The 57,671-nt window shown below is 32.9% G+C and carries 44 protein-coding genes (2 of these 44 running past the window's edge); 19 read left to right on the forward strand and 25 right to left on the reverse strand.

Annotation, left to right across the window (positions count from 1 at the left end; all coding sequences use genetic code 11):
- A protein-coding gene (locus tag C8C83_RS05990) for a pyruvate dehydrogenase complex dihydrolipoamide acetyltransferase (RefSeq protein WP_121327013.1) crosses the window boundary here: on the forward strand, positions 1-1,015 show its 3' portion. It extends 635 nt beyond the left edge of the window; only the last 1,015 of its 1,650 coding nucleotides appear in the window; its start codon lies beyond the left edge, outside the window; the stop codon is at positions 1,013-1,015.
- Positions 1,016-1,166: 151 nt separating this feature from the next.
- Entirely contained in the window at positions 1,167-3,014 is a 1,848-nt protein-coding gene (locus tag C8C83_RS05995; protein ID WP_121327015.1) for a hydrolase/aminopeptidase, read from the forward strand.
- 577 nt (positions 3,015-3,591) lie between these two features.
- Here C8C83_RS05995 and C8C83_RS06000 read toward each other — a convergent pair.
- On the reverse strand, positions 3,592-4,566 hold the full coding sequence (locus C8C83_RS06000) for an integrase core domain-containing protein (RefSeq protein ID WP_121327018.1): 975 nt from the start codon (positions 4,564-4,566) through the stop codon (positions 3,592-3,594).
- Between the two features lie 461 nt (positions 4,567-5,027).
- Here C8C83_RS06000 and C8C83_RS06005 point away from each other — a divergent pair, with 461 nt between their 5' ends.
- Together C8C83_RS06005 and C8C83_RS06010 are read left to right on the forward strand one after the other, a co-directional pair.
- Complete coding sequence (locus C8C83_RS06005) at positions 5,028-5,579, forward strand: carboxymuconolactone decarboxylase family protein (protein WP_121327021.1); 552 nt, start codon at positions 5,028-5,030, stop codon at positions 5,577-5,579.
- Between the two features lie 77 nt (positions 5,580-5,656).
- Positions 5,657-6,535, forward strand: coding sequence for a helix-turn-helix domain-containing protein (locus tag C8C83_RS06010; RefSeq protein ID WP_121327024.1), 879 nt, complete (start codon positions 5,657-5,659; stop codon positions 6,533-6,535).
- Here C8C83_RS06010 and C8C83_RS06015 read toward each other — a convergent pair.
- Positions 6,532-7,776: a glycosyltransferase gene (locus C8C83_RS06015; RefSeq protein ID WP_132011689.1), complete on the reverse strand. Its 1,245-nt coding sequence runs from the start codon at positions 7,774-7,776 to the stop codon at positions 6,532-6,534. The genes C8C83_RS06010 and C8C83_RS06015 overlap by 4 nt on opposite strands.
- A 114-nt stretch (positions 7,777-7,890) precedes the next feature.
- Here C8C83_RS06015 and C8C83_RS06020 point away from each other — a divergent pair, with 114 nt between their 5' ends.
- Both C8C83_RS06020 and C8C83_RS06025 read left to right on the forward strand, forming a co-directional pair.
- The gene (locus tag C8C83_RS06020; protein ID WP_035685975.1) at positions 7,891-8,472 is read left to right on the forward strand and encodes a tRNA-(ms[2]io[6]A)-hydroxylase; all 582 of its coding nucleotides are present in this window, start codon (positions 7,891-7,893) and stop codon (positions 8,470-8,472) included.
- Between the two features lie 51 nt (positions 8,473-8,523).
- The gene (locus C8C83_RS06025; protein WP_121327027.1) at positions 8,524-11,280 is read left to right on the forward strand and encodes an AsmA-like C-terminal region-containing protein; all 2,757 of its coding nucleotides are present in this window, start codon (positions 8,524-8,526) and stop codon (positions 11,278-11,280) included.
- Between the two features lie 61 nt (positions 11,281-11,341).
- Here C8C83_RS06025 and C8C83_RS06030 read toward each other — a convergent pair whose 3' ends face one another.
- The 3 genes from C8C83_RS06030 to rplU all read right to left on the reverse strand — a co-directional run bounded on the left by C8C83_RS06030 (position 11,342) and on the right by rplU (position 13,877).
- Entirely contained in the window at positions 11,342-12,631 is a 1,290-nt protein-coding gene (locus C8C83_RS06030; protein ID WP_233566012.1) for a hypothetical protein, read from the reverse strand.
- Positions 12,632-13,151: 520 nt separating this feature from the next.
- A complete protein-coding gene (gene rpmA / locus C8C83_RS06035; protein ID WP_017497241.1) occupies positions 13,152-13,412 on the reverse strand; it encodes a 50S ribosomal protein L27 in 261 nt (86 codons plus the stop codon).
- Positions 13,413-13,436: 24 nt separating this feature from the next.
- A complete protein-coding gene (gene rplU / locus C8C83_RS06040; RefSeq protein ID WP_121327029.1) occupies positions 13,437-13,877 on the reverse strand; it encodes a 50S ribosomal protein L21 in 441 nt (146 codons plus the stop codon).
- A 270-nt stretch (positions 13,878-14,147) separates the two neighbouring features.
- Here rplU and C8C83_RS06045 point away from each other — a divergent pair, with 270 nt between their 5' ends.
- A complete protein-coding gene (locus C8C83_RS06045) occupies positions 14,148-15,470 on the forward strand; it encodes a pitrilysin family protein (RefSeq protein ID WP_099710651.1) in 1,323 nt (440 codons plus the stop codon).
- A gap of 12 nt (positions 15,471-15,482) precedes the next feature.
- Positions 15,483-17,531, forward strand: coding sequence for a pitrilysin family protein (locus tag C8C83_RS06050; protein WP_233566013.1), 2,049 nt, complete (start codon positions 15,483-15,485; stop codon positions 17,529-17,531).
- Between the two features lie 372 nt (positions 17,532-17,903).
- Here C8C83_RS06050 and C8C83_RS06055 read toward each other — a convergent pair whose 3' ends face one another.
- Both C8C83_RS06055 and C8C83_RS06060 read right to left on the reverse strand, forming a co-directional pair.
- Complete coding sequence (locus C8C83_RS06055; RefSeq protein WP_121327035.1) at positions 17,904-18,137, reverse strand: hypothetical protein; 234 nt, start codon at positions 18,135-18,137, stop codon at positions 17,904-17,906.
- 443 nt (positions 18,138-18,580) lie between these two features.
- Positions 18,581-19,447 (reverse strand): EamA family transporter, encoded by an 867-nt coding sequence (locus C8C83_RS06060; RefSeq protein WP_121327037.1) that lies wholly within the window; start codon positions 19,445-19,447, stop codon positions 18,581-18,583.
- A 99-nt stretch (positions 19,448-19,546) separates the two neighbouring features.
- On the opposite strand from C8C83_RS06060, the gene C8C83_RS06065 reads away from it, so the two are divergent.
- Together C8C83_RS06065 and C8C83_RS06070 are read left to right on the forward strand one after the other, a co-directional pair.
- Positions 19,547-19,924 (forward strand): heavy metal-associated domain-containing protein, encoded by a 378-nt coding sequence (locus C8C83_RS06065; protein WP_121327039.1) that lies wholly within the window; start codon positions 19,547-19,549, stop codon positions 19,922-19,924.
- Positions 19,925-20,081: 157 nt separating this feature from the next.
- Positions 20,082-20,543, forward strand: coding sequence for a VOC family protein (locus tag C8C83_RS06070; protein ID WP_121327041.1), 462 nt, complete (start codon positions 20,082-20,084; stop codon positions 20,541-20,543).
- A 342-nt stretch (positions 20,544-20,885) separates the two neighbouring features.
- On the opposite strand, the gene gldD is transcribed toward C8C83_RS06070, so the two are convergent.
- From gldD to mutY, 4 genes are read right to left on the reverse strand one after another with little or no spacing between them, the layout of a single operon-like run.
- Positions 20,886-21,446, reverse strand: coding sequence for a gliding motility lipoprotein GldD (gldD, locus tag C8C83_RS06075; protein WP_121327043.1), 561 nt, complete (start codon positions 21,444-21,446; stop codon positions 20,886-20,888).
- Between the two features lies 1 nt (position 21,447).
- The gene (locus C8C83_RS06080; RefSeq protein ID WP_121327045.1) at positions 21,448-22,743 is read right to left on the reverse strand and encodes a gliding motility-associated protein GldE; all 1,296 of its coding nucleotides are present in this window, start codon (positions 22,741-22,743) and stop codon (positions 21,448-21,450) included.
- A 23-nt stretch (positions 22,744-22,766) separates the two neighbouring features.
- On the reverse strand, positions 22,767-23,207 hold the full coding sequence (gene ssb / locus C8C83_RS06085) for a single-stranded DNA-binding protein (protein ID WP_121327047.1): 441 nt from the start codon (positions 23,205-23,207) through the stop codon (positions 22,767-22,769).
- A 37-nt stretch (positions 23,208-23,244) separates the two neighbouring features.
- Positions 23,245-24,291, reverse strand: coding sequence for an A/G-specific adenine glycosylase (gene mutY, locus C8C83_RS06090; RefSeq protein ID WP_121327049.1), 1,047 nt, complete (start codon positions 24,289-24,291; stop codon positions 23,245-23,247).
- A gap of 140 nt (positions 24,292-24,431) precedes the next feature.
- Here mutY and C8C83_RS06095 point away from each other — a divergent pair, with 140 nt between their 5' ends.
- Both C8C83_RS06095 and C8C83_RS06100 read left to right on the forward strand, forming a co-directional pair.
- Positions 24,432-24,722, forward strand: a complete 291-nt coding sequence (locus C8C83_RS06095; protein WP_007805026.1) for an HU family DNA-binding protein — start codon at positions 24,432-24,434, stop codon at positions 24,720-24,722.
- 388 nt (positions 24,723-25,110) lie between these two features.
- Positions 25,111-26,655 carry a ribonuclease E/G gene (locus C8C83_RS06100; protein WP_121327051.1) on the forward strand — a complete coding sequence of 515 codons (1,545 nt, stop codon included), beginning with the start codon at positions 25,111-25,113 and terminating at the stop codon, positions 26,653-26,655.
- 444 nt (positions 26,656-27,099) lie between these two features.
- Here C8C83_RS06100 and pbpC read toward each other — a convergent pair whose 3' ends face one another.
- The 4 genes from pbpC to C8C83_RS06120 all read right to left on the reverse strand — a co-directional run bounded on the left by pbpC (position 27,100) and on the right by C8C83_RS06120 (position 36,654).
- Positions 27,100-29,475 carry a penicillin-binding protein 1C gene (pbpC, locus tag C8C83_RS06105; RefSeq protein WP_121327054.1) on the reverse strand — a complete coding sequence of 792 codons (2,376 nt, stop codon included), beginning with the start codon at positions 29,473-29,475 and terminating at the stop codon, positions 27,100-27,102.
- Between the two features lie 153 nt (positions 29,476-29,628).
- Positions 29,629-30,219, reverse strand: coding sequence for a transposase (locus C8C83_RS06110; RefSeq protein WP_121327056.1), 591 nt, complete (start codon positions 30,217-30,219; stop codon positions 29,629-29,631).
- Between the two features lie 147 nt (positions 30,220-30,366).
- Positions 30,367-36,030, reverse strand: coding sequence for an MG2 domain-containing protein (locus tag C8C83_RS06115; protein WP_132011690.1), 5,664 nt, complete (start codon positions 36,028-36,030; stop codon positions 30,367-30,369).
- A 180-nt stretch (positions 36,031-36,210) separates the two neighbouring features.
- Positions 36,211-36,654, reverse strand: a complete 444-nt coding sequence (locus C8C83_RS06120) for a nucleoside deaminase (protein ID WP_041516481.1) — start codon at positions 36,652-36,654, stop codon at positions 36,211-36,213.
- A gap of 221 nt (positions 36,655-36,875) precedes the next feature.
- Here C8C83_RS06120 and C8C83_RS06125 point away from each other — a divergent pair, with 221 nt between their 5' ends.
- From C8C83_RS06125 to C8C83_RS06150, 6 genes are all read left to right on the forward strand, one after another.
- Positions 36,876-37,850, forward strand: a complete 975-nt coding sequence (locus C8C83_RS06125; protein ID WP_121327058.1) for an energy transducer TonB — start codon at positions 36,876-36,878, stop codon at positions 37,848-37,850.
- 78 nt (positions 37,851-37,928) lie between these two features.
- Entirely contained in the window at positions 37,929-38,759 is an 831-nt protein-coding gene (locus tag C8C83_RS06130) for a hypothetical protein (RefSeq protein ID WP_121327060.1), read from the forward strand.
- Between the two features lie 2 nt (positions 38,760-38,761).
- Positions 38,762-39,691, forward strand: coding sequence for a hypothetical protein (locus tag C8C83_RS06135; protein WP_121327062.1), 930 nt, complete (start codon positions 38,762-38,764; stop codon positions 39,689-39,691).
- A gap of 9 nt (positions 39,692-39,700) precedes the next feature.
- Complete coding sequence (locus C8C83_RS06140) at positions 39,701-40,564, forward strand: hypothetical protein (protein ID WP_233566014.1); 864 nt, start codon at positions 39,701-39,703, stop codon at positions 40,562-40,564.
- A gap of 55 nt (positions 40,565-40,619) precedes the next feature.
- On the forward strand, positions 40,620-42,407 hold the full coding sequence (locus C8C83_RS06145; RefSeq protein WP_121327064.1) for a 1-deoxy-D-xylulose-5-phosphate synthase: 1,788 nt from the start codon (positions 40,620-40,622) through the stop codon (positions 42,405-42,407).
- Between the two features lie 38 nt (positions 42,408-42,445).
- Positions 42,446-43,447: a DUF3078 domain-containing protein gene (locus C8C83_RS06150; protein ID WP_121327066.1), complete on the forward strand. Its 1,002-nt coding sequence runs from the start codon at positions 42,446-42,448 to the stop codon at positions 43,445-43,447.
- A 121-nt stretch (positions 43,448-43,568) separates the two neighbouring features.
- Here C8C83_RS06150 and C8C83_RS06155 read toward each other — a convergent pair whose 3' ends face one another.
- Both C8C83_RS06155 and C8C83_RS06160 read right to left on the reverse strand, forming a co-directional pair.
- Positions 43,569-44,915 carry a deoxyguanosinetriphosphate triphosphohydrolase gene (locus C8C83_RS06155; RefSeq protein WP_121327067.1) on the reverse strand — a complete coding sequence of 449 codons (1,347 nt, stop codon included), beginning with the start codon at positions 44,913-44,915 and terminating at the stop codon, positions 43,569-43,571.
- Positions 44,916-45,122: 207 nt separating this feature from the next.
- Positions 45,123-45,584: an Lrp/AsnC family transcriptional regulator gene (locus C8C83_RS06160; protein WP_121327069.1), complete on the reverse strand. Its 462-nt coding sequence runs from the start codon at positions 45,582-45,584 to the stop codon at positions 45,123-45,125.
- Between the two features lie 157 nt (positions 45,585-45,741).
- Here C8C83_RS06160 and metE point away from each other — a divergent pair, with 157 nt between their 5' ends.
- Positions 45,742-48,063 (forward strand): 5-methyltetrahydropteroyltriglutamate--homocysteine S-methyltransferase, encoded by a 2,322-nt coding sequence (metE, locus tag C8C83_RS06165; RefSeq protein ID WP_121327070.1) that lies wholly within the window; start codon positions 45,742-45,744, stop codon positions 48,061-48,063.
- Between the two features lie 194 nt (positions 48,064-48,257).
- Here metE and C8C83_RS06170 read toward each other — a convergent pair whose 3' ends face one another.
- The 8 genes from C8C83_RS06170 to C8C83_RS06200 form a co-directional block, all read right to left on the reverse strand.
- Positions 48,258-48,548, reverse strand: coding sequence for a hypothetical protein (locus C8C83_RS06170; RefSeq protein ID WP_132011691.1), 291 nt, complete (start codon positions 48,546-48,548; stop codon positions 48,258-48,260).
- Positions 48,549-48,859: 311 nt separating this feature from the next.
- Positions 48,860-49,519, reverse strand: a complete 660-nt coding sequence (locus tag C8C83_RS06175) for a hypothetical protein (RefSeq protein WP_121327074.1) — start codon at positions 49,517-49,519, stop codon at positions 48,860-48,862.
- A gap of 25 nt (positions 49,520-49,544) precedes the next feature.
- Positions 49,545-50,210, reverse strand: coding sequence for a hypothetical protein (locus C8C83_RS06180; protein WP_121327076.1), 666 nt, complete (start codon positions 50,208-50,210; stop codon positions 49,545-49,547).
- Positions 50,211-50,213: 3 nt separating this feature from the next.
- Positions 50,214-50,873 carry a hypothetical protein gene (locus C8C83_RS06185; protein WP_121327077.1) on the reverse strand — a complete coding sequence of 220 codons (660 nt, stop codon included), beginning with the start codon at positions 50,871-50,873 and terminating at the stop codon, positions 50,214-50,216.
- 24 nt (positions 50,874-50,897) lie between these two features.
- Positions 50,898-51,563, reverse strand: a complete 666-nt coding sequence (locus C8C83_RS06190) for a hypothetical protein (protein WP_132011692.1) — start codon at positions 51,561-51,563, stop codon at positions 50,898-50,900.
- A gap of 71 nt (positions 51,564-51,634) precedes the next feature.
- Positions 51,635-51,811: a hypothetical protein gene (locus tag C8C83_RS27195; RefSeq protein WP_158598142.1), complete on the reverse strand. Its 177-nt coding sequence runs from the start codon at positions 51,809-51,811 to the stop codon at positions 51,635-51,637.
- 191 nt (positions 51,812-52,002) lie between these two features.
- The gene (locus C8C83_RS06195) at positions 52,003-55,779 is read right to left on the reverse strand and encodes a DUF6443 domain-containing protein (RefSeq protein ID WP_132011693.1); all 3,777 of its coding nucleotides are present in this window, start codon (positions 55,777-55,779) and stop codon (positions 52,003-52,005) included.
- 2 nt (positions 55,780-55,781) lie between these two features.
- A protein-coding gene (locus C8C83_RS06200) for a hypothetical protein (RefSeq protein ID WP_121327087.1) crosses the window boundary here: on the reverse strand, positions 55,782-57,671 show its 3' portion. It continues 1,488 nt past the right edge of the window; the window shows 1,890 of its 3,378 coding nt (coding positions 1,489-3,378); its start codon lies off the right edge, out of view; its stop codon occupies positions 55,782-55,784.

Raw genomic sequence — 57,671 nt, forward strand, 5'->3', positions numbered from 1 at the left:
TGACAATTATACTGCCGGAGGAACTGCAACTGCAAGCGCTCCTGCAACTGAAGAAAAAGCTGCTCCTGCTGCTGAAAAAGCAACTGAGACGGTAAACAATACATCAGACGGAAGAATTTTAGCTTCACCATTAGCTAAGAAAATTGCTTCTGACAAAGGAATCCAATTAACTCAGGTTAAAGGATCTGGAGAAAACGGACGTATCGTAAAAAGCGATATCGAAAACTTTACTCCTTCTGCGCAAGCACAACCAGCTGCAACAGCAACTGCTGCTGCGCCAAAAGCTGAAACCGCTGCTCCTGCTGCACCAAAAGTATTTGTTCCTGCCGGAGAAGTTTTCACCGAAGAGATCAAAAACTCTCAAATGCGTAAAATTATCGCTAAACGTTTAGCAGAATCTTTATTTACTGCACCTCACTACAACTTAGTGATCGAAGTAAGCATGGACGAAGCAATGGGCGCAAGAGCGACAATCAATACCGTTCCGGATACAAAAGTATCTTTCAACGATATGGTAATTAAAGCTTGTGCTTTGGCCTTGAAAAAACATCCAAAAATTAATTCTCAGTGGAAAGAAGATGCAATTATCATCAACCACCACGTGAATATTGGTGTTGCTGTAGCTGTTGAAGACGGATTAGTAGTTCCTGTATTGAAATTTACAGACGCTATGAGTCTATCTCAAATTGGTGCTTCTGTAAGAGATCTTGCAGGAAGAGCTAAAAACAAAAAACTTGGACCACAAGAAATGGAAGGAAGTACTTTTACAGTATCTAACCTTGGAATGTTTGGTATCACTGAATTTAATTCAATTATCAACCAACCAAACTCTGCTATCCTTTCTGTTGGTGCAATTGTTGAGAAACCAGTAGTTAAAAACGGTCAGATTGTAGTTGGAAACACAATGATGTTATCATTAGCGTGCGACCACAGAACAATTGACGGTGCAACTGGCGCTCAATTTTTACAAACATTAAAACAATACATCGAAAGCCCGGTTACAATGTTGGCATAATTTGTCATCCTGAGTAAAACCGAGTGTCAGCCTGAGCGAAGTCGAAGGCAACTCAAGGAATTCGAAGGTAATTCATAATAAAATCCCGTTTTGTTTATTCAAAACGGGATTTTTTGTTTAATTTTCATCCTTAAATTCAACATCTCTTAAAATGAAAAAAATAATCCTTGTAACTTTATTCTTGACAGCGCTAGCGTGTCAGAAAAAAGAACAGACAGAAAAAGCCACAACTGTCAAAGACGAGCACTCTTATTCTAAACCGGAATTAGCCGTTGTTAAACATTTAGATCTTGACATTAAAGTTGATTTTGACACACAAACCATTTCAGGAAAAGCGTCTTGGTTAATTGACAACATCAGCAAAGGAAACGAAATTATCTTCGACGAAAACACGTTAACCATTACAAAAGTAACTCTAGGCGATGAAGAAAAAGAAACTAAGTTTGAACTTGGAAAAGACACTGAATTTCACGGAAAACCGCTTCACATTACTATTGAACCAAATACTACAAAAGTCAACATCTATTACAGCACAACTAAGGATGCCGTTGCTTTACAATGGTTAACACCTGCACAAACTGCTGACAAAAAGAAACCTTTTGTTTTTTCTCAAGGCGAAAGTATTTGGTCACGTACCTGGATTCCATGTCAGGATTCACCGGGAATTCGTTTTACTTATAATGCAAAAGTTACAGTTCCTAAAGATTTATTAGCCGTAATGAGTGCTGTAAATCCGCAGAAAAAGAATGACACAGGAGTTTATACTTTCAAACAAGACAAAGCGATTCCATCTTATTTAATGGCGATTGCGGTTGGAGATCTTGAATTTCAATCTATCGACAACAGAACCGGAGTTTATGCAGAACCATCAATGCTAAAAAAATCGGCTTGGGAATTTGCTGAACTTGGAAAAATGGTTGTTGCTGCCGAAAAACTTTACGGGCCTTACCGTTGGGGACGTTATGATGTATTGGTACTTCCTCCAAGTTTCCCTTATGGCGGAATGGAAAATCCAAATTTAACTTTCTTAACTCCTGGCGTAATTGCAGGCGATCGTTCTTTAACAAGTTTATTGGCGCACGAATTGGGTCATAGCTGGAGCGGAAACTTAGTAACCAACGCAACTTGGGATGATATTTGGTTAAATGAAGGCTTCACCACATATGTAGAACACAGAATTGGTGAAGAAATTTTTGGTAAAGAAGAAGCTGAAATGCAAGATGTGCTAACTCGTAAAGATTTAGACGATAATATTGCCGAATATGGCGCAACAAATCCGGACACAAGATTAAAAGTTAGCCTTACGGGAAGAAATCCTGATGATGGAATAAGCCAAATTCCGTATGTAAAAGGATATAACTTCTTGAAAGTAATCGAACAAGCAGTTGGACGTGAAAAATTTGATCCGTTTATTAAAAATTATTTTGATGCACACGCTTTTCAATCTATCACAACAGAAGATTTCGTAAAATACATCAACGACAACTTAATCAAAGGAGACAAAGCTCTTGCTGATAAAATCAAATTGGACGATTGGATTTACAAACCGGGAATTCCATCTAATACAACTTCTGTTCATTCTGATGATTTTACTGCGATTGACAGCATTCAAAAAAACTGGAGAAAAACAGGCGTTAAAGGATTAAGTCAAAAAATAAAATCGACTACAGAAAAACAGCATTTTATAGATTATTTACCTGCTGATATCACTGTTGAAGAAATGACTGCAATTGATAATGAATTTAGTTTTACCAAAAACGGAAACTTCGTAATCAAACGCCAATGGTTTGTTCAAGCGATACGTCACCAATACAAAACTGCTTATCCTGCAATCGAACAATTTATGATTGCAACCAGCAGAACCGGATCATTAATGACACTTTATAAAGAACTTGTTAAAACTCCTGAAGGAAAAGTTTGGGCAAAACAAATTTTTGATAAAGCAAAATCTGGTTATCACGCAACAACTGTTCAGGCCGTTGGAGATTTATTGAATTAGTTTTCAGTCTAAGTTTTCAGTCTCAGTAAACAATTTGAATCCCCGATTATTAAGAGAATCGGGGATTTTTTTTATCCCGTAGGGATTATATGTTGGTAGAAAAAAAGAATACCCGCTTCAATTGTCCCATTAGGGACTACATAAATTTGTGATAACATGTAGTCCCTAACGGGACAATTGACCATAATACATATATTATTACCAACATATAATCCCTACGGGATAAATCAGCATTGAATTTAGTTATTCTATCCCATAGGGATTACATATTGGTAGAAAAAAAACACCCAGTAAATATTGTCCCGTCAGGGACTACATAAATTTGCGATAACATGTAGTCCCTAACGGGACAATTGACCATAATACATATATTATTACCATCGTATAATCCCTACGGGATAAATCAGCATTGAACTTAGTTATTCTATCCCATAGGGATTACATATTGGTAGAAAAAAAAAACACCCAGTAAATATTGTCCCGTCAGGGACTACACATGACATCCGACAAAGATTGGTAATTTTCTTTGCGGAGTTATTTGCGAAGATTTCTCCTCCGTCGAAATTGTAAAGGTTAATTATTTCGGTAACGGATTTATCATTTCGATTGGTTTCTTTCCATCAATACCTTGATGTGGTCTTTCATGATTATAATAATATAGATATTGCAATAATTCTTCTTTTAATTCTTCATGAGAATCAAAATCTGTATCTCTCAATAAATCATCTTCCAGAGTTCTCCAAAAGCGTTCAACTTTACCATTGGTTTGTGGTCTGTATGGTTTTGTATACCTGTGCACAATTCCTAGTTCCATTAGCATTCTCTCAAAAGGATGATTGTTTTTTACTTTGCTTGTTTTAGGTCCAAATTCAGCTCCATTATCAGATAATATCTCTTCAAATTTTATTTCATAATGATCACTTAGGATGTTTAAACATTTCAATGCCGCAAACATAACTGTTAAACTGGTGATATCAGAAACTAATTCAGCCCAGGCAATTCGACTGTAATCATCTATTACACAAACTAAATAGCGATTTTTATTTTCCCCTTTAATTATACTTTTGCTCAAATAATGACAATCAATATGACCAAGTTGTCCCATTCTTTCCTTGATTATTTTTTGATGATTCTTTTTAATCTTCGGAGTTAATCTATTTATTTTATTGCGTTTTAAAATATTATAAACTCCAGAATATGATGGTGTATGCTTTCCTAATGTGGGTCTTAAGATACTAACAATTTCATATTTGTTGTTTCCTTTTTCTCGTAATTCAATTACTTTTTGCTCTATAAAAGGCAAAGGACGTCTGGTTTTATATTTAGGCCCTCTTTTTTGGGGTAATAAATCAATGGATTTCCCACTTTGTTTAAAGCGATTATAATACTTTAAAAAACTCTTTCGGCACGTATTATTTGCTGCATAAAAATCCAGTGCTTTTTTATACAAAGGATGAGTTTTATTTTTTACTTGTTCATATTCTTTTATTAAAAAACGATACTTCTCTAAATAGTTCCGCTCTAAAGTGGAATCCTGACTATTATTTCTCATTGTAACAAAATTTATTAAAGTTAAATTTTGTTACCGAAATATCTAACATCTACAGAAATGACAAGATTACCGAAAAGCTTTGCGGAGATCTTTGTCAAAGTTTTAAACTTTGACAAAGATTGGCGCACATAATAAAACTCGGATGTACAACAATATTATCATTTCCATAAATGACAAACTAAACAAAAACCTTCTTATGAAAACGACTGCCCTAGCCCCGATAGAAGTGGAAATCCTTTTGTGGCGGGGTTCGCCACAAAAGATTGTAATGAATAGCGGGATTAGCTCCTAAAAAAAATATTTTATTGTAAAACCCTAAATAATACTTTTCTCCATCAAAAAACACGCAGGGAAAATTATCCATTACATAGCGTAAATTCTCCATGTTCTAAAATCTGTCATCGTCGCATCTTTGTAGTGTCAAAAGACAAGAACTATAAATAACATAAAAATTAAATAAGATGACACGATTAACAGCTTTAAACCCAGACGAAGTAACAGGAAAAACTAAAGATTTATTCAACGCTGTACAAGCAAAATTAGGTGTTGTACCGAACATGATGAGAACGATGGGAAATTCTCCTGCAGTTCTGGAAGGATATTTGAATTTAAGCGGCGCTTTGAGCCACGGAAAATTAAGCGCAAAAACCGGCGAATTATTAGCCTTAACAGTTTCAGAAACTAATTCATGCGATTATTGTGTAGCTGCTCACACTTTTATTGGGGAAAAATTATTAAAAACAGATCCACAAGTTTTGCAAGATGCAAGAACAGGAAATTCTGGAGATACAAAAACGGAAGCTATTCTTCAATTTGCTAAAACATTAGTTAGCAAAAATGGTTTAGTAAGCAACGAAGATGTACAAGCAATTAAAAATGCAGGAGCATCTGAAGCTGAAATTGCAGAAACTATAGCGCATGTAGCACTGAATGTTTTAACGAACTATTTCAACAATACTGCGAATACAGAAATTGATTTTCCTGCGGTTCCAAGTTTAGAACTTCAAAAATAATTCAAACAAAAAACAATATTTAAAGATAGTTGTGAATTTATTCATAACTATCTTTATGCTTTCAAAAAACAGGTATTATGAGCAATCAGAATGTTTTTACGTTGATAAATCCGCAAACCGGAAATCTGGCTTTCAAACTACTTCCGTTTGGTGACAACAGTCATTTTGATCATTTGCAACGCAATAATTTTTTCTCTTTAATTTGGGTTACCAAAGGAAAAGGAAAGGTAAAAGCTGATTTTGCCGAACATCATTTTGAAGAAAATTCACTCCTCGCCTTTTCACCTTATCAGCCTTTTATGCTTTGTGTTAACGAACCAATTGAAGGAATTGCGATTCACTTTCATCCGGATTTTTATTGCATACATATGCACCAAAAAGAGGTTTCTTGCAGTGGCGTTTTGTTTAATAACGTCTATCAACCGCCATTTGTTAAAATTACTGATGAAGCTTCTGCTACTTTTAAAATGGTTTTGGAACAGATGAAAGCAGAAATTCAAAACTCTGATTTGGCACAATATGAATCGCTGGTTTCTTATTTAAAGATATTTTTGATTACAGCTTCTCGATTAAAAAATCAGCAATTGGAAGAAATGAAATCAATTCCAAATACTAAAGAACCTTTTATACTTCAAAATCTAAAAGACGCTATTGAAGACAATTTCAAAACCAAACATTCAGCCGGAAACTATGCAGAAATGCTGAATATTTCAGCGAAAGCCTTAGCTAAAATATCTAAAAATTATTTCAATAAAACTTTAACGGATTTAATTGCCGAAAGAATCATAATTGAAGCCAAAAGAGAATTATACATGACCAACAAAACGGTCAAAGAAATCGCCTATGAATTAGGTTATGATGACGAACATTACTTTAGCAGATTTTTTAAAACAAATGCCGATGTTTCGCCACAATTGTATCGAGAAACAGTAGGATTTGGAAAAATGGAAGCTTAGTTTTTATTTTTAGCTTCAATCCATTTTGACATGTATTTGGTGCTTTTTAAAGTATGATGCTGAAGCAGACTTCCCATAAAATTATGCAAACGATGACTTTCGGAATCATTCAGTAATGAATTGATTTTTGCTACTAAAGCTGTCGAATATTTACTTAATTGATAACATTCGTTTACAATTGCAACACCATTTTTTTGAGATTGTTTCCACAAATTTTCGTCGTGATATAAGTCAACTGCTTTTTTGGCAAACGTCTCAACATCATCGGTGACGAAACCATTCCAAGGTAAATTTGCATGCATTGCTTCAGAACCAATTGTAGTTGTCATACTTGGCGTTCCGCATTGCATCGCTTCCAGCAACTTACCTTTTAAACCGGCACCAAATCTAATTGGCGCAAGCACAACTCTGGCTTTTTTAACGACTTCATTTGCGTCCTTGGCTCTTCCCATAATTAAGAAACCATTTTTCGTCTGATGTAATTGCAGCACTTTCTGTGAAGGATAAGCGCCATAAACTTCCAAAACTGCCTCTGGAAATTGCTTTTTGATTATTGGCCAAATCATTTCTTTTAGATGTTGAACGGTATTCCAATTGGGTTCATGGAGAAAATTTCCGATGAAAACAAAATTCTTACGTTCTTCAAATAAAGGTAATTTCAGAAGATCTAATTCAGACATTTCATAAACCAAAAACGGCAAATAATACAGTAAATCTGAATCGATTTTAAAAACTTCTTTTAAGATTTTCATTTCAAATTCCGAAATAATAAAAGACAAATCACATCTTAAAATACTCGCAATTTCGCGTTTTGCAACTTCTTCAGATAACAAATCAGTATATTCAAAAGTTCTGTTTTCTTTAAACGCTTTTTGTCGTGCTATTCTTAAAGAGTGTAAATCCTCAGTATCTAATATTCGAATTGCTTTTGGACATTTTTCGGCGACACGCCAGCCAAATTGCTCTTCGATCATGAAACGATCAAATAAAACAACATCTGGATTTAGTTCTAAAATGAAATCATCAAAACTGGAATTATTCAATTCAATTGACTTTTTCTCTATTCCAAATTCAGTCAAATCAACCATAAAATCACTATCCAAAGCCGGACTCGCAAACGTGATTTCAAATTTGTTTTGTTTGAAAATGGAAATTAATTGCATCATTCTTCCACCAGCCGCAGACGAATTTGGTTCGGGCCAGACAAAACCAATAATTAACAGTTTTTTTGCTTGATTCATTTTTGTTGTTTTCGCTATACAAAATAATGCTTTTTTACGCTCATTTGCACAATATTTCCTGATTTTTGGTCAGAAAAATGACTAATTTTGCATATTACAAATTTTTGATAAATTATGTTAGGATTAAAATTAGCTACAGACCCGCGTTGGGTAAATATTGTGGAGTCGAATATCGAAGAGATTTTAACAGATCACGCTTGGTGTGAGCAAAAAGCAGCTTCAAATGCAATAAGTTTAGTTACTTACAATTCTGAATTAGAAGAATTAGTAACAGAAATGCTTGTGATTGCAAGAGAAGAATTAGAGCATTTGCAAATGGTGCATGATATTATCAAAAAAAGAGGTTTGACATTGGGACGCGAAAGAAAAGATCATTATGTAAATGAGCTTTTTAAATTCATGAAGAAAGACGGAAGCCGTAAAGACGCACTTTGTGATCGTTTATTGTTCTCAGCAATGATCGAAGCCAGAAGTTGTGAGCGTTTTAAAGTACTTTCAGAAAATATAAAAGACGAAGAATTGGCAAAATTCTATCGTGATTTAATGATTTCTGAAGCAGGACATTATACTACTTTTTTAGGATTTGCAAGAAAATATACCGACAATATAGATATTGATAAACGCTGGAAAGAATGGATTGAATACGAAGGTTCTATTATTACCAATTACGGAAAAAGCGAAACCGTACACGGATAATATCCTTTTTTAATTCGATTTTCATTTTTACCTATAAAACCACAATTTGTTATGTCTGCAAACAAAACTAAGTCCATTTTATTAAAAACGGCTAAATATTTAGGAATCACTTTTGTTGTTATTATAGGATTACTATTCCTTACTCCTATTGTTTTTGCTGATAAAATTAAGGAGCAAATCAAGAAAACGGCAAATGAAAAACTTAGTGCAGAATTAAATTATTCTGATGTTTCTGTTTCGTTTTTTCAGCATTTTCCTTCTCTGACTTTAACTTTAAGTGATTTAAATCTTAACGGATCTGCTCCATATACAAATGAAAAATTCATCACTGCAAAAGAAGTTTCTTTTGGAATAAATGTAGCAAGTTTAGTTTTTAGCAAAGAGGTAAAAATCGACCAGATTTACTTGTCTAATTCCTTCATTAACGTAAAAGTAAATGAAAAAGGTGAAGCAAACTACAACATTTACAAATCATCTTCTCAAGCCGAAACTTCTAAAGATAGCTCTGAAACTGCTTTGAAACTGGAAAAAATCGAGATATTAAACAGCAAAATAATCTACGATGACAAATCTACTAAAGTTCATTTTGACGCTTTTGGATTTGATTATTTAGGAAAAGGAGATTTAAACCAAGCTGTTTTTGACTTGTATTCAAAAGCCAAAATTGAAAAATTAAATATTGTTTACGAAGGTGAACCTTATTTAATGAACAAAAAAGTTGACGCTGATTTGATTACCAAAGTAAACGTAAACTCATTATCTTTCTTTTTTGAACAAAATAACTTAAAAATCAATCAGCTTTTAGTAGATTTTAAAGGAAAATTCAACTTCCTGAAAGACGGTTATAATATGGATTTTGTCATAAAATCAGACAACAGTGATTTGCATGATGTTTTTACTGCTTTTCCACCAAAATATATTACCTGGCTTTCTAAAACCGAATTAAAAGGAAATACTAATTTACTTTTTACCTTAAAAGGAGATTATATTGCATCACAAAAAATAGCACCAGATCTTAATCTGGATGTAAAAATAGACAGCGGATTTGTCAATTATAACAAAAGTGCTTTTCCGGTTTCTAATCTTAATTTAGAAGTTAAAACAACGGTTCCTTCCTTAAATCCGGATCTCGCAATTGTTGATGCCAAAAATCTGTCTTTAAACATCAATAAAGATTATTTAAAATCGAAATTCTACGTAAAAGGAGTGAATACTCCGGATATTAATGCTGATTTTAAAGCTAATATTGATCTTGGAAAATTAATGCAGGCACTTGGGATTCCAAATGTTGTATTGAAAGGAAATTTAGCCGGAGATGTAAAAGCAAATGGAATATTTGATCCGAAAAAGAAAATCCTCCCAGTTACAAATGGAGTTATCAATTTGGAAAATGGCTATTTAAAAACTCCTTATTATCCAAATCCAATCACAAATATTACCATAAAATCTAAGATTGAGAATCAAAAAGGAACTTTTGCAGATCTAAAAGTTAGCCTGAAACCAACTCAATTTACCTTTGAAGGAAAACCTGTTTTTGTTGAAGCTGATCTTAGCAACTTCAACGATTTAACTTATGATATTAAGGCAAAAGGAGAATTAGACGTTAATAAAATCTATAAAGTTTTCTCTCAAAAAGGACTTGATCTTGATGGTTTCGTAAAAGCCGATTTAGTTTTGAAAGGCAAACAAAGTGACGCCGAAAAAGGAAATTATCGCAAACTTTACAACAAAGGAACTCTTGAACTTCGAAACATTGGTATAGCATCAGAATATCTTCCAAAGAAATTCGTGATTAAAGAAGGTATATTTAAAATCAATCAGGATAAAATGTCATTCAATAACTTTTTGGCTGCTTATGGCCAATCAGATTTCAAAATGAATGGTTACTTACAAAACGTTTTTAACTATATAACTACTAATACAGGAGTTTTAAGAGGTTCTTTTAAAGTTACATCACGATATATTAATGTTGATGAATTTATGTCAAGCACTCCGGCAAATACTTCTGTTACAGAAACAAAAACAGAAATTCAACCGCAGGCTCAACCTGTACAAAAAGGAGTTATTATTATCCCAGCCAATTTGAATTTGAATTTTACAGCAAATGCTCAAAAAGTAAATTTTGACAAATTAAATCTTCAAAATGCTGTTGGAAATCTAAGCATGAACAAAGGAAAATTGAGCATGCAAAACACTGGTTTTAATTTAATTGGTTGTGCTGTTTCTATGAATGCTAATTATCAGGCTGTAACGCCTAAAAAAGCAAATTTCGATTACGCCGTTAAAGCTTCTGATTTTGACATCAAGAGAGCCTATAATGAGATTGAGGTTTTTAGAAAAATGGCAAGCGCTGCCGAAAAAGCACAAGGAATTGTTTCTGTAGATTATCAATTAAAAGGTCGTTTAAACGCAAATATGGATCCCGTTTATCCATCACTTGTTGGCGGCGGAACTCTTTCTGTGAAAGACGTAAAAGTAAGAGGACTAAAAATGTTTAGTGCGGTAAGTAAAGAAACCAATACCGAATCTATAAAAAATCCTGATGTATCAAAAGTTGACATAAAAACTACAATCAAGAACAATATAATTACCGTAGAACGCTTTAAATTTAAATTTGCAGGCTTTAGACCAAGAATCGAAGGAACAACAAGTTTAGACGGAAAACTGAACTTAAAAATGCGTTTAGGCTTACCTCCTCTTGGAATATTCGGAATTCCTTTAACTGTTACAGGAACTCAAAATAGTCCAAAAGTAAAAGTCGGAAGAAAAACTAATGATTTAGAAGAGACAAAAGATACTGAGGAATAAAAGAAAAGCCTGTTCATAACGAACAGGCTTTTTTATTTTAAGTCACAACACAAATCACTTGTTAAACAAACAAAGTTCCAGAAACATACAAAATACCTTTTGCTAATAACCACAATAAAGCTGCCATTCCTAAAAATCCCCAAGTCCAGGTATTACTTCTTTTCCAACTGAAGAAAAACGTCGGGATTTCCCAGTATTTAATCACGATAAAAATACTTACTCCAATTAGTGAAGCCCAGATCATTTCAGCCGAACGAATCTGAAAACTATAAAACAAAACTGCCACAAAAAAGAGAGTTGCTACGAATGACAAATAATAGTAATTCTTATAATTCCGTTTATAATTATCCTTAAGCGACAACAGCAAAAATGATATAATTAGTAAGCTCGTCAAAGCTGTTATTACATAAGAGAAAATCACATTCTGCTGCCAAATAAGAAAACCATCAATGATTAACGCCAAAACAACACAGGCTGCGAGCGAATAAACACTTCTTTCGATAAAAGCATCTTTCTCTTTATATGGTATAAGAATTGGATACATATATTTCTCTAAAATTCTCCAAAAAGGCAAAGCACAAATTGCCGCCATTGCAGCTACAACAATTTCATAATTATACAGAGTATCTCCCGGAATTTTATACAAAAGATAAAACAGAGCCAAAGTAACAATAATAGCAGGCAGACAAATTGTTTTTACAGTCTCCCATTTATCATTTCCCCAGAAATTATTCTTTATTTCAAAAATATATTTCTGCACTAAATACTTGCGTGTAAAAATCGCTGTCGATTGACTCCATAACAAAAACAAACCAGTATGAATCACTATAGTACGCAATGTCATTTCCTCTATAAAACATCCCCAAACAACACATGCAATACCTATTAATAATAGCTCATACGTTAATAAAATTGCAGAAAACAAAAGCCTGAATAAAGGAGCAAACTGTTTTATGAGGATATTTATCAATGAATTCCAATAATTACGTAACAAACCTATTATGGAACAAATTGCAATAAATGCAGCGAGATACAACATCCAATTGGTAAGAGATTGCGTTTGCATCCATAATTGAACAGCAGAATTTTTTACCGGAACATAGACTATATGAGAATTAGCATAAATTTCATTGGCTAATTGATTTCTTACTGTATCATTAATTGCAGTAAACTGATTTTTATGTTTTAGCCAATATACATTTGCATCAGAACCGCTTCTTTGCAAGATGGCAAATTCGTATAAAATCTTTTTCTGAGAATCACTTAAGGATGCCGTTTGTTCTGTAGAATGAATTTCTTTTGCAAACAGATTTGTACAGAAAAGAAATAAAAGGAAAACTATTTTTTTCAAAATTTGAGTAGATTAATCCATCCAAAAATACAAATAATACAGTGGAAAAAATTAAAATTCCAAATTCCAATAACAAAAACGCTTATGTGTATTTCAAAAAAGAAAACCGATTTATCCTTTCGGTTAAAATAACAAAAACAAGATACCAACCCTAAATGTTGTGACGAAATATAAAAACCAAACTAAGTACTTATTTTTTACCGCAAAAAGCGCAAAGATTTTTACCTAAGAATACTTCTAAAAAGTACAAAGTTCGCAAAGCTTTGTAATCACTTAGCTTTGCGAACTTTGCCCCTTTTACAAAAGAGAAAAGCAAAAAAACTTAGCGTTCTTTGCGGTAAATTTTTTTTCTCTCTCCATAGGTTTTTGAATTAGTCCAAAACAAACACAACTACACCTACTTTAAACACATAACAAAAGACAGCAAACTTAAATTTTCTTATATAACTTATATGGTTAAACCATAAAAACAAAAAACCCGCTCTTTTCAGAACGGGTTTTGTAATAAGTAGTCTAATGATTATGCTTCGAATGGAAGGATAGATACATAAGATTTGTTATCTTTTTTCTTTTGGAACTTAACAACTCCAGCTACTCTTGCGTGTAGTGTGTGATCTTTACTGATGTAAACGTTTTCACCTGGATTATGTTTTGAACCTCTTTGTCTAACGATGATGTTCCCAGCAATAGCAGCTTGTCCACCAAAAATCTTAACGCCTAAACGTTTTGATTCTGATTCTCTACCATTCTTCGAACTACCGACACCTTTCTTGTGAGCCATGACGTATGAGTTTAAATATTGTTATTATTCTTTAGTAGCTTCTTTTTTTGCTTTTGGAGCTGCTGCTTTTTTTACTTTAGGAGCTTCTACTTCTTCAGTAGCTACTTCTTCTGCCACAACTGCTTTTTTAGCTGCTGCTTTTTTAGTTCCTCCTGCTGCAGTAATACCTTCAATTACAATTTGAGTAAGATATTGTCTGTGACCATTTCTCTTTTTGTATCCTTTTCTTCTTTTCTTTTTGAAAACGATAACTTTATCTCCTTTTAAGTGTTGTAACACTTTAGCTTCTACTGAAGCACCTTCTATAGCTGGGGCGCCTAAAGTTACATTTCCATTATCGTCTAATAAAAGAACTTTGTCAAAAGAAATTTTTGAACCTTCTTCATTAGCCAAACGGTTAACATAAACCTTTAAGTCTTTGCTTACTTTGAATTGTTGCCCTGCTATCTCTACGATTGCATACATACCAAATTGATTTATTGATTTTTAAGGTTGCAAATATACAATTAATAATTTACTGTGCAATCTCTTATTCTAAAAATATTTTTTTCTCTTTAATCTCTGTTTTTCAAGGCATTTCAGGCATTAAAAAAAGTCAATCTGATGTAAAATACTGTTAAAGTACCATCAAAATAGTACAGAATCTCCAAATGATAATAAAAAAAGTTATTTTTGATGTAACGATAACCAACTCTTTGCTACCTACATATTAGGTAATATAAATTATTAATCTTTATGAAAAATTCAATAATGATGTTAAGTGCAGCACTTATGCTCGGCGGAGTAGCTCATGCTCAAAAGGTAGCTTTTGAAGAATACAATTTAGATAACGGTATGCATGTTATTTTGCATAACGATCCATCGGCTCCAGTTGTGATAACCTCAGTAATGTATCACGTAGGTTCAAAAGATGAGCGTCCTGATCGTACAGGCTTTGCGCATTTCTTTGAGCATTTATTATTTGAAGGAACAGAAAATATAAAACGTGGTGAATGGATGAAAATCGTTACTGCCAACGGAGGTGTAAATAATGCCAACACAACAGACGACAGAACATATTATTATGAAGTTTTTCCATCAAACAGTTTAGAACTTGGTTTATGGATGGAATCTGAGCGATTAATGCATCCTGTAATTAATAAAATTGGAGTTGAGACTCAAAATGAAGTTGTCAAAGAAGAAAAAAGAATGCGTTACGACAATCAGCCTTACGGGAATATCCTTCCTGAGGTGAAAAAGAACATGTTCAAAAATCACCCGTATCGATGGACAACTATCGGTTCTATGAAAGATCTTGATGCAGCAACTCTGGAAGAATTTAAAGCTTTCAATAAAAAGTTTTATACTCCAAATAATGCTGTTTTAGTAGTTGCAGGAGATTTCGACAAAACCAAAACTAAAGAATGGATTCAGAAATATTTTGCTACAATCCCAAGAGGTGAAGATGTCAAAAAACAAACTTTTGTTGAAGAACCAATTAATCAAACTATAAAAGCAACTTACGAAGATCCGAATATTCAGATTCCAATGATTGTTGCTTCTTATAGAACGCCTTCAATGAAAACGAGAGATGCAAGAGTTCTTGATTTAATCTCTTCTTATTTAAGTGATGGAAAAAGTTCTAAATTGTACAAAAAAATAGTTGACGACAAAAAAATGGCGCTTCAAATTGGTGCTGTTGGATTTAGTCAGGAAGATTACGGAATGTACATTTTGTATGGTTTGCCAATGGCTCCAAACACTACAGCAGACATTTTGAAAGAAATGGACGAAGAAATCGTAAAAATCCAAACCGATTTGATTTCTGAAAAAGATTACCAAAAATTACAAAACAAATTCGATAATAATTTTGTGAATGCAAATGCAAGCGTTGAAGGAATTGCTGAAAACCTGGCTTCTTATTATTTACTTTATGGAGATGTAAATCTTATTAATACTGAGATTGATCTTTACCACTCTATTACAAGAGAAGAAATTAGAGAAGTAGCCAAAAAGTATTTAAATCCTAACCAACGTTTAATTTTAGATTACATTCCATCAACTAAAGCTCAAAACTAAGTCTATCGAATCATGAAAAAAATACATACATTTTTAATCCTTTTATTCCTGACTGGAATTATGCAAGCACAAGATCGACCACAACCAAAACCTGGAAATTCACCCGTAGTCAACATCAAAAAACCGCAAACTTTTGTTTTGGCAAACGGCATGAAAGTTTTGGTAGTTGAAAATCATAAATTACCTCGTGTAAGCTTCAATCTTACTTTAGACAACGCTCCTTTTACAGAAGGAAACAAAAAAGGTGTTGATGAATTAACAAGTAGTCTAATTGGTAACGGAACTAAAAAAACCACGAAAGAAGCTTTCAACGAAGAGATCGACTTTTATGGCGCAAGCATCAATTTCACCTCTTCTGGTGCTTATGCAAGTTCACTTTCTAAATATTCAGGACGTGTTTTAGAGCTTTTAGCCGAAGGTGCTTTACAGCCAAATTTTACTCAAACAGAATTTGACAAAGAAAAAGCAAAACTACTTGAAGGGCTTAAAGCCGATGAAAAAAGCGTTCCTGCAATTGCAAATCGTGTTGTTGATGTTCTTGCCTTTGGAAAAAATAATCCATCAGGAGAATATATTTCTGAAGAAACTGTAAAAAATGTTACTCTTACAGATGTTCAGACAAATTATGCAACATATTTTGTACCTGAAAACGCTTATTTAGTTGTTATTGGAGATATTAAATTCAAAGAAACAAAAGCTGCAGTAGAAAAACTTTTTGGAGGTTGGAAAAAACAATCTGCTCCAAAAAACACTTATCCAAATCCGGAGAACGTATCTAAACTTCAAATTGATTTTGTAGATGTTCCAAATGCGGTTCAATCTGAAATTTCATTGGTTAATACTGTGAATTTAAAAATGAGCGATCCTGATTTTTTCCCTGCCGTAATTGCAAATCAAATTTTAGGAGGAGATTTCAATAGTTATTTAAATATGAATTTACGCGAACAACACGCCTGGACATACGGCGCAAGTTCAAGCATTGGAACTGGAAAATATACGACTAAATTCAAAGCTTCATCTGCTGTTAGAAATACTGTTACTGATAGTGCTGTTGTTCAATTTATAAAAGAAATCAAAAGAATCAGAACTGAAAAAGTTTCTGAAGATGTTCTAAAAAATGTAAAAGCCGGATACATTGGCCGATTTGTAATGCAGGTCGAAAAACCACAAACTGTTGCTCGTTACGCTTTAAACATTGAAACAGAAAAACTTCCTGCTGATTTCTACGAAAAGTACATTCAAACTATAAACAATGTTACTGCTGATGATATTCTTCGTGTAGCCAACAAATATTTCTTATTAGATAATATGAGAATTGTGATTGTTGGAAAAGGTTCTGATGTTATTGCTGGTTTAGAAAAAACTCAAGTTCCGATTTTCTACTTTGACAGATTCGGAAATTCGGTTGAAAAACCCGCTACTACAAAAGAAGTTCCTGCTGGAGTTACCGCAAAAACTGTTTTTGAAAATTACCTAAAAGCAATTGGTGGAGAAAAAGCAGTTTCGACTGTAAAAACACTAGCAATGAACGGTTCAACAACGATTCCACAAGCTCCAACTCCTTTGTCTTTTACGTCTAAATTAGATTCTAAAGGAAAAATGATGGTTTCTCTCGCTATGGGAACAATGAATTTAATGAAGCAAGTTGTTAACGAAAAAGGCGCTTATATTGAACAACAAGGACAACGCAAAAACCTTGAAGGTGCTGATCTTGCCGAAATGAAAGCAAGCGCTGCTCCATTTGAGGAATTACAACTTGTAAAAAGAACAGACTTAAAAGTAGACAGAATCGAGCCTGTAAATGGTAACGACGCTTATGCTATAAAAGAAGGCAAAACGACTTATTTCTACGATGTAAAATCAGGATTAAAAGTAGCCGAATCTAAAGTTCGTGAACAAGCCGGAAAATCAACTACACAAATAACAAACTTCAATGATTATAAAGAAGTAAAAGGCATAAAAGTTCCTTTTAATATCGTTCAAAATGTAGGTTTTGAATTAGATATTAAAATGTCTGATATTAAGATCAACGAAGGAGTTTCTGAAGCAGATTTTTTGTAGAACAGGTTCTGAGGTACTGAGATTCTAAGTTACTAAGACTTTTAGAAGCTTTGTCAAAGTTTTCAACTTTGACAAAGCTTTTTTTATACTCACTTTTGTCATTTCGACAGAGGAGAAATCACACGTGTAACTCGACAAAGATTGGCGATTTTGCATGCGGAATTTCTATTGTGATTTACTTCGTCTGTTCGCTATCGCTCGAGTCTCCTCTGTCGAAATGACAAGATTGGGTTTACATTGGAAATGATGGATTGAAATCCATCTCTACAATATATTTTGTTCCTGCGGAACTGCTAAAAATCCATGGCTTACTTTGCGTGCTTCTAACATAAACAATAAAGGCTATCAATTACGACAGCCTTTATTGTTTAATCATTCAACATTTAAATAAGGATTTAGAATTTCGGCTAATTCATTTAACCAATAAAAGCCGTTTTCGAGGTTTCTTTTATCAATTTCCAGCGTTTCACATTCTCGCATTAAACTCAAAACAAGCAAATAATTTACTTGCCGGATTGTCTTTGCCATAAACTTAGCATCGACAGAATTGTTGAAAAAATCTGTCAATCTCAATTCTGCTTCTTTTGAAAGGGTGTTTGTACTCATAATTCTTAACTTTAGGGAAAATAAAACCCGCATAGCTAAGGTGTCCTACGCTGTTAAGAAAGCGTTACGGTTGTTTCCAATACCGCCACCATACCACACGGGTAAATCTTTTTTCTGAATTCATAATCTTAACTTTTAGGATTACGAAGATACCTAAAAAAGAATGAAAATGACTACAAAAGTATTTTATTATACAAATAGATTAACAATTCTATTTAGCACAAATTCTTGACAATGTTTATTTTGTTGAATAACCGAGAAACAACAAACTTAACGAAAATATCTGTATGAAAATGATTGCCCTAGCCCCGATAGAAGTGGAAATCCTTTTGTGGCGGGGGTCGCCACAAAAGATTGAAACGGATAGCGGGATTAGCTCCTAAAAAATATTAAAATCCTAAATGATATTTCACAAAAACCATTTCACATCTCACAACAAAAAACTACTTTTTAGCCGACAAATAAACTCCAATCAAAATAATAAACGCTCCAAAAAACTGAATTGGCGTGAGCATTTCGTTATCTAATAATCCCCAGAAAAATGCTACTATCGGAATTAAATATGTTACCGATGTTGCAAAAACCGGCGATGACATTTGTATTAATTTAAAGAACAAAACATTGGCAATTCCGGTTCCTAAAACGCCTAAAATCATTACGAATAAAATAGAATGTTGTGTTGCTTCAAAACTTATTCTTTGCGTAATATCGGTTGTACTTAAGATAATTAAAGCTGGTAAAAGCAAAACAGCAAAATTTCCTGTTGTAATACTTAGGGAATTTAAATCGGATAAATATTTCTTGATCAAATTGACATTTATCGCATAACAAAGCGTTGCAATTACAACCAGAATAACATAATAATAATTTTGTCCGGGATGTGATGAAGCTCCGCTTAAAACCAACAATAAACACCCAATTAATCCGACGAAAACTCCCAGAACCTGACGCTTTTGAAATTGGATTCCAAAAACAATAATTCCCAGAACTAAAGTATTTAAAGGCGTAAGCGAATTTAAAATAGCTACGATTGAACTATCAACTTCGGTTTCTGCAATAGCAAAAAGATATGCGGGAGTAAAAGTTCCAAAAAGAGATGTTATCGCAACAAACTTCCATTGGCGTCGCGAAATTTTCTTCAAACTTTTAAAACCTACAATCAACAAAAATAGTGCTGCAAAAATAATTCGGAATGAACCAACCTGTACTGCAGTTAAGCCTACTAATCCTCTTTTGATTAAAATAAAAGAACTTCCCCAGATTAGCGAAAGAACCAATAAATAAGCCCATTTTAATTGCTTTGCATCCATAAATACTATTTTGATGCAAATTTGTATTATTTTCATGAATTAACCTCTTGATTTTGCTAATTTTGCAATAACAATTTTTGATAACTAAAATTATATAAAATGAAATTCACAAAAATCGTAGCGTCATTAGCAATTGCAGGTTTAATATTTGTAAGCTGCAAAAAAGAAGAAGATAAAAATCTAGCCAATATAAAACCGATTGAAGCAGCTGCAAAAGAACACAAAGCAATCGCTGCGGAAAATGTACAAACTGCAAGTTTCGAAATCGAAGGAATGACTTGTGCAATGGGATGTGCAAAAACAATCGAAAAAGAATTATCGAATCTTGACGGAGTAGAAAAAGCAACTGTTGATTTTGATAAAAAAACTGCAACTGTAGTCTTTGACAAAACGGTTTTAAATCAAGATAATCTAACCAAAACAGTTCAGGCAACTGGTGACGGAAAAACTTATAAAGTTTCGAATATTAAATCGTAATCAAATGATTATTCATCCCTAAAAGGATTGAAAATAAAATTCTAAACAGTAGTAATTTCCGGATTACTACTGTTTTTTTGTGAATGATTTTCAAAATTATATTTTAGATCATAATTCCCTTCGAATATTACAACCATCAATATACAGTCATAAAATAATGGATCTTAAATTTAGTCATATAGATATTTTAGTTAACGACCTGCAAGTTGCCTGCGACTATTATACAAAAATCTTTAAAGCCGAGATTTCAAAAACTTTCACTTGGGAACGAGACGAATTGCATGTTACATATGCTGTTGTAAAAATGGGTCAGGAACGTTTTATGCTTGTTCAGCCTTTCTCCGGAAACCTAAAAGATTTATTAGATACAAAAGGCGAAGGAACAATTTATCGCCATTGTTATTCAACTCAGGATATCGAAGCTACTTTTGACGAATTAATCACTTCTGGCGTTCAACCGGAAGATGAGAACGGAAATGCCATATCAAAAGAAGATCTTAACTCGCCAAGTGGCGTTAGAATTATCTGGCTTCCAAAACGTTTTGGAGAATTTTCGATTGAAATACTTGAAGATGCAGGACTTCAGGAATTTATAAACGAGGCTTTTTCAGCTTCCTAAACTCTAAATATGGTATAATACAAAAACCTGTGGAACGATAAAAATTAAGGATGAATTTAACCGCAAAGGGCACAAAAAAAAATTTATACATATCGGGTTTTATAAAAACACAAAGTTCGCAAAGCTTTGTGTTGATCTAGCTTTGCGAACTTTGTGTTTTCTATTGCGAAAAGTAAAATTAAATCTTTGCTAACTTTGCGTTTAAAATGATTATTCAATACAAAATATTTTATGTTTCCCCACAGGTATTTGTAGTGATCCATAAATATTAGAATTTAATCCCATTTATTGAACATAAAAAAAGGCGCTCAAATTGAACGCCTTTTTTCATGTTTTGATTTTTTATTTCCACTTCAAAGTTTCCATAAGCCTTTGCATATCATTTTTGATATAACTTGCCGCTGGCATAACAGAATCAAAATTAGGTTTGGCATAAAAATAAACCGATCCTGTTATAAAATGTTTTGTGCTGTCTGTAACATAAAATTGCGAGTTTGTAGCCGCGTTTCCATCTACTTGATAAAACATTCCGTAAACCTTTTTTTGTGGGTTTAAATACGGCTGTTCTAATATATCATCGGCTTTAATAACGTGCTCATACGTTAATTTCTGAGCGTCTTTTAGCAATTTATTAATATCGCCATTTACTGGCTTATATGTCAAATAAATAGTCGCTTTCATTTTTGGATAAGTAATTGCAAATCCACAATCTTTTTCTCCTTTAATAACCGCACTTTCGTTCATTTCGAAACTAAACGGGCAATTGTTCGCAAAATTCACATACTTTGCTTCGGGATAATCTAAGCGCAAGAAACTTGACGGTTTTGGCACCACATCATCTTTACAACTCAAAACGGTTAATGTTAGTAAAATTGTCGCTACCGAAAATAATCTTTTAAGCATTTTAATCTATTGTTACTTTTATTTGTTTTATACGCTTTTTATCAACTGTCTCTATTGTAAAAACACAGTTTTCGAAAGCTACTTTTTGATCTTTTTTAGGGAAATTACCCAAAATTTCCAGAATAAAACCTGCTAAAGTTTCTGCTTCTCCTTTATGAGATTCAAAAATATCTTCATTAACATCAACTATTCTATAGAAATCTTTCATGTTGATTTTCCCTTCAAAAAGAAAATTCTTTTCATCGATCTTGGAAAAATTCAAATTTTCATCATCAAATTCATCGCTTATATCTCCAACAATTTCCTCGATTACATCTTCTAAAGAAACCAAACCTGATGTTCCTCCATATTCATCAACCACAATTGCCAAGTGACTTTTAAGACTTTGAAAATCCTTTAATAAGTTATCTAATTTTTTATTCTCAGGAACAAAAAATGCTTCTCTCATTAAAGCTGTCCAGTCAAATTCTTCTTTATCAATATGAGGCAATAAATCTTTTACGAACAAAACGCCTTCTATCTGATCAATATTATCGCGATAAACAGGAATTCTCGAAAACCCTTTTTCGATTATCTTAGGATAAATTGATTTAAATGTTTCTGATATTTCTAATGCAAAAATATCAATTCTTGGACTCATTACTTGTTTTGTGTCGGTATTTCCAAAAGAAACAATTCCTTCTAATATTTTTTGTTCTTCGCTCGATGTTCCTTCAGAATCTGTAAGTTCTAAGGCTTGCGAAAGCTGATTTATCGAAAAACTATTCTTTTGTTTCCCCAATTTATTCTGCAAATACAATGTAATGCTTCGCATTGGCAAACTTATTGGCGATAATACTTTATCTAAAACAGCGATTGGATAAGCAACGCGTTTTGCAAACTTTATATTGTTTCGGCTTGCGTAAACTTTAGGCAAAACTTCTGCAAATAATAAAATCAGAAAAGTAACGAGAATTACTTCTAAAATAAATTTCAAAACCGGCGAATCAATTTGGTCAAAGATATTTTGTCCGATAAAGGAGAACAAAATAACAACTCCAATATTGAGAAAATTATTAGCAACCAATAATGTTGCAAGTAATTTTTTGGGTTTATCTAAAAGATTTGAGATAATTTTTCCTTTCGGAAGATTCTCATTTAAGGCATCATCAATGTCTTTTTGAGAAAGTGAAAAAAGTGCTACTTCGGCACCTGAAACGATTGCTGACAAAAACAGCAAAATAAATATTCCGACAAAACCAATTATTAAATTGATGTCTAGAGTTGTAGATAAGAGTAAACTGGGCTCTGGGTCCAAATTAAAAAAGATTAGTTAAACAATCAAAAAGGCAAGTCATTAATAGGCAAGCCTTCGTTAGCCGCGTCAAAGTTAGTACTTTTTGGCGATTCTGAATCGTGATTTGGTTTATGATTTCCAGTTTCTTTTTTGGTAGTCAAGAAAGTAAACTCGGTAACCTGAATTTCTGTGGTATATTTGGTTGTACCATCTTCAGCTTGCCATTGACGCGATTTTATACGTCCTTCAATATATATTTTATCTCCTTTAGACAAATATTTTTCACAAATTTCAGCAGCTTTATTGCGCACAACTAAATTATGCCATTCTGTTGAAGTTATTTTTTCGTTAGTCGTTTTATTAATATAAACTTCATTTGTGGCCAACTGAAAACGCCCAATGCAATTTCCGCCATCAAAATAATGCATTTTTACATCGTCTCCTAAATGGCCTATTAGCATTACTTTATTTAATGTTCCGTTCATGGTTTTGTAGTAGTATTTCCCTCAAAGATACATTTTTTTAGCAATTTATTTCCTGCTTTTCAATAAAATTATAAATCACAATTGGAAAAGGAAAATTTTTCAAATCAGTGGTATTCAATCCATTAACAATTATTTCGTTAATTTTAACTTTCCAGAACTGAATATGAAGATGTTGATGCGAAAGTTTATGAATTACAGTCGTTTCATTACACTCTTCTATACTTAATATAGTATAGGAAGGAAAAATATCATTTTTGACTGCTTTTGAAACAAAATCAAAACCTACAATTTCAGCAGTTTCCAAAAGAGGAAACTCATATAAATTATGCCAGATTCCTTTTGATGTTCTTTTCTGAATTAATGTATTCCCTAAAACATCTTCCAGAATCAAATAATTAAAGAAACGATTTGTCACTTTAATCTTTTTTGATTTCACAGGCAAAACCGAAACTTTCTTTTTTTGTAAAGCCGCACAACTATGATTAAAAACACAAACAGAACAATCCGGACTTTTGGGCACACATTGCAAAGCGCCAAACTCCATTATTGCCTGATTAAAAATTGCAGGATTGTCTTTTGGCATTAATTCAGAAGCGAGTTCTGTAAATTCTTTTTTTGTTGCAGGCGCTGCAATATCAGATTCTATATCAAAATAACGAGAAAGCACTCGAAATACATTTCCATCGACAACAGGAACCGCTTCATTATAAGAAAAAGAAGCAATTGCTGCGGCTGTATATTCACCAACACCTTTTAGTTTTAATAATTCTTTATAGGTATCAGGAAAAACTCCATTAAGCTCATTTGAGACAAATTGAGACGTTTTATGCAAATTTCTGGCTCGAGAATAGTACCCTAATCCCTGCCAAAGTTTCAAAACTTGCTCTTCTGAGGAATTTGCCAAATCAAAAACGGTAGGAAATTCCTCCGTAAAAGCAAAAAAATATGGCATTCCTTGCGCAACTCTAGTCTGTTGCAACATAATTTCTGAGAGCCAAATATGGTACGGATTGGTCGTTTTTCGCCATGGCAAATCACGTTTGTTTTGTAAATACCATTTTATCAATATGTTAGAAAAATTCATTGCAAAATACTTAGAATACAAAAGTAAATGTTTATGTAATTAAAATTTAACGAATTAGCTTGATTAATTATTTTTTTAATTCCTATATTTGCAAACTCAAAAAAATAGTACACCATTTATAAAATAAAATAGGAAAGAAAATGACGAAAGCAGATATCGTAGCGAAAATTTCAGAGAAACTAGGTCTTGAAAAAGGAGATGTTCAAGCAACAGTAGAAACTTTTATGGAAGAAGTTAAAACTTCATTAGAAACTGGAGACAATGTTTACCTAAGAGGATTTGGTAGTTTTATTGTAAAAACCAGAGCTGAAAAAACAGGTAGAAACATTTCTAAAAACACCACTATCAAAATTCCAGCACACAACATTCCTGCTTTTAAACCTGCAAAAGTTTTTGTAGAGGGAGTAAAAACGAATAACGAAGCAAAATAATACTATTAATTAATCATAAAATCGACACGATATGCCAAGTGGTAAAAAAAGAAAGAGACATAAGGTAGCTACTCACAAACGTAAAAAAAGAGCGAGAGCTAACCGTCACAAAAAGAAAAAGTAGTTTTAAACTACTTTTTTCTTTTTAAACGTTCATTGAAATTGGAATCTAGTCTCAGTAAACAGTCACAGTCTGCAGCTTAAAACTGCTAACTGATACTGAAAACTGGTTACAAAAATTCCCCCGGGTTCAATACCTGTTAAAAATATTGTTTAATCCATCTGTAGATAAGATTTTAGATTTTAGACTTAAGATTTTAGATTTTTTTTGAATCTATACTCTTCTCTCTTTTTCTATTTTCTGAAAAAACAGATAAAAATTTACAGTGTGAATAAAGAATTAATCATTAGATCTAGTTCTGAAGCAGTAGATTTTGCCTTATTAAAAGATGGAAAACTAATTGAATTACACAAAGAAGAAGAAAAAAGCAACTTTCAGGTTGGTGATATTTTTATTGCCAAAATTAGAAAACCAGTTGCCGGACTTAACGCTGCTTTTGTGAATGTAGGCTTCGAAAAAGATGCCTTTTTACATTATCACGATTTAGGTCCAAATTTAGCTTCCCAACTGAAATTCATAAAACTTGTAAGCGCAGGTAAATTAAAAGATTTCTCCCTAAAAACCTTTCAGTTTGAAAAAGAGATTGACAAAGATGGCATCATTACTGATATTTTAAGTGCCAATCAATCTGTCTTAGTTCAAGTAGTTAAAGAACCTATATCGACCAAAGGTCCAAGAATAAGCGCTGAGCTTTCATTGGCAGGAAGATTTATTGTTCTCGTTCCGTTTTCTGACCGTGTTTCTATTTCTCAAAAAATAGAAGACAAAAAAGAAAAGGATCGTCTAAAAAAACTTGTTCTATCGATCAAACCTAAAGGATTTGGTGTTATTGTTCGTACAGTAGCCGAAGGCAAAAACGTAGCCGAATTAGAAAAAGATTTGCAGAACCTGCTTGGCAGATGGACTGCAATGTGTAAAAAATTACCAACTGCTCATCATCCCTCAAAAGTATTAGGAGAACTCAACAGAGCTTCTTCGATATTGAGAGACGTATTCAACGATACCTTTAGTGGTATCCAGATAGATGACGAAGAGTTGTACCATCAAACGAAGGAATATCTGCAAGAAATTGCACCTTCAAAACAATCGATTGTTAAGTTTTATCAATCAAATGACACTCCAATTTTCGAGAAATACAATATAGAGAGACAAATCAAAACTTCATTTGGACGAACAGTCTCCATGAGTAAAGGCGCATATCTTATCATCGAACATACTGAAGCTCTTCACGTTATAGACGTAAACAGCGGAAACCGTTCAAATAAGGCGACTAATCAGGAAGATACCGCCATGGAAGTAAATATGATCGCTGCCGCTGAAATTGCCAGACAACTTCGTTTGCGTGATATGGGCGGAATAATCGTAGTTGATTTTATCGATATGTCTAATCCTGAAAACAGGAAAGTCTTGTTCGACTTCTTGCGAGAAGAAATGAGCGACGATAAAGCAAAGCATAAAATCTTACCGCCTAGTAAATTTGGTTTAGTTCAAATTACCAGACAACGCGTAAGACCAGAAGTTAATATTAAAACTAGAGAAGAAGATCCAAACAATGAACATGGCGAAATTGAAGCGCCAATTTTAATCATTGATAAAATCGCATCTGATTTAGACAGAATTTTAAAAACCCACAAAGGCGTTGTACTTAACGTACATCCATTTGTGGCTGCATACCTCAGTAAAGGTTTTCCATCATTACGTTCAAAATGGTTTTTTGAACATAAGAAATGGGTGAAAATCATACCTCGTGACGCTTACACGTACTTAGAATACCATTTCTATGATAAAAAAGGAAATGTTATTTCAGAATAAAAATCAAAACCGCCTCTCGAAAGATTGGCGGTTTTTTTATGCCTTTTTATTTTTTTTCGCCACGAATTGCACGAATGAACACGAATTAATTTGTGCTAATTTGTGTAATTCGTGGCAAAATATTTTTTATTTGAAGCAATTTCCAGCTATCCACTTGTATCTTTTCCTGGCTAAAGAAGCCAGAAAAAGGATACCGCTCCTATCTGGGCTAGGCATTCGTTTTCATAAGAAGTTTTTTATCATTTCGACTGAAGAGAGAAATCACAATCGATGATCGCCAAAGATTGTCAACATTCTTTACAGAATTTCTTGTGTGATTTCTCTCTTCGGTCGAAATGACAAAATATCGGGACATCTTTGTCAAAGTTTTAAGCTTTGACAAAGATTACCTCAATAAGAACCCGTTTTGGAATTTAGAATTTTAAAAAAATTGGAATTTCATTTTCACTCCCTTACAATCTCAATTCTTCTCCTTATTTCATTCCCAGAAGCATCTACAACCGTTATATAATGTATTCCTGAAGTTGATGTAATTGGCAATTCATGAAACGTTTTTGTAGTTGCTTTATAAACATCATCAACATACCAAAATAATTCTTTATCTCTTTCAGAATAAGCCACTTTTAGAATTACAGGCTGAACTTCGCTGTTAAAATTCTTCGTTAAATAGATTTTACTATTCGTTTTCGGATAAATAAAATCCATATTTACTGACTGCGTTCCTTGACAATCTTCTTTAAAAGGTGGCAAAGGTAAATATTCAATATGCTGACTTTTATAATACCAAGCCATTACCGGAGGCAAAATAAACCAATTTTTAGTCACAATATTATCAATACTTTCGCAACTGCTATTGACCTGAAACTTTTCTGTTTTATCTAAATGTACCGTTTTATGATAGGGACAAACCACAGTTGATTTCCCTTTTTTAGGAACCCATTGTTTGATTTTTGGACAGCCATCTTTAGCCAAATAACCGCTTAAACGGCAAACCTCAACTTCATCCAGATCTTTATATGGGGTTTGAAACCATTTTTGTCTCGGTAATAAATTAAAAACATCAAATAAAATTGGCGCAGCGCTTGTTACTCCAGTTAAAGTTGGCCTTCCTTCTCCAGTCGCATTTCCAACCCAAATTCCGACCACATATTTAGAATTTGTACCAATTGCCCATGCATCTCTATTCCCGAAACTGGTTCCGGTTTTCCAGGCAATTTTTAATGAGCTATCATAAAACTTCCAAGCCTCATCTCCTTCTGGTCGGTTTACTTCTTCCATTGCATTATAAGTTAACCAAATCGATCCTGCGCCTAATGTGTTCTTCTGATCTGTTTCTGAACCAAAATCAGGCTCAAAATCATTTCTAAAATTTAGTTCTGTGAATTCTTTTGTTCTGTATTTTTCCTGATTTTTAGTATAATAATTAACCGTTGAAGATAAATTAGCATACGTTCGGCATAAATCCCATAAATTACTTTCGGCTCCACCCAAAATAAGCGATAATCCGTAATGATCGGGTGTTTTATTAATGTCTCTTAATTTGAATTTTTGTAATTCTTCATAGAATTTATTTACTCCAAAATCCTGCAACATCAAAACTGCCGGAATATTCAAAGATCTCGATAATGCACGATGAGCCGGAACCGCACCATCAAATGTTAGATTAAAATTTTGCGGTGTATAACCTGCAATTTGCGTTGGAATATCTGCTACTAAAGTATTCGGCAATAATTCGCCATCATCAAGCATTGCGGCATACAAAAGAGGTTTTAAAATACTTCCGGTACTTCTTGGCGCGTCAATAATATCAACATCTTTCTGATGGTCTTTATCGGTTGGAGAATTTCCAACATAGCTCATCACATTTCGATTTGAAACATCAATCACCAGAATCGCCAAATTATTAACTTCATTCTGTTTATATTGATTGTAATAATATCTCGCAATTTGATTTACCCTGTTTTGCAAAGCATAATCTACAGTTGTTTTTACTCGCGTTCCTTCGTCTTCTTTAGCTACACGTTGCAATAAATGAGGCGCAATTTGAGGTAAATCATAAGGTTTTTGAGGCAATGGTTCTTCGACTGAAAGTTCGTAAGTCTGTTTGTCTATTATCCCTTCCTTATGAAGTTTCAACAAAAGTCTATTACGTTTATTCAATAACTTAATTTGATTTTTTCCGGGATAAATCAAACTAGGCGCATTTGGTAAAACTGCTAAAGTCGCATTTTCTGCCCACGACAATTGATTTGATTGTACGCCGAAATATCGCCACGAAGCCATTTCCAAACCAACTACATTTCCACCAAATGGGGCGTGAGCTGCATACAATTCTAAAATTTCGTCTTTAGAATATCCTAACTCTAATCGCGTTGCCAGAATAATTTCTATAATTTTTTCAAAGTAAGTTCTTCCTTTTCCTTTTCGGGATAACCGAATAACTTGTTGCGTTAATGTACTTCCACCACGGACAACTTTACCCGCTTTTCTATTTTGTTTAATTGCATTTACCATCGCAACGGGATTAAAACCGAGATGTTTATAAAAATATTCATCTTCAAAGTAAACGATACATTTCTTGAATTTATCCGGAACACTATCTTGCGCAGGAAAACGCCATTGTCCGTCGCGCGCAATTTTTGCACCAAGCAATTCTCCTTCTTTACTCTCAATAACCGTAGAATAAGGCTCTTGAAACAAAGTTCGGGGCAATGAGAAATAATAAATCAGCAAAAGCAGAAATACAATTGCTGATTTTATTTTATTCTTTTTTATCCAATTTATAATGCGTTGTATGAACGCTATTAATTTATTTTTCAAAGTAATTTTACTGCTTTTTGCGTATCCTAACAGGTTTCCAAAACCTGTTAGGCATCATTTAGATCCCTAAAAAACCTTTTCCTTTTATTTAATACAACCTACTAATAATACCTAACAGGTTTTGGAAACCTGTTAGGATAATTTACTAAATTTTTATTCGTCAGATAAATTTATATCATTAATTACTCCCTCATAAAGAAGTCTTCTTTCATCATGACAAAACTTAAAATTCTCCAATCCTCCAAATAAATTAACAATAAAATCTCGATCAATACTTGTTAACTTATCAGATAAAAACGAACGATATGATGAATGCAAATATGTCTCAAACCTTTCTGAAAATTTATGTTTAACAGGATTCAAATGAACATAAATAATTAACTGTTTCAAATAATCTTCATTTTCTATTCTGTTTCTCTGTAAATGCTCTTGAAATAAACTTCCTGTTCTATTATAAGCCTTATTAATACTTTTTGAATAAGAATTAAATAGATTAGAAAATGGCAAATGAATCTTCTCTTTTAATTTTTCAGGTAAATCTACTTTATCTTTTATTCTAAGAACAATATGAAAATGATTTTTCAGCAAACAATATGAATAAACATCTGCAATGGGTAAAATATATTTCTTCATTTTTTCAAGAAAGTACCTGTAATTTTTTTCTTCGATAAAAATATTTTCCTTGTTATTTCCTCTGTTATAGATATGATAATATTGTCCCTCTTCAAAAAAATCCTTCTTCACCTTCTTCGATTTTATTATCCTAACAGGTTTTAAAAACCTGTTAGGTATGTTATTTATTCTTATTCTTATTTCCTAGAACTTAAATAGAGATACCTAACAGGTTTTGGAAACCTGTTAGGATACGTACACTAATCTTGTCCATATATTTTATTTCACAACCTCAACCCAAAAACCTTTTGTTCTAGCTAGAAACGTATTATCATACATCGCTTCACATTGCAATCCTGGTAAATAATAATTCCCCAGATATGATGCGTTAAGTAAAATTCTAAATGTTTTTGTTTCTCTGGCTTTCATTCCAAAATAGAAATTAGTTCTATCGTCACGAATATCAATATAATCAGCAGTATTGTTTGTGGCGTCTCCATAATCCGTGAAACGCGTATTTACAATTTCGAAACCAGAAGGCAAAATTTGTGATAACGCTACATTCTGAACACTTTCATTTCTTTGGTTTTTAATTGTAACCTCAGCAATAAATTCAGTTCCTTGACTAATTTTCGAAACATTGATTGTGCTTCCTTTTCTGTTTTTGAAAACAATAGCAGCCGAAACATCGTTTTGAGTCGCATTTTCTTGTCCTATTGGTAATATTCCAGTATTCAGGACACGAACATAAACCGTGTTATTTTTAAGGTTTTTGAGAACAACGCTATTTGCTCCTGTTTGAACAACCAAACTTCTGTCTGCAATTGTTTTTTGTGTGCTTATCGTTTCTCCTTTTCCATTTTTGCTAAACTGAAGATTAATTCCTTTCGGTCCGTTACTAATGGCAAATTTCGACATTGAATATAAACAATAAGCTGTTGTTTGTGTACTCATCCATTGATTGTTCGACATTTCTTTGGCTAGTTTTGTAGCCATCGTGAATGCTTTTTGTTTCTGTCCTAAAAGCAACATCGTTTCGAGAGCCATAGCACGATTTCTTTCACTTGAACCATAATAGTAATAATTGTAACCATCTGATTCGTTATCAATACTAGTATTTAGTAAAAGATTTTGTCCTGCTGATTTTTGTCCCGCCAAAACATAAGCTGCCGCCAAACGAAGCTTACTTTCATTCGAAATACCTTTAGTTTCGCGCAATCTGTTCATTGAAGACAAATCTGCATTTCCGGCTAGAGCCAATGTATACAATCTATAAGATTGAGCTAAATCATTACCGTATTTAGGTTCAAAACGCCATTGTTTCGCTTCTTTTTGCTGATACGAAATCCATTTTGATTTGAAATTAATCGGTAAAACATACCCTTTTTTCTCTGCTTCAATAAGGAAATGTCCGGCATATGAACTTCCCCAATCGTCTGCAATTGTGTTTCCTTGCCAGTAAGACAATCCACCATTTGGCAATTGAAAACTTCCTAATCTGGTAATTCCCGCTGTAATATTCTTTTGAATAATTCCTTTTCTTGTTGCATCTAAATCAACCACATCATTCAAAAACAATTGAGGAAAAACCGATGAAGTTGTTTGCTCTACACAACCATGCGGATATTGAATCAGGAATTGTAATCTTCCGTTCAAATTCATCGTTGGCATTGAAGAAACTTCTAATCTCGCTTTATTACTTCCTTCTACTCCAAAAGTTTTCCATGAAATAGTTTTGGTGCTATTTGGAGATAAAATAATATCTGTAAATGTATTCGTAACCGGATTTGGGTTCGTCATATCAATTTCAACATCATAAACAGATTTCTCTTTTCCGGAAGTGGCAATAACCTGCACTTTCGCAATTCCGGTTGCAGAACCTACTACCAGATTAAAATACGCCATTTTTTCGTCTGGCTGAGCAAAAGACAACGATTGTGTTGCGCTTCCCATTACTTTTAATCCGTTACTTGTTTTGATCTGAATCGATACATTTTTAATATTCTTTTCAGTTGCAAAAATCGTAACCGGAATGGTCACTTTTTCTGAAGGCGAAATTTTCCTTGGCAATGAAGCCAAAACCATCAACGGACTTTTTACCGGAGTTGCTTTCTCTACACTTCCGTAAGCGCTTGTATTTGCATCTCCCGCAACAACCATCGTACGAACAGAACCAATATATTTTGGCAATTTTAATTGATGTGATTTTGTTTGTCCTTTTTCTAATTTAAACGGACCATAATATAATACAACTGGTTTAAAACGATTGGCTTTTTTGGCTTTTCCACCGCCTAAATCCTGATCTCCACCAATACTAAAAATCTGATTTATTTTTCCGCCGTATGCTCCAATTACATCATCGTAAATATCCCAGGTTTTTACACCAAGAGCTTCACGAACATAGAAACTATCCCATGCATTTGGTGTTTTAAAACGTGTTAAATCCAGTAAACCTTCATCAACAACTGCAATAGTATAGGTCATTTCTTTACCTGTTTTCTCCCCTACTTTTACGGTAAAAGTTTGTTCCGGTTTTAAAACGTCCGGCATCGAAAGTGTTGGTGCAAGAATCGTATTTTTATCGACAACTTCTATCGGAACGATTCCATACATACGAATTGGAGAATCATTTTTAGTCGACGCGTGTGGTTGTAAAAGTGTGATATTAAAATACACGTTTGGTGCCATTGCTGCCGTAATTGGAACTTCAACTTTAGTTTCTCCTTTTTGTGTTTTTGCCCAAATGGTCTGCACAACTTTTGATCCGTTTTCTATCGAAATTAAAGCACGCCCTCCTTCGCTTGACGGAAATGATATTTTCGCTTTTTCACCAACAGCATAATTCTTTTTATCGGTAGAAAAAACCAACATATTTGCTGTAGAAGCATCTCTGTTACGCGTTTTTCCGGACCAGATTGGCCAATCTATATTTACCGTAAGAGCAGTTGCATGACCATCTGGATTATCTGAAACCCGAATTAAATAACGTCCCCATTCTTCATCAGTTAACGAAAACTGAACATATCCTTTTCCGCTTGCATCTGTATTAACGATAAATGTTTTGTACGAAGTTGTCGCATTCGACGAATTATAATTCGATAAATTATCACTTGATGCATCCCACCACCAACGCCATTCTACTTTATAGACTTTTACTTCCAGATTTCGAACCGATTTTGGTTTTCCATTTTCATCAACCGTAACAATCTCAAAACGGTTGTTTGTTCTGGTCTCCAACATTCCGTATTTATTAGGTTCCGGCGATTTTATACCTACATAGGTTTTATAAGGCGAATAAGTTGTAGAAATAACATCTGTACTAAAATCTCCTCCTTCTTCATATACTTTTGTAATGAATGACGCACGAAGCATTCCCGGCGCCTGACCTTGTAATTTTGGCTCAATATTTACCGAAGCTTTTCCGTTTTCATTTAATTTTCCGGAAAAAACATTGATCTCTTCGGTACTAAATTGACGTACTAAATCATCAAACGTGAATTTTTCATATCCTTTAAAAGCGGTTGTTTGCTGCGAAAACTTAGCTTGCATTTCTACATTAAGGTTTTTCGCAATTGCACCGTGAAGCCACGTAACTTCAAGATTATCGGTATTTGGATAAGACGAAGATAAAACTGCTCTCTGAAAAGTATTTTTTATCTTTAAACGATTCGGTTTAATGGTTTCGATTTTAATGCTTTTGTAAAACTTAGCACCACCAACGCTTATCATGGCTTCCCAATTTCCTGTTGGTGCATCTGCACTTGTTGGAACAATGAAAGAATAATGATTTAAGTCGTTTGTCTTCTGAATGGTTTGATAAGTTGTTTTTCCGTTAGGATCATTCAATCTAAATTTAATTGGATGAGATTTCGGAAGTTTATTCGAAACATCATTCAAAATAAAAGACAAATACAAATTATCTCCCGGACGCCAAACGCCACGTTCTCCATAAATAAAGCCTTTTAATCCTTTTTGTAAAGTCTCACCGGCAACATCAAAATTACTTACCGATAAAGAAAGTCCGTCATCGAGTTTCACATAAGTAGACTGATCTCCTACGGTAACAATCGCAAAATAGGCGAATTTATCCAGTTGAAAAGAAGCTATTCCTTCACTGTTTGTTGCTCCAGTCGTTATTTTTTGCTGTTGATACGTATATAAATCAACTCTTGCGTTTGAAACCGGTTCTGTTGTAACAATATTATTTACCGCAAATAAATACGATTTATTCTCACCTCTTTTGGCAATCACACCTAAATCTGTGGCCAAAATATTGGTCGCAATTCTGGCATTATAATAATACGAATTGGTACAAGGATTCTGACTTTCTCTCCATTCATAATCATCATAGTAATAATCGTCGTAAGAGTTTCCGCTGTAATTTACGTCATTTTCATCTGCTTCTTCTTCATCTTCAGAAGTTTCTTCATCTTCAGAAGTTTCACATTTGTATAAAGAATATTTCTTTTTATATGCAAATTCTACTCTATAAATTGCACCTGGTTCCGGCGTAATTATTTTAGATAAATCTAAAGCAAAAGTGTTCCATTTAGCCGGATTTATTAGTTTGCTTTCGCTTAGTTTGAGCGTTGTTTTAGCGACGGGTTGTGCTACTTTCTTGAGATTCTGACTTCCGTTTAATTCATTGTATTGAAGAAATTGAAGAATATTATTCTTGTAAATTTTATACACTTTTACATCAACTGCGCTTAAATTAACGGCTTCAAAATTCAGCTTTAAATTATTTGAACTTGGCAGAATTGTTCCGTTTTTAATGAAACGAACGCCCGGTTTTATTTGGTCAAAAGTGATTTTCTGATTGTAATTAGAATCCATTTTTTTACCATATTGACTTTCGATTCCCTGAAAAACTTCAATCAATAAATCTCCTGCCAGAATTTGCTGTGGTTCGGCTTCATCATTCTTAACCACTTCTACAGCATCATCAACTACCACCGCAGCACTATCAACAACAGTTGTAACTGAATCGGTAAGAGAAACAGTAGACTCTTCTACAGCAATCGGAGCTTCTTTTTTAGCCGGAGCTTCGTTACTAAAATATACTTTCAGTAAATTTCCCTGAGTGGAAAATTTTAAATTATTAGCATTCTGAATCGAAACTAATCCTTTGAAATCCTGTCCTTTTTCTAATGGTTCAGAAAAATTAATTAAAACTGATTGATTGGTTCCTTCGGGAACGTCGACTTTTACAATTTTAAATTCGTTTAAACCTGCAACCGCATAATCTAATTCTCCTTTCTGATCAATATCAAAATCGCTTCCGTCATACAGAATCTCCAGATTTGTTCCTTCTGAATAACGCTGAATACTATCAATTATAAAATTAAACTCTTTGCCAACTCCTGATTTCTTTTCGAATTTAATTTTAAGTTTATTCCCTTTTTGATTGGCCGAAACTAATTTCATAGCCGTTTCAAGATCAATATTATCCGCTGTTTTCAAAACACAGTTCAAATATTGATATTCTTTACTATACGACTGAATATCGGCAGTGTTGATTGTAAAATCCTGCTTAATTGTTTTTACGGTAAAGTTAAATTCCGAAAGTTCCTTTTCTTTCTCTTTCGGGATTGTGATTAGTTTATCAAGTTTTAAAGTAACCTGATATTCTGTTCCGGGTTTTAATTTTTTCTCCGGAATAAAAGCAACGGTATTTGTAGAAAGTGCCACAACTTTTCCGTCGACACTTGGCGAAATATCAAACAAATCGCTGTCCAAAACCTGATTGGCTTTCCATTCTTTTTTATCGAAAGCTAAAACCACTCGAATATCAGATTCCGACGAGACTATTCCTCCCGTGAAACTGACTATATACTCTTTAAATAATGAAAAATCGGAATTGAAATCGGCTGCTGATTTGCGACCGCAAGATTGAAAAATAAAAAACACACAAAACACGAGAACTAATCCTTTTGCTTTCACTTTTATTTAGAGTTAATGGTTACAGATTTAAAACAAACAGAGCGTATTTAACATTTCGTTGTTAAAGGCATAACTACTGAAATATCAATATTATTGTAGTAAATGTAAAGTATTTTTTGAAATATTTTAAGAAGAAAATTCCCTAGGTGAAATTATTTTTTTGAAGGCAAAAAAAAAGAATTATTTACGTCTTTCAATAAAGAAACGTTTCATTAAATCGGCTGCTTCATTTGCCATAATTCCTGAAACAACGGTTGTTTTTGGATGCAATTTTGTTCCCATTGTCATAAAACCACGTTGTTCGTCTCTGGCTCCAAAAACAATTTTAGAAATCTGACTCCAATACAAAGCTCCGGCACACATTTGGCAAGGTTCGAGTGTAACATAAAGTGTGCAATCTTTCAGATATTTTCCGCCTAGAAAATTTGCAGCAGCGGTTATTGCCTGCATTTCGGCATGAGCCGTAACATCATTTAACAATTCCGTTAGATTATGACTTCTAGCGATTACTTTATCTGCAACGACAATTATAGCCCCAACAGGAATTTCGCCTTTATCAAAAGCCATTTCAGCTTCCTGCAAAGCTTTTTTCATGAAGTATTCGTCGGTGAAAGGATTTATCATAATTGCAAAAGTAAGTTTTTTGAAATAATTTTCCCTGAATTCAAATATCAATAAAACCTCAACTTTCAACTTTTGAGTAATTCAATAAATTAATCGCCTCAAAAAAGCGATTAATTTGAGGCGATTAGCACAGATAATTGCCTCATTTTTTTTATACTAAATTATTTTATTAAAAGTTTTACTATTTATTTTTATTACATTTAAATATTGAAATTCGAAAAATGCACAAAAAATACAAATTATCGATTCCTGAACCTTGTATAGAAAACTGGGACAAAATGATTCCAAACGAAAAGGGTCGTTTTTGTATGAATTGTGCTAAAACAGTTATTGATTTTACCGAAATGTTGCCTGAGGAAATTCAGCATTTTTTTATGCAAAATCATGACAAAAATATCTGTGGAAGAATAAAAAAGTCTCAATTAGATTCTATAACAATTCAAATTCCGAGTAGTATTATTTATACTCAAACTCATTATCATAAAATGTTTTTACTGGCGTTGTTTATTGCCATGGGAACTACTTTGTTTAGCTGTCAGGATAAAGACGGCAACAAACAAAAGATTGACAAGATTGAAGTAATTGAAGATTCTCCTGTTGTAAAAACAACTTCTAACGAGAAACATGAAGTAAATAATAAATCATCAAAAGTTAGCGATACAAAAATAACAAAACGTAAACACTTCTCTGCTCGTAAAAAAGAAATAACACTCTTTATCTCAGAAACAGGATCTGGAGAAGCGATATCGAATGTAAATATTTATGAAGAAGACACCATAACTTATGGAGGCATGGCAATTGATATTTTGCCTGATTATCCAGGAGGAATAAATATATTTTATGAAAAGTTTAAATCAGAATTTAAAATACCTAAAAAGCTAAAGAAATCTACCGGTGTAATAAAATTGTCTTTTGTCATTGAGAAAGACGGAAAACTAAATGAGCTAAAAGTTATTGAAGATCTAGGTTTTGGAACTGGAGAAGAAGCTATTCGGGCTGTGGAAAAATTTATAAAATGGACTCCGGGAGAAATCAATGGAAAAAAAGTCAGAACTTTTTACGACATGCCTATTACACTTGAGCTTGATACTCTGAATCCGAAAAAAAGAAAAAGAAAATTCTCAAAAATTACCTCAATGCAAATTTTTCAGACCAGAGAAAGTAAGGAACAAACTGAATTAACTTTAAAACAATAAATTACTGCTAGTGAGATTTTTTTACAAAGTAGTTCTTGGTATTTATTTTTTATTACATTTATTTTCTGATATCTAGAAATGGAAAGAAAACACAAACTAACGATTCCGGAGCCATGTCACGAAAATTGGGACAAAATGACGCCAAAAGACAATGGTCGTTTTTGTATGAATTGTTCTAAAACTGTTGTGGATTTCACATCAATGCTGCCAGATGAAATTCAGCATTTTTTCATTCAAAATCAAAATAACAAAATCTGCGGAAGGTTTAAAGATGAACAATTAGAAAATATAACAATTCAAATTCCGAGTCAGGTTTTATATACACAAACGCAGTATCATAAGATGTTTTTATTGGCTTTGTTTATTGCGATGGGAACAACTTTGTTTAGTTGTGCTGATAAAGACGGGAACAAAAATAAAATTGACAAAATCGAGATTGTTGACAATACAACGCAAAATCAAGATGAAAATGAGCCTGTTTCTTTCTGTTATGGACATCAAATCGAATCTAAAAAACAAAAACCGAAAAAAATTAGTAGTGGAATTACGATGGGCATGGTGATTCCTCCTGATTTAATTCAAACGGGAAGTTTTCACTATCACATTATATACAACTCAAATGATTTAGATGTTTTGCCTGTTCCCGAAGACGGGATGAAAAAGTTCTATAATTATTTCACCACAAATTATGTCGCTCCAAACAAAACAAAAAAATTTAAAGGAAAAATATCTATTGTATTTGTTGTAGAAGAAGATGGCAGTTTGAGTAATTTCAACCTTGATAAAAATACGCCGAAAGAAATAGGTGAAGAAGCTATTAGAGTTTTAAAAATGGCACCAAATTGGATTCCAGGAAAGCTAAAAAACAAAATCGTCCGATCAACTTACGTTTTACCAATTACAATTTAACAATGAATAACAAATACAAACTAACGATTCCGGAACCTTGTCACGAAAATTGGGACAACATGGTTCCAAACGAAAATGGTCGTTTTTGTATGAATTGTGCTAAAACGGTTATTGATTTTAGAGCTATGTTACCAGATGAAATACAACATTTTTTTATTCAAAATAAAAATAAAAGTATTTGCGGAAGATTTAAAAATTCTCAATTAGACTCCATAACAATTCAAATTCCAAGTCAGGTTTTATACACACAAACGCATTATCATAAAATGTTTTTATTGGCATTGTTTATTGCTATGGGAACTACATTGTTTAGTTGCCAAAATGAAGATGGGAATAAACAAAAAATTGAAAAAGTAGAAGTTGTCGAAGATTATTTACCGAAAGTTCCTGACAAATCAAACAGTAAGGACAGTATAACTGAGCCACCTCCAATTATTTCTCGCAAAAGCATTTCTGTAATGATTAACGAATCTCCTGGCTCTGTTTCAGAATACATTGGCAATAATTTTAGTGAAACTCAAGGTGGACTTCCGCCTATTGATTATATCGAGACAATCCCCGATTATCCGGGCGGGTTTGCAAGATTTACTGACTTTATTAAAAATGAATTTCAGATTCCTAAAAAAGCCAGACGTAGTACGGGAGAAATTGAGGTTTCTTTTGTAATCGACAAGGTTGGAATTTTAAATCAAATTAAGGTTTTTGATAATATTGGTCATGAAACCGGAGAAGAAATAATTAGGGTTTTACAAGAATCTAAAAAATGGAACCCTGGTATAGTTAACGGAAAAGGAATTTCAACTGTTATTCGATTGAAAATTGTTTTAGAGAAAGACAGCTTAAATACTGAAAGAAGAAAAAGGAAACTTTCAAAAATAGTTTCAATCAATCTTGTTAACGACAACGATAACCGTATAAGCCAAACAAATTAAATTTTAATCATGGAAAGAAATTTTAAAATAACAATTCCAGAACCTTGCCACGAAAACTGGAACAAAATGAATCCAAACGAAAATGGTCGTTATTGTTTAAGTTGTTCTAAAACTGTTGTTGATTTCACATCAATGCTACCAGATGAAATACAGCATTTTTTCATTCAAAATCAAAACAATAGAATTTGTGGAAGGTTTAAAAATGAACAATTAGATTCTGTTACGATTCAAATTCCAAAACAGGTTTTACATACACAAACCAATTATTACAAAATGTTTTTATTAGCATTATTTGTAGCCATGGGAACAACTTTGTTTAGCTGTCAGAATAAAGAAGGAAAGAAACAGAAAATAGATAAAGTCGAAGTTGTTGAAGATACTACTCAAACGCCACATGCAACCGTTGGGATTTCTCTGCCAGAAAAAAATAACACAAACGACACTCTGTTGCCGCCTCCACCACCGCCAAAAGTTGATCAGGTTAAATTTGTGAAAAAGCCTGTAAAGAATACTGAAAAAGAAAAACCTGCAAAGATTAATTCTAAAAAAGTTGTCGAAGACGAAAGTTCATTTGTTACGGGCGCAGTTATGCAAACAAATGCAGAATTCCCGGGTGGCATTGATCGATTTTATACCTTTTTTGCAAAAGAATTTAAAAACCCTGATAATGCAAGTGCTGAAAAACTCAAAATTAGAATCTCATTTGCAGTAGAAAAAAATGGCTCTGTATCTTATCTTCAATCTGAACCTGTAATTGAACAGCCTTTGGAAAAAGAAATCATCAGGGTTTTAAGTTTATGCCCTAAATGGGAACCAGGGACGTCAAACGGAAAAAAAATCAGGATGCAATATTCTTTACCAATTGTATTGTAATGCATCTCAGCAAAAAAATTAAATTTAAAACCGTAAATTTGCTTTTTACCATACAATGAAAAGCAACTTACTTTCTGACATATTCAATCCCGCCGATTTACGTTTATTAACCGAAGCGCAACTTCCTCAAATTGCTCAGGAATTACGTCAATTTATTATTGATGTTGTTTCGGTAAAAGAAGGTCATCTAGGCGCAAGTTTAGGTGTAGTTGAATTGACTATTGCTTTGCATTATGTTTTTAATACGCCCGAAGATTTATTGGTTTGGGATGTTGGACATCAGGCTTACGGTCATAAAATTTTGACCGAAAGAAGAGAAATTTTTCATACTAACAGACAAATTGAAGGTATTTCCGGTTTCCCAAAAAGAAGCGAAAGTGTTTATGATACTTTTGGTGTTGGACATTCTTCTACTTCCATTTCTGCTGCTTTGGGAATGGCGATTGCTTCTAACTTAAAAGGCGATTTCGACAAACAACATATTGCCGTTATTGGTGATGCTTCTATTGCATCCGGAATGGCTTTTGAAGGCTTGAATCATGCGGGAGTTACTGATGCTAATTTATTGGTTATTCTCAACGATAATGCTATTGGGATTGATCCAAGTGTTGGTGCGCTTAAAAAATATCTTACTGCTGTAAAAGAAGGAAAAAACCCGAAGAAGAATAATATGATCAAATCGTTGAATTTTGATTATTCGGGACCAATTGACGGTCATGATCTTCCTCTTTTAATCAAAGAATTAAATAGATTAAAAAACATAAAAGGCCCTAAATTTCTTCATATTGTTACCACAAAAGGAAAAGGCTTACAGCAAGCAGAAGAAAATCAGGTAAAATATCATGCTCCCGGAAAATTTGATGCTTCAACCGGAGAAATTATTTTAAAATCTGAAGAAAATTTACCTCCGAAATTTCAGGATGTTTTTGGTTTAACCATTTTAGATTTAGCCCGAAAAAACGAAAAAATAGTCGGAATTACACCGGCAATGCCTTCGGGAAGCTCTCTAAAATTTATGATGGATGAAATTCCAGAACGCGCTTTTGATGTAGGAATTGCAGAACAACACGCCGTAACGCTTGCGGCAGGAATGGCAACTCAAGGCATGATTGTGTATTGCAATATATATTCGACTTTTTTACAGCGTGCTTACGATCAGGTTATTCATGACGTGGCATTACAAAACTTACCTGTAATTTTTTGTTTAGACAGAGCTGGTTTAGTTGGCGAAGACGGCGCAACGCATCATGGCGTTTTTGATATTGCTTATTTGAGAACTATTCCAAATATGATAATTTATGCGCCAATTAACGAAATTGCGTTGCAAAACATTTTATATACGGCACAATTAGGTCTAAATCATCCTATCGCAATTCGATATCCACGTGGTCGAGGCGTTTTACCAAACTGGGAAGTAGAAAATTTCGGACAATATGAAAAAATTATTATAGGACAGGCTAGCGTCTTAAAACCCGGAACAAAAACGGCTATTTTATCAACCGGAACTATAGGAAATAATGTAACATTGGCGATCAATGAGCTGACCAATTCTGAAACTATCGCGCATTATGATTTTCCATTCATTAAACCACTAGACACCAACTTATTAAACACTATCTTACCTTCTTTCGAAAGAATAATTACTATCGAAGACGGTGCAATAAATGGTGGTTTTGGAAGTGCAATTTTGGAGTTTGCAGCAGCAAATAATTATAAAAACCACATTCAAATTTTGGGTGTTCCTGACATGTTTATTGAGCATGGAACAGTAAATCAATTACAACAATTGTGTAAAATTGACGTTAAAAGTTTGGTAAATCTTTTTTCAAACGCCACAAAATAATTATTTTGCACTACCAAAATTAAAATAAAATCCACCTAATGAAATTATTGCGTTCTACCCTTTTGCTTCTATTGCTATTGTGTACTTCAAATAACTTTGCTCAAATTATACAAACGACTTTAGATCCAAATCAATTACCAAAACTTCCATCAAACTGGACAAAGAAAAACCAATTAGGTTTTGACATTTCTGAAATTGCTTTTGTGAATTGGAGTGCCGGGGGAACAAGTTCTATTTCTGGTTTATTTAAAGGTGAATTTAACAGAACATATCAAAAAGGAAATCATAAATGGGTAAATGAACTTATCGTAAAATATGGTTTAAACAAGCAAGACGGAATCGAACTTCGTAAAACGGATGATGCGATTATGCTGAACTCAACTTACGGCTTTAGGAAAGATACCATCTCAAATTGGTATTACTCTGCTAAATACAACTTCAATACGCAATTTACAAACGGATATAATTATCCAAATAGAGATATTGCAATCTCTAAACCATTTGCACCGGCATATATCTTTTTAGGAGCCGGAGCTGAGAATTCAAACAAAGCCAAAAACAGAACTTTCTATTTCTCTCCAATAACTTTAAAAACAACATTGGTTCTAGATCAAGATTTGGCTAATCAGGGATCTTTTGGGGTTAGAAAAGCTATTTATGCACCTGATCCTAATGATCCTAATTCACAAATTTTAATCAAAGACGGACAAAAAATAAAAGCTGAGTTTGGTATTTTGCTAACAGCGTACACGAAAAACGAGATTTATAAAAACGTTTTTTACGAAAACAGGCTAAGCTTATACACCGATTATCTAAATAAATTTGGGAATGTCGATGTCGATTATGACACTCGTCTTGACCTTGTTGTTAATGCATATGTAAAAGCAAATATTGGTATACATTTAGTTTATGATGATGATATCAAAACTAAAAAAGATGTTGTTGACCCAACTACCGGAACAACTTCACAAGTAAACGACGGACCAAGAACCCAGTTAAGACAAGTTTTGGGCGTAGGTTTGGTTTATGCTTTTCAGTAAAAAAAAAATTAGTTTCAGGTTTTTCCTTAATGATAAACCTGACCAAAATATATCTTTTTTAATATTCTTTAAAACACATAAAAACCTAGGTTTCTATGTGTTTATTTTTTTATTATAAAATTTAATTGCTCTTTCTTCCGTTTATGGTTTCGAATAATTCTAAGGCATTTCCATCTGTCAACAACGAAACAAAATGGCAAATATGAAGCAATCTTTCGTATAAATTGGTTTTGTCTAAATGATGTTTTTCAGGCAACATTTTCAAAATCAATTTGTCATAATTTGATGCAGTTCCCTCATATTTATTATTAAAAGCAGTTATAAATTTATCCAACAAAGTCTGAATGATTTGATAACCTACAATTTCTTTCTCAACAACTTCTCGGCTTTGGTAAATTTTATCAACGCTTAATTTGATAATATCATCCATTTGCGCTTTGTATTTACTTTTATCCGTTAAGGCATAAGGAAATTTTCCGGCTAGAATTGCTTCTTCATTTTCAACAAAAACATCAACAGCATCGTTAATTAAAGCACCAATCGCCAAAGCACGCAAATAACTAATTCTATCTTCTTTAGTTTCTAACAATTTATATTTAGAAACTCCAATATTGTCTTTTACGAGTTTAATCAAATATTCTAATGCAAAATCCTCCGAAACTAAACCTAGATTTATTCCATCTTCAAAGTCAATAATTGTGTAGCAAATATCATCTGCCGCTTCTACTAGATAAGCCAACGGATGTCTTTCAAAACCTACGTCATCACCATCTTTATTGGCAATCATTCCCATGTCTTTAGCTACTTCCTCAAAAAATGCTTTATCAGTCTGAAAGAAACCATATTTTTTATCGGCAATATTATTCGTTGGTTTTTTAGGAAGACTTTCTTTTGGATACTTCATAAAAGCTCCTAATGTTGCGTACGAAATTCTAAGTCCTCCTTCGATTCCCGGGCGACTTGCCGAAAGTACCGAAAATCCATTTGCATTCCCTTCAAAATCAATCAAATCCTGCCATTGCTTGGCCTTTAATTGATCTTTGTATTTTAGTCCTTTTCCTATCGAAAAGTATTCTCCAATCGCTTTTTCACCAGAATGTCCAAAAGGTGGATTTCCTATATCATGCGCCAAAGAAGCCGCCGCTACAATAGCGCCAAAATCGTTCAGATGATAACCGTGAACTTCTTTTAAATGCGGGTATTTTTCGATGATTTTTTTTCCAACTAAACGCCCTAAAGAACGCCCAACAACCGAAACTTCTAAACTATGCGTTAATCTCGTATGCACAAAATCTGTTTTCGAAAGCGGAATTACCTGTGTTTTATCCTGCAAAGATCTAAATGCCGCCGAGAAAATAATTCGGTCATAATCAACCTCAAATCCTAATCTCGTATCGTCTTGTTCTACACGTAATCTTTTGCTTGTATCGCCTTGGCGTTTGAGTGATAAAAGTTGCTCCCAGTTCATTGTTCTATTTTAGATTGTAGATTATTGATTTTAGATTGAGGATCTAATCGATTATTTAAGACCTCAAAAATACATTTTATTTTAGGATAATATTCAATAAAAATGGGCTACAGATTAATTTGATTTAAGTTTTAATAGCCACGAATTCACGAATTATTTTAAACGTGATGATTTATGAAAATTCGTGAATTCGTGGCAAAAAAAACATTAAAATTCTAATGCTGTGCTATGTTTAATTTCCCCCATTACAAAAATACTGTTCGTATTTCCAATGTTTTCGATAGTTGATAATTTGTTCATTACAAAATCCTGATAACTAGCCATATCCTGAACCAAAATTTTGAGCATAAAATCATAGTCACCGGCAATATTGTAACATTCTATAATTTCCGGAAGTGCCACAATGTCTTTTACAAAATTACTTCCCACATTTCTTGCATGCTCTTTTAAGCGAACATTACAAAAAACGGTCATACCGCGATTCATTTTTTTCCTATCCAGCAACGCAACATACTTTGTTATATATCCATCTCGTTCCAACCTTTTTATTCGTTCATAAACTGGTGTTACAGTCAGAAATAATTTGCTTGCGAGATCTTTTGTATTAATATTTGAGTTCTCCTGAAGGTGTTTTAGGATCTGTAAATCGGTGTTGTCTAGATTTTCCATAGTATTTTTTACGGCCAAAATGCCTTTTAAAAGATTTTATCAGTAATATAATCTTCAATAAATCACTTTTAAAAGACTATTTACTTAAATAACAACCAAATATAAGTTTTAAAATCTAATACAATAAATTTGTTCAGTAAAAAAAACTGAATTAAAAATGAAAACAAATAATTTAGGTTACCCAAGAATTGGCAACAACAGAGAATTAAAAAAAGCCTCTGAATTGTATTGGGCAGGAAAAATTTCTGTTGATGAACTTATCGAAACCGGAAAAGATATCCGTCGTAGAAACTGGCATTTACAGTCAGAAGCCGGAGTAGATTTGATTCCGTCTAATGATTTTTCTTTTTATGATCAAGTGCTTGATTTGACTTTAACTTTAGGTGCAATTCCAGCGCGTTACAGCGAATTAGCAAAAACAAATTCGGCAATCGATTTGTATTTTGCAATGGCAAGAGGTGCACAAAAAGACGGTCAGGATGTTGTAGCAATGGAAATGACAAAATGGTTTGATACTAACTATCATTATATTGTTCCTGAATTTACAAAGAATCAAAAATTTGAATTGTTTTCAGAAAAAATAATCGATGAATTCAAAGAAGCAAATGCTTTAAAAATTGCTACAAAACCAGTTTTAATAGGGCCAATTTCTTATTTACTTTTAGGAAAAGAAAAAGAAGAAGGTTTTCACCGAATTGATCTTATCGATAAATTACTTCCTGTTTACTTCGAAATTTTCGAAAAATTACAAGCAGAAAATGTTGAATATATTCAGCTTGACGAACCTTTCTTAGCTTTAAACTTAACAGATAAAGAAAGAAACACTTTTACAAAAGTGTACAATGAAATCAACATTCGTTTCCCGAAAATCAAAATCATTCTCGCTAATTATTTTGATTGTTTTGGAGAAAACTTAGCAACAGCATTGGCTTTACCTGTTGATACTTTCCATTTAGATTTAGTTCGTTGTCCTTTGCAATTGGATGATATTTTAGAATCCGGAAAACTAAATTCAACAGTAAATCTTTCTCTTGGAGTTGTTGACGGAAGAAATATCTGGAAAAATGATTTCAAAAAATCTTTAGATTTAATTCAAAAAGCAACTGATGCTTTAGGTGAAAACAGAATTTTAGTTGCGCCATCTTGTTCTTTAATTCACAGTCCTTGCGATTTAGATTTAGAGACAAACGACGCTACTTTAACCCCTGAAATTAAACAATGGCTGGCTTTTGCTAAACAAAAAATCAACGAAATTGTTATATTAAAAAAATTAGCTTCTAACGAAATTGATATTAAAAACTCTATCGATTTTGAAAGAAATAGAATTGCAAATGACAATCGTAAAACTTCAAAATTGATTCATAATAATGAAGTAAAAACAAGAGTTGCTAATATTACTTCGGCTGATGACAAGCGTAAAAGCACTTTTGCTATCCGAAGAAAAAGCCAGATTGAAGCTTTAAATCTTCCTTTGTTTCCAACCACAACAATTGGATCTTTTCCTCAAACAGCTGAAGTGAGAAGCTGGAGAGCGAAATTTAAAAAAGGTGAATTATCAACGGAAGAATACAATGATTTAATCGAAAAAGAAACTGAAGCTACAATTCGTTTTCAGGAAGAAACCGGAATAGATGTTTTGGTTCACGGAGAATTCGAGCGTAACGATATGGTGGAGTATTTTGGAGAGCAATTATCCGGTTTTACTTTTACCAAAAACGGTTGGGTTCAGAGTTACGGAAGCCGTTGCGTGAAACCTCCGGTTATTTATGGTGATGTTTCAAGACCAAACCCAATGACGGTAAAATGGTCGAAATATGCGCAATCTTTAACTCCAAAATGGGTAAAAGGAATGCTTACAGGACCTGTTACTATTTTGCAATGGTCATTTGTTCGTAATGATCAGCCTCGTTCTGAAACTTGTACACAGATTGCTTTGGCAATTCGTGACGAAGTAGTTGACTTAGAAAAAGCGGGAATCAAAATTATTCAGATTGATGAACCTGCTATTCGCGAAGGTTTGCCTTTGAGAAAAGAAGAATGGGCAAATTATTTGGATTGGGCTGTAAAAGCTTTCCGAATTTCGGCTAGTGGAGTTCTTGATGATACTCAAATTCACACGCATATGTGTTACAGCGAATTCAACGATATTATTCAGAATATCGCTGATATGGATGCTGACGTAATCACGATAGAATGTTCACGTTCGCAAATGGAGCTTTTAGATGCTTTTGCCAATTTTAAATATCCAAACGAAATTGGACCTGGAGTTTATGACATTCACTCACCGCGTGTACCTTCAAGTGCCGAAATGGTACGTTTGTTAGAAAAAGCTTCTGCTGTTATTCCGGTTGATCAATTATGGGTAAATCCTGATTGTGGTTTAAAAACACGTCATTGGGATGAAACCAAAAAAGCTTTAATCGAAATGGTTGCAGCAGCTCAGGAAATGAGAGCAGCTGTTGAAACCAATGTAAATTAATTATTTTAGTTAGATATATTTTTGTTTTTTAGTGCCAACATGTGGAGTCGAAATTCTTGTAGTTAGGATTTAGTTTCGACTTCACTAATGTTGGTATTTTGTTTTTTATTGTATTTACGGAACCTCAACAAAAATCTGTTTTCCGTCTTATTAATACTGTTTTATACGAAAAGATTCATATGGGGTTGAGAATTTTACTTAGGTATTTTTTTAGTGTAAAGTTCAATTTTTTCTATTCCTTTTTTTAAAATATATTCTAATTGTTCATCTCCATAACACTTTCGAGATTCTTTTCGTAATATCTCATTTGACTCATAAAACTCTAATAGATAAGCTATATCTGTTAAAATGTCATTTAACTCCTCTTTTTTAATAGAATGATCATCCCAAACTATATTTTGAAATTTTTTTACATATAGTACTCTTTCATTTCCTGACATTAACAATGCTTTACAAAGAATTTCTTTTAATTTTTTTAATAACATAGTATTATTTTATTGGAGCCATTCTTGTTTTTAACTAATTTTTTACTGCTCTTTGCGACTGTTGTTATTGTTTTGATAGTATTTCAGCTTAATGCAGTGTTTAGACCGTCAGAGCGGAATTATATTACGTGATTATTATTAGCATAATGATATGCTGTAATTGCTATTTAATATCATTATCCTAAACACATTAAAAGTCAAAACACTTTGAAAAACTAACTCTAAAATCATAATTATTTTTTTTCAAATTAAATAAATTCAAGAAGAGCTAAAGAAATATCAAATACGATTATTAGTTTCCCATTCCCAGCTTATTTACGCCAAATATCACTTTCCCAAAACCGAATATCATCAACATTATAAGTCCTACTATCACTATCGCTTTCTCTTTCAAAAGAAAAACTAATTTCTCTTAATTGATTAGAAACGTTTTTAAATGAACTTGAATCATTAAATGAATATCTGGAAAATGACCTTATACTTTCAAATGAATTATTTTCATCCTTTCTTTCTGCTAAAAAACACCTGCCATTAAATTCTTGTCCATCTCTTGGTAAAACACCACTGTCGTTTAGATAATTACTATCTAACTTTAATAAGTCTTTATGTATTTTAAAAAAATCATTTTTTACTATTACTAAAAAGGCAACTCTTTTAAGATTTTTACTACAAAGAATTGTATCTATATATATTTTAGTTAAACTGTCATTAATATAAATTAGTTTATCGTTTACACGGACAGCATTGTAATACGGATCTTGGTGCTTAATAATTTTATCTTTTATGCATAAAACTAAGTTTAAACTATCTATAGAATATCGTTCTTTAGAAACGTGCACCACAGATTTAAATTCTTTTAGTGTATAATTTTTATGTCTAAATTCTAACCATCCAAAAATGTACTTGAAATAAATAAAAGCTATCACAATAATAATTACAACAATGCTGGATGTAATAAATTTCTTTTTCATCTCTTAATATTTTACCTAAGTCATTTTATTTTGGTTCGTAAATATTTTTTGGATTCTTTATTTTTTCTTCTTCAAATTCTTTTTCTGATTTTCGACGTTGTTCTAAATCCTGCCAATCTATGCTTTTATCCCAATAACGAATATCATCTAAATTATAAATGTTTTTATTTTCATTATTGTCCTTATCAGAAGCATATTTTTTAAAAAAATATTCTCTAATAATGTTTGAAAGATAGTTTGTATTGTAATAGTTTGTATATAAGGGACCAATCCAGTTTATATCTATTTTATTATTTTCTCTGTTTCCAATATAACAACTCCCGTCATAATACCATTTATATTCTTTATTAGGCATTAGTTGTTTATAAATAGGATTTTTTGCAATTACAAAAACAGCAAGTTTTCCAAAATCAGGACTGTATAAAATAGTGTCTATTCTAATTTGTGTTGAATCAGAATACTCTTTAGAATAGAACGATTCCTTATGTTTTTTTATAAACTCTTTCATTCCAAATACTATTTCAATACTATCCTTAGAGTAACTTTCCTTGTCTATTTTTGAATGATTAAGGAATTCTTTTGGAGTTTTTTGGAAAAAACGAAATTCGTACCAACCATAAACATAACGGAAGTATAGAAATGTAACTACCAAAAAGACAATACTAAATATGCCTATTATTTTCTTTTTCATGGTCTATTTGCTCCAAATATCGCTTTCCCAAAATCGAATATCATCAACATTGTAAATCATATTCTCTTTACTTTTTTGTTTAGGGTAATTAAGTATGTTTTCCCTTAACTTATTAGATGTAAAATTGTAACTACTACAGTTTATGAAAGAATACCTTGAAAAAGCAAATGCACTATCTATTTTTTTAGTTTTTACATTTCTTTCGGTTTTAAACTTATAACCATCATAATACCTAATTCGATCTGAAGGCAAGCTACTAGAAGCCAATTCAATAGAATCTGTAGAAGATATATTTTTATAAAGATTTCTATATTCATTTTCTGTAATTACTAAAAAAGCAATTTTTTCTAGTTGTGGACTATAATAAATTGTATCAATATAAATTCTCGTAAAACTATTATCTAAGTACATTTTTTTATTTTCTAATGGAACAAAAGAATAATATGGATCCTGATGCTTCTCTATTTTATCTCTAATAATGGAAATTAAATTTAAACTGTCTTTTAAATACTGCTCTTTAGAAACATGTACTATAGATTTAAATTCTTTCGATGTATAATTATTATGCCTAAATCCCAGCCATCCCAAGATATATTTGAAGTAAATAAAAGCTATCACAACAATAATTAATACAATGCCAGATATAATAATTTTCTTTTTCATTGCTAATATTTTATCCTAGCCATTTTATTTTGGTTCGGAAATATTTTTTGGATTCTTTATTTTTTCTTCTTCAAATTCTTTTTCTGATTTTCGACGTTGTTCTAAATTTTGCCAGTCTATACTTTTATCCCAATAACGAATATCATCTAAATTATAAATATTTTTATTTCCATTAATGTCTGAATTAGAAGCATATTTTAAAAAACATAATTTTTTTAAGTCATTAAATAAATCTTTTTTGTTACTATAGTTTCTATATCCAATATTTATTGAGTTTATTATAATTGAGTCATTTTCTTTATTACCTATGTAACAATACCCATCATAATACCATTTATGTTCTTTATTAGGCACAAGTTGCCTATTTGTAGGATTTTCAACAATGACAAAAATAGCTAGCTTTTTAAAATCAGGGCTATATAAAATAGTATCTATAGTAATTTTTGTAGAATCAAAATATTCTTTAGAATAAAAAGATTCTTTATGCTCTTTTATATAACCTTCCATTTTAAGCACTATTCGAACACTATCTTTTGAATAGTTTTCCTCTTTTATTTTAGTATGATTAAGGAATTCTTTCGGGGTTTTCTGGTACAAACGAAATTCGTACCAACCATAAATATAATGGAAGTAAAAAAATAAACCCATCAAAAAAACAGCACTAAATACGATCATTATTTTCTTTTTCATAACTTATTGTTTTACTCAGTTTTTACCATCGTATTCATACGTTCCTTCTGATAAAAATTACAGCAAATACCTTATTTATTATTCTTCATTTTTATCCTCGACCAAGTAAAAATATTAATTAAGAAAGTTCCAATTACGATAATTAAGAAACCGTATTTTCCACCAAAATCAAAACCGTTTAAAACATACTTAAGCGGAATGAGAAGCATTACTGGAAGAATAAAAGAAATAATAGAATTATTATTCATTATTTTTATTGCTATTACCGTAAATACCAAATCATATAAATACAATAAAATTGAGGTCATTAAGGCTAGTACAATAACAAATAATATTGTACTTGTGTCCTCTCCTATGATATTGGCATAAATTATACATATAGGTATGTATATAAAATTAAGCAAATAATACTTTGCTACATTGCTGATTTCCATAATATTTATTTTTTACAAGTTGTACATTCCCAAGAAGTTCCATTCCACTTATAAGTCCCTTCCTGAAGACTATTAATATCACCTAAATAAGTCATAATTGAGTGTGCAGACTGAGTACTGTCTTCATGATAATTACTGTCATTAAGTCCTTCTTGTCGTTGGTCTGCTAGTATGCCAATATGTGTAAATTGTTCAGTAAATACATTATTATTTGTGCTCAGACTCCCTCCTTGATAAGGATCGAAATCTGCAACTAAAGTAATTTTAATTTGATATTGCTGTTCTGTAGGTAGTGTTTTTATATAAGCTTTAAGTGCTTTCACATAGCCCTTGCCATAAGCTCCCCCCATACTGTGTGTTATAATTTTTATCGTTTCTACTATTTCTCCTGTTGTTTTATCCCTAGCTAAATTATCAATTATGGATTTAGCATCTTTTTTTCCTTGACTATATCCGCCAGCAACTCTATCAGACACATTTAGACTACTGCCAATCATACCATATTGATTAATAATATTACTAGCACCGCCAATTGCACCGTCTCTATACATAGCATGTTGATCTCCTAATTGATTCATTACTGATTTATCAAAAGCAGCAGTTTCTCTTTCATAAGAGCCATATGTATTATAAGAAAAACCCATAACTTTTTTAGTCCCAGTCATGTATCTAATAGTCTCATATGTTCTCCAATAGTCCGAAGTTCCTCCACTCCCACCGTGCATTCCATTAATAAAAATAACAAGATTACCATCAGGATCTACAGCTTGGACAGGCGTATTAGAGGCATAAACATATGGTGAACTGCCAAAATATAATTCTCCTTTTCCATCCATCACATTCCATCTTCCTGACGCTGGATCGTAATTACGATTTCCATAATCGTAGAAGTTAAGGCCTAACTCCTCTTGAAGTTCTTTCCCGTTGTACTTATATTTATTAGTACTTGGTAAATAATCATTATACCCCTGATGCTTAAAACCAAAAGGATAATAATTACTCTCCTCCAGAATCTCAACTTTACTTGTTGTTGGATTTTTAGTATAACTTACACGAACGTTTCCTAAATGATCTAAATAATTAAATACATATTGAAAAACATTTGTTGCCGGATTCGTACTGGTGTTTTTTACATATCCTTCGGCTGTTGGAAAAAACTGTAAAACATTGTTTTTATACTGAAAGCCATTTAAGTATTTCGTATTGGTGATAACTCCTTTTTCCGTTACAATTTTCTCGAGTTTTTGCCCTGATGCATTATAAATATACTCAATATTGCCAGTTGTACCAAATGCAATTTTCTTAGGTAAATTGAGATGGTTATAAGTTATTTCAATGATGCTTTTGTTTTGATCTTTGGTGAGATTTCCGTTGTCATCATAGGCGTAATCATCTTCGATATCATTATAACCATTACTGTCGTCTTTAAATCCTTGCGGGTTATTTGTCGTATCGGTTACTTTCATAAGCTGGTTGGAATTATTAGGATAAAAATATCCCAGATTATCCATATCATCTGCATAAGGATTACTTATTGTTCCAGCCATAAACTTGCGTTGCAATTTCATAATATTTCCGTTTTTATCATAATCTATATTCTCTCCAAAGTAGTTTTTATTATCGGTAAGTTTTGGTGTTTGATAGGTGGCATTTTTCAATCGGTTTAACTGGTCGTATTGATAACCATAACCGCGTAAAATACCACCATCTGAATTTGATGTCCAAAAGGTTTCCGCTATATTACCGTTGTAAAGTGCCTTGGTAACAGCTGAATTCGCTTCAGTTGTATTGTAGTTTATTTTGAATGCAAATAAATCTTTCGGGTCTGAACCTTGTTGTAAATTAGCGGTTTTATTAATCTCTGTTAGCCAGCCTCGTATATTATAGTTGTATCCTATTTTCTGTAAAGGGCTTCCTGCAATGTTACCTACATTTTTACCAACAAGCTGTCCTAATGCGTCATAGGTATTATCTACAAGAAGTTGTTCTTTTTCTGCACCAATTTGGTGTGTATGAGTCAGTAAACGATTTTGCGCCGTATAGGTGAATTTTTCTTTTACAATAATTTTTGCTCCTCCACTTACCTGTTGATGTTCCGTCATGCTGCTAAGTGTCTTTCCCGTAAAATCAAGTTCGCTATCTGTATGGCTTATCCCTCCTAAATGATTTTTTATGTAATTACTTATCACTCTTCCTTTACTGTCATAAAAAATAGTTGCTGTTTCCCCTGTTATCGCCGACGTCGTTGTAAGCGTTCTTGTCCAGTTTCCTGTAGCAAGACCTTTAGCATTTGCTAACGTTTTTTGCCCTATAATCGTAGCTGGCATCGCCTGAGCTGCAGGAAAAGTATAATCATCATAATAATTCACTGTCAAAAGTTTAAAGCTAGTTGGTGCTATACTATTGTCATAATTAGTAACGATACCATCAATCGTAGTTGCTTTTTTAGTCTCGAACAAAATGGTTGCCAAATTTTGAGCTGTCTGTAATGTGTTCCTAGTAACTGTGCTAACATTCTGAGAGCTCCAACCGGTATAAATAGGTCGGCCAAAAATATCGTACTTGGTAACAAGCCAGCCTGCGGTTTTATCTGCCGCAAAGGGCGAAAATGCAGGACCTGTAGCTACTGGTCTGCCTAATTTGTCATAAACAATAAACTCCCATTGTTTGCCCGGTAATCTCTTTTCGACTAAACGCTTTTTGTTGTCATATTTATATTGATAACATAAACCGTCTAAAACTGTCTGATTTATGGTGCTATCTGCTTTTGGAGGAATTACATAAGTCAGATTTCCATATATATCATAAACATAATAGGTATCGTGTTTAAGTCCTGCGTTGTAGGTTCTCTTTAAGACGATTTGCCCTTCTTTATTTTTAAATTCTATTGTTGAGCCTGAAGATTCACTTGGATTTACTCCGGAGTTCTCATCGTAAGTTACATTTTTGTATAACTCATATTCATCATAAGTCCCTGCGCTTGAAAAAGCAATATCGTAAAATCCTTTAGCTACTTGCCAACTTGTAGTTGCCTTGTATAATTTTACTGCATCGGCAGAAATATTGGTCTGGTAATCTGATTTTATCGTATTTTTTTTAAGATTACTCATCGCCCAATCATTTCCTGGCGCTGCCTGTTCTAATACGCGATTAAGTGGGGACGATTCAAATCTTTTTTCAGAAAATGGGTTTAGAGTTTTGCTGTATTTATCTATATTGTAAAAGCTTAAAACCTTAGTCAAAGCATCTTGTGAACTCGTTCTTGAATAAGTATTACCCGTATTAGGAAGAGAGAAAGGTAAATATTCTTTTCCTTGTCTGCCAAATCCATCATATTCAATATGTGTTATAATATCTGAAGCATCTCCGCCTTGACGGATTGCATTATTTTGCACAGGTCTGCCTAATCCGTCAAAATAAGTGATACTTTCCTGTACATCTCTATTGTTTTTAATTCCTTTAACGGTCGCCATTGGAGATTGAAAAACACGTGTGTATATGTAATTATCATTTTTAGAAATAGACGGATCAACAGGAATAGCAATATCCTGAGCGACGGAACTTATCCTGGCTGTAAAAGTACTTCCGGCTTGTATAAATGTACCAGGTCCAAAAGTGATGGTCTCGCTGGCAATTAATGTAACAGGACCTGTTGCCGCTGTTACCGTATAACTGGTGGCAGGTTTTTCTGGTTTTGATATGACTACGGGTGTCTGGGCATGTAATGCAATCGTTATAAAAAACAACAAAACGACTGTATATTGGGAGATATTTTTTATCATAATTATTGATTTATATAATGATATTGACTTTCAGAAATTAAATTTCCTTGCGCATCTTTTACAAATTGCAATCTTCCCTCAAGATCATAGGTGTAAGTAACTTTATCTCCTTTTGGGTCAATAATAGTACTTACCCCAACTAGCGGAATATAAGTATAAGTTGTAATCATTGCATTTGGCAAGGAAGCCCTTAGTGCATTTAATGATAGAATTAAGTTTGCCTCAGTTCCTGTATTGGATAGGTTTTGAAGATTTGCAACATATGAGGTGATTAGGCTGTAATTTGCGTTTTCTATTTTAGCAATAGGTTGTGTTTTATTGTAACCCCAAATGATAGAAACAGGAATACCGTTTTCAATTGTGTATTGCAGAACATTCCCTTTATCATCATATTGATCGTAAGTTATTTTTCTATCTGCTATAGCAATACTGCTTACTCCTTTATTTGAAAAAACATATCTGGGTAATAATAAATTGCTTGTAACAATACTTTTATCGTAGACCGTTTTTTGCTCAGATAATTTATTTTTCTCTCTAAAAATTTGTAAGTTTAGAGGTGCTCCAACCCTGTTTCCTGCTATTAACTCTTTTACAAATGGCTCACTCGCCATTTGAGAATCTTGTGGATAAAAGTATTTTGTTTCTAAAGTTTCTCCTTTAGAATTTGTTGTGATTTCACTTTTGGTAACTTGATTGTGAATTGGATTTTCATAACTATATGAAGTTGTTTTTTTGATAGTAGGCTTTTCACTGTTGTCATAATCTGTTTCTGTAGTACTGGTCATTACTTTTTTCCCTAGAGAAACACCTCCGGTGAAGAAAAAAAACTGCGCACTGTAACGGTCCTTATTTATATCATAAGGAACTTGATTACTCCAACTATTTGCGGCATCATAAGGAACTTCTACCGTATTAAATACTACATTGGTTGGTATTGTTTTTTCTATTAGCTTTTTATAATTACTATTTGTACTTTTTATTAATTTGAACGTTTTAGATTCATCTTTTTTATAATATTTGGTTTCTATAAGCGATCCATAATTCCACGAATCATTTTTATAATACCCAAAATCACTAATACTAGTAGCATAAGAAAGTAAAGGAGAAGCCATTGTCAAGCTGTAGTTTGGATGTCTAAATACTGTTGGAAAAACACCGACCTCACGTTGTGGAAAGGCTTTTTCAAAATAATATTCTATTTTACCATTTGCTTCTAATGTGATTGGATTAACTTCTGTTTCTATAACTTTTCCGTAGGTCATATTGGGACCACCGCCAATGTTATTATTATAAATAGTCGAAGAAGAGCATATTAGTCTTACAAGTGATATGTTATCCGAATTAATTATTTTTCGGCTATAAGTTCCCATTCCTTCATCGTTGAGAATACTTTCTTGTTCATAAGCATATTGTTTCGCTGTGGCAGGTAAAATATCTCCGTTTAGATAGTTCTTTACAGATTTCACACGTAATCCACCTACATATACAGTTGTGGGAGTTATTATTGCACCCGAAGCTTCTTTCCAGGAAGCATAAATACTTATAAAACTACAACCCGAAATACCATCAGTTCCAACTCTATTTTCTACGGCTTTTGTTGTATGAAGACCTTCTCCAAAATTATAAGAAACGGTCTCTGACAACATGGGATAGCTCTTTTTTTGAGGATCATAATTAAGTCTGTAAACAATCGTATTGTCCCATTGTACAAATGAATTTGCTCCGATTTCGTTTGTTGCACTCGAAAAAAAGTAAGTTATTTTTCCGCTTCCGGCTACATAGTTGGGACCTACTGTAAATGATGTTTCTTTATAACTAGGCGTACAGTCCTTTTTTCCAGTTCCTGCAGAATAAACCATTACACTTTGAGAAGACTTATCAACTGTTACTAT

Source organism: Flavobacterium sp. 90 (assembly GCF_004339525.1).
In the GTDB taxonomy this organism is placed as follows: Bacteria; Bacteroidota; Bacteroidia; order Flavobacteriales; family Flavobacteriaceae; genus Flavobacterium.

Bases quoted from the DNA above. Each gene is read 5' to 3' on its own strand.
- C8C83_RS06025 (WP_121327027.1), top strand. From the start codon at position 8,524: ATGTCTGCAAACAAAACTAAGTCCATTTTATTAAAAACGGCTAAATAT.
- C8C83_RS27195 (WP_158598142.1), bottom strand. From the start codon at position 51,811: ATGAATAATAATTCTATTATTTCTTTTATTCTTCCAGTAATGCTTCTC.
- C8C83_RS06190 (WP_132011692.1), bottom strand. From the start codon at position 51,563: ATGAAAAAGAAAATAATGATCGTATTTAGTGCTGTTTTTTTGATGGGT.
- C8C83_RS06045 (WP_099710651.1), top strand. From the start codon at position 14,148: ATGAAAAATTCAATAATGATGTTAAGTGCAGCACTTATGCTCGGCGGA.
- C8C83_RS06055 (WP_121327035.1), bottom strand. From the start codon at position 18,137: ATGAGTACAAACACCCTTTCAAAAGAAGCAGAATTGAGATTGACAGAT.
- C8C83_RS06010 (WP_121327024.1), top strand. From the start codon at position 5,657: ATGAGCAATCAGAATGTTTTTACGTTGATAAATCCGCAAACCGGAAAT.
- C8C83_RS06175 (WP_121327074.1), bottom strand. From the start codon at position 49,519: ATGAAAAAGAAATTTATTACATCCAGCATTGTTGTAATTATTATTGTG.
- rpmA (WP_017497241.1), bottom strand. From the start codon at position 13,412: ATGGCTCACAAGAAAGGTGTCGGTAGTTCGAAGAATGGTAGAGAATCA.
- C8C83_RS06125 (WP_121327058.1), top strand. From the start codon at position 36,876: ATGCACAAAAAATACAAATTATCGATTCCTGAACCTTGTATAGAAAAC.
- C8C83_RS06135 (WP_121327062.1), top strand. From the start codon at position 38,762: ATGAATAACAAATACAAACTAACGATTCCGGAACCTTGTCACGAAAAT.
- C8C83_RS05995 (WP_121327015.1), top strand. From the start codon at position 1,167: ATGAAAAAAATAATCCTTGTAACTTTATTCTTGACAGCGCTAGCGTGT.
- C8C83_RS06070 (WP_121327041.1), top strand. From the start codon at position 20,082: ATGGATCTTAAATTTAGTCATATAGATATTTTAGTTAACGACCTGCAA.
- C8C83_RS06145 (WP_121327064.1), top strand. From the start codon at position 40,620: ATGAAAAGCAACTTACTTTCTGACATATTCAATCCCGCCGATTTACGT.
- gldD (WP_121327043.1), bottom strand. From the start codon at position 21,446: ATGCTTAAAAGATTATTTTCGGTAGCGACAATTTTACTAACATTAACC.
- C8C83_RS06120 (WP_041516481.1), bottom strand. From the start codon at position 36,654: ATGATAAATCCTTTCACCGACGAATACTTCATGAAAAAAGCTTTGCAG.
- C8C83_RS06060 (WP_121327037.1), bottom strand. From the start codon at position 19,447: ATGGATGCAAAGCAATTAAAATGGGCTTATTTATTGGTTCTTTCGCTA.
- C8C83_RS06015 (WP_132011689.1), bottom strand. From the start codon at position 7,776: ATGAATCAAGCAAAAAAACTGTTAATTATTGGTTTTGTCTGGCCCGAA.
- C8C83_RS06050 (WP_233566013.1), top strand. From the start codon at position 15,483: ATGAAAAAAATACATACATTTTTAATCCTTTTATTCCTGACTGGAATT.
- metE (WP_121327070.1), top strand. From the start codon at position 45,742: ATGAAAACAAATAATTTAGGTTACCCAAGAATTGGCAACAACAGAGAA.
- C8C83_RS06140 (WP_233566014.1), top strand. From the start codon at position 39,701: ATGGAAAGAAATTTTAAAATAACAATTCCAGAACCTTGCCACGAAAAC.
- C8C83_RS06020 (WP_035685975.1), top strand. From the start codon at position 7,891: ATGTTAGGATTAAAATTAGCTACAGACCCGCGTTGGGTAAATATTGTG.
- C8C83_RS06180 (WP_121327076.1), bottom strand. From the start codon at position 50,210: ATGAAAAAGAAAATAATAGGCATATTTAGTATTGTCTTTTTGGTAGTT.
- C8C83_RS06170 (WP_132011691.1), bottom strand. From the start codon at position 48,548: ATGTTATTAAAAAAATTAAAAGAAATTCTTTGTAAAGCATTGTTAATG.
- C8C83_RS06185 (WP_121327077.1), bottom strand. From the start codon at position 50,873: ATGAAAAAGAAAATTATTATATCTGGCATTGTATTAATTATTGTTGTG.
- ssb (WP_121327047.1), bottom strand. From the start codon at position 23,207: ATGAACGGAACATTAAATAAAGTAATGCTAATAGGCCATTTAGGAGAC.
- C8C83_RS06150 (WP_121327066.1), top strand. From the start codon at position 42,446: ATGAAATTATTGCGTTCTACCCTTTTGCTTCTATTGCTATTGTGTACT.
- C8C83_RS06195 (WP_132011693.1), bottom strand. From the start codon at position 55,779: ATGATAAAAAATATCTCCCAATATACAGTCGTTTTGTTGTTTTTTATA.
- C8C83_RS06155 (WP_121327067.1), bottom strand. From the start codon at position 44,915: ATGAACTGGGAGCAACTTTTATCACTCAAACGCCAAGGCGATACAAGC.
- mutY (WP_121327049.1), bottom strand. From the start codon at position 24,291: ATGAATTTTTCTAACATATTGATAAAATGGTATTTACAAAACAAACGT.
- C8C83_RS06160 (WP_121327069.1), bottom strand. From the start codon at position 45,584: ATGGAAAATCTAGACAACACCGATTTACAGATCCTAAAACACCTTCAG.
- C8C83_RS06065 (WP_121327039.1), top strand. From the start codon at position 19,547: ATGAAATTCACAAAAATCGTAGCGTCATTAGCAATTGCAGGTTTAATA.
- C8C83_RS06130 (WP_121327060.1), top strand. From the start codon at position 37,929: ATGGAAAGAAAACACAAACTAACGATTCCGGAGCCATGTCACGAAAAT.
- rplU (WP_121327029.1), bottom strand. From the start codon at position 13,877: ATGTATGCAATCGTAGAGATAGCAGGGCAACAATTCAAAGTAAGCAAA.
- C8C83_RS06005 (WP_121327021.1), top strand. From the start codon at position 5,028: ATGACACGATTAACAGCTTTAAACCCAGACGAAGTAACAGGAAAAACT.
- C8C83_RS06095 (WP_007805026.1), top strand. From the start codon at position 24,432: ATGACGAAAGCAGATATCGTAGCGAAAATTTCAGAGAAACTAGGTCTT.
- C8C83_RS06000 (WP_121327018.1), bottom strand. From the start codon at position 4,566: ATGAGAAATAATAGTCAGGATTCCACTTTAGAGCGGAACTATTTAGAG.